Below are 54,983 nucleotides of genomic sequence, written 5' to 3'. Positions count from 1 at the left end.
GGGGCGAGTGTGCTGTGGCCCAGCGTTTCTCCGCGAGGTCGGTGAGATTCTCCTCCGTCACGAAGGCCATGGGAATCCTCCTTGATTCGGCCCCTACGCCGCTGTGCGGACACTCGTCCGCACAGCGGTCATCATGCAGCGGTCCGGGGCCCAGGGCAAGCTCTCCGCACCGATGACCCAGATGAGGACAGCGCGGGGCAGCCGGACCGATGTCCGTTCCGCTAGCCTGGCGTCATGCGTCGAGACGGAAATCCCGAGTTCATCGAGGCCCTGGCCCGAGGGCTGGACGTGCTGCGCTGCTTCCCGCCCGGCACCTCCTCGTTGACGCTCAGCGAGATCGCGGCCGTCACCGGCCTGGCCCGGCCCACCGCCCGGCGGATCCTCATCACGCTCACGGAGCTCGGCTATGTCCGCTCCGAGGAGCGCGGGTTCTCGCTCACGCCCCGGGTGCTGGATCTGGGGATGGCCTACATCGGTTCGACGAACCTGTGGGAGCTGGCCCGGCCGCACCTGCGGGAGCTGGTCGCGCAGACCGGCGAGTCCTGCTCGATCGCGCAGCTGGACGGCTCCGACATCGTCTACGTCGCCCGGGTCGCGGTGCCGAAGCTGGTGACGCTGGCCGTCACGATCGGCACCCGGTTCCCGGCGCTGCAGACCTCGCTCGGCAAGGTCCTGCTGGCCGCACTCTCCCCCGGCGAACTGGACCGGACGCTGGCGGAGCCGAGCCGTTCGGGCATCACCCCGCGCTGGACGCCGGGGCGGGACGAGATCGACGCCGCGTTGCGCGACGTACGGGCCAAGGGCTGGGCGGTCACCGACGAGGACCTGGCACTGGGCATCCGCTCGGTCGCCGCGCCCCTGCGGGACGGGGACGGGAAGGTGGTCGCCGCCGTCAACGTCAACGCCCACGCCGCCGAGACCTCCATGGACACCCTCGTCGGGCATCACCTGCCGCTGCTGCTGCGGGCCGCGAGCGCCATCAGCGCCGACCGGGCGGCCTGGCAGGACCGGCCGCTGGAGACCGTCGAGATCGCGCGCTGAGACCCGCGCGAACGGTCAGCCGCGCACCGCGTCCGGCCGGGGCAGCATCACCCAGCGGGAGACGACGAACGTCACCGGAATCGCCGTCGCCGACGCCAGCAGCGGGGCGAAGTGGCTGCCCACGTGCAGCACGTCGACGATCACGTACACACCCACCGTGGTGATCACGAAATTGGTGGCGTTGGTCAGCGGGAACAGCAGGAATTTCCGCCAGGTCGGACGCGTCCGGTAAGTGAACCGCGCATTGAGGAAGAACGAGCCGATCATGCTCAGGAGAAAAGCGAAAACATGCGCGGCCAGATACGGCAAATACCTCAGAAAAAGCAGGTAAAGGCCGTAGTACGTCGCCGTGTTGACGACGCCCACCAGTGCGAAGGTGATGATCTGCCCCGATATCGGACGGGTGGCGGGTTCAGTGGCGGTCGACAGGGCGTTCGGCATCAGGGAATGAGGTCCTTCGTCGTGCCGCGGGTGCGGCTGTCCGCTCGATCCACGTTCGTCGCCTTCACCAGGAAGTGCGGGCGCCCCTTGACCTCGTAGTAGATCCGGCCGGTGTACTCGCCGATGACCCCGAGCATGATCATCTGCACCCCGGCCAGGGCGGTGACGGCTGTAATGATGGTGACATAGCCGGGCGTCTGCACACCGTTGATCATCGCGGCGCCCACGATCCACGCCGTGTACACACCGGCCAGCGCCAGCAGGGTCATGCCGAGGTAGAGCGCGGCGCGCAGCGGGCGGTTGTTGAAGGAGAGCAGGCCGTCGAGGCCGTAGTTGAGCAGGCTGCGGAACGACCAGGAGCTGCTGCCGTGCTCGCGCACCGCGTTCTCGTACTCGAAGGTGGTGGAGGGGAAGCCGACCCAGGCGAACAGGCCCTTGGAGAACCGGTTGTACTCGGTGAGGTCCACGACCGCGTCCACCACCCGGCGCGACATCAGCCGGAAGTCGCCCACACCGTCGACGAGTTCGATGTCGACCATCCGGTTGATGAGCCGGTAGTAGAGGCGGGCGGTGAGAGTGCGGGTGAAGCGGTCGCCCTGCCGGGTGCGCCTGGCGATGACCTGGTCGTAGCCCTCGCCGCGCAGTTCGACCATGCGCTTGATGAGTTCCGGCGGATGCTGGAGGTCGGCGTCCATGACGACCACGGCGTCGCCGGTGGCATGCTTCAGCCCGGCCAGCAGGGCCGCCTCCTTGCCGAAGTTGCGGCTGAAGGAGACGTACCGGACGCGTGAGTCGCGGTCGGCGATCCTGCTGAGCAGGGTCAGCGTGCGGTCGCGGCTGCCGTCGTCGACGTACACGAACTCCATGTCGTGGCCGAGCGGGAGGAGTTCGTTGGCGATCTTCTGGACCTGCTCGTGGAAGCGCTCTATGACGTCTTCCTCGTTGTAACAGGGCGCGACGATCGATATCAGCATGGGTTCCTCCCCCTGGAGGCGGGTCAGTGAGCGGTGGTCGTGCGAGCGGTGGTCGTGCGCTCGCCGGGGCGGGTGGCGGATCTGCGGCGTACGGCCGGGACGGCGCCGATGAGGACCAGGGCCAGCAGCGAGGCCCCGCCGACCGCGGTGCCCAGACGCAGTCCGGGCGGGTGGAAGGTGCAGGTGAGGCTGGTGGCGGAGCCGTTCAGCGGGACGGCGATCAGGCCGTGGAACTCGCCCGCCGGGGCCTCGGCGCCGCCGGCGGAGCAGCGCCAGCCGGCGATCCGCGGCACGGCCACGACGGCGGTCCCCCTGCTGCCGGCGGGCAGCTGGGCGTGCACGGTGCCGTCGGAGACGGTCACCTTGGTCGCGCCGGTGGACTTCAGGTGCTGCACGGCGATGCGCAGTCGCGCGGTGTCGAGGCAGCCGACCGCGCCCCGCGCCGGGACGTGGCTGAGCCGGTCGGGTTCGAGACGGATCCGGACCTGCCCCGCGGCGCCCGCCCTGCCGAGCGGCTGCATCGCGGCGATCTTCGTGGTCTTGGCGTCGGACCGGAACAGCCTGCGCTCGCCGCCCGCGAGCTGGGCGGTACCGGAGAAGTGCGGCGCCCACAGGAAGACCGAACTCCCGGGCCGGCACCGGGCGGTGATCCGCATCGCTCCGTCGACCAGCAGGCCCCGGTCCGCGTTCCCTTTGCGCGCGCCGCTGAAGGTGGTGCGGGGCAGGGTGTAGACGCGGGCGCCGAGCAGGAGTTCCTGGTTGCGGTACGGCGAGGGGCCGAAGGAGGCGGGCGTGGAGTGCGCGGCGGTGGGCCGCACCGTCACCAGCGGTGGTACGTCCTCGCGGGTGACGGTGGACGGGCCGCCGCCCTGGGGCAGCCATTTCTGGTGCGGGTCCGGCGGGTTGTGCACCCGGGCGCCCACCGAGAAGACGGCGTCGGTGACCGGGTTGTCGAGGGACTGCAGGCTGCGGCCGCGCGAGGACCAGCCGTCACCGAGCGCGGTGAGGGTGCGGCTGAGGACGTCGGCGGTGAGGCTGCTGTAGTACTGGGAGCCCTGGCCGCCCACCAGCATGGGGTCGTTGGCGACGGTCTGGTCGCGGCCGGGTTCGGTGCGGTACGCGGGCCAGGCGTCGGCGCTCGCGACCGCGTCCGCCTCCTTCTGCTGACGCTCCCCCCAGGGCGCGTAGTCGTCCATCTGGCCGAGCCGCGTCCCGGTGGCCACGGCCGCGGTGGCCGCGGACTCGCCGAACTGCGCGCCGATCAGCAGTGCCACCGCCAGGCCTGCCAGCGCGGGCCTGGCGTTCCTGAGGCCGAGCAGGGCGAGTCCGCCGAGCGTGCCCGCGACCGCGAGCAGCACCACCGGCCAGGTGTGGTGGCTGTGGTGCCGGGTCAGTGGGCTGCGGCTCGCGACGGCGGCGATCAGGGCCAGCAGGACGGCGGCCGCGCCGAGTGCCCGCCGGTCCGGCAGCCCGTAGGCCAGGGCGTGCCACGCGGCGATGACCAGCAGGGCGCAGAGCACGAAGGCCTGCCGGTAGAAGCTGCCGTTCGGGACGGCGAAGGCGTGCCAGGCCAGGCTGGTGGGCGCCCACTGGAGCGACAGTGCCACCGCGAGCACCAATGCCGTCCAGCCGGCCCGCACCCGGACCGGGACCCGCCGGTGGAAGGGCAGGGCGAGGGCGAGCACCAGCGCGGTGATGCCGACGTAGACGGCCGGCGATCCGTAGCTGTAGGTCGTCGGCAGCAGCCGGGCCAGCAGGTCCCCGGTGCTCACCGGTGCGAAGTGGCCCTCGCGGCCCGGGTACGCGTGCTTGGTGCCGGAGTACACGACGATCACCAGCGGCGCGGCCAGCCCGATGCCGAGCGCGACGGTCACCGCGGCCCGGCCCGCCACCGCCAGGGCGCGCCGCCACGGCAGTTCGGCGAGCACCAGCCGGAGCAGCAGCACCAGGGCGGCGCCGAGGGTCGCCATGTAGGCGGTGTAGAAGTTGGCGATCCAGGCGAGCGCCACGACCAGGGCCCCGGGCACCGGGTGCCGGCCGGCCGTCGCCCACTCGCCGACCAGGCAGAGCAGCGGCAGTGCGATCAGGCCGTCGAGCCACATCGGGTTGAACGCGGCGAGTGCGAGGGTCCAGCCGCACAGGGCGTAGGAGGCGCCCAGCAGGCCGGCCGCCCACCAGCGGCCCCGGCGCAGGCTCATCAGCAGCCAGGCCATGGCGGCGCCGGCGACCGCCGTCTTCAGCACGGTGATCACGTACACCGCGAGGTCGATCTCGTCACGCGGGAAGACCGCGACCAGCAGCGCGAACGGGCTGCTGACGTAGGTGCCGAGGTCCGGCAGGAAACTGGAGCCGTAGCCGGACTGCCAGTTGACGAGGAGCCCGCCGTCGGCCCTGCCGTGCAGCAGGTCCCACAGGTGGGCGTGGAAGGGCACGTACTGGTTGCCGAGGTCGTTGACGCTGCGGGTGCGGGGCCCGAACGGGTAGCTGCGGGCGATCACGTCGGCGGCGCAGAACACCAGGGTGGCGAGAAGTGCCGCGAGCAGCGCGGCGGCCGCCCGCGGATCGGCGCTCCCCCATTTCGCCGGGACGGTTTCCCGTTCCTTCTCGCCCGCTGCCGGTCTCGCCTCCTGTTCGCGCCCGGCCGGCGTGGTGCGATTCATTCTGTTCGGCCCCCAGATAAAAACGGGGTCGTCACTCCCCGCAAGTCGGTGTTTCGCCGACTTAGACGGGAAGAGGTTCCTGATGGTTGTGCCACGCCCGTTAAGTAATCAATAGCATTCCGAATCCGCGCGCCGCTATGGGAAAGAATTCACTACATCAACGGAAACAAAAGATTTCCGGAAAATGATTTGCAGGTTAACGCACCCGTGAGACGCCCGTACCGGCACTCCGCGGGACGCCCTTGTCCGCCGCCACCGGCGCGAGCCGGCGATGGGCGCGTTCGACGGACTGGCCCCAGTACGTCCCCGTGACGACGAGTGCGGCCCCCAGGACGGAAAGAGCGGTGAGCCGCTCGCCGCCGAGGCCGGTGCCGACCAGCAGGGCCCACACCGGTTCGGTGCCCAGCAGCAGTCCGGCCCGGGTTGCGGAGGTGTGCTGGACCGCCCAGGTCTGGGCGAGGAAGGCGAACAGGCCGCAGAAGAGGGCCAGATAGAGGAGCTGGGCCCAGGTGGCGGCGCCGGTCCGGGCGAGGGCCGGCAGCCCGGGGGCCGCGGGCAGCAGGAAGAGGGCGGCGCCGACGGCGCACTGTACGGCGGTCAGCTGCAGCGGGCGCAGGGCCCGGCCGGCGGTCACCCGGCCGACCAGCACCACATGGCCGGCGCGGACCACGGCCGCCGCGAGCATCAGCAGATCACCGGTGCCGGGAGTGCGCAGCCCGTTGCCGGAGACGAGCAGTCCGACGCCCGCCATGCAGACCCCGGCGGCGAGGAAGAACCTGCCCGGCAGGGCGACCCGGTCCAGGACCGGGGTGAGGACCAGGGTGAGGCTGATGATCAGGCCCGCGTTCCCGGCGCTGGTGTGGGCGACACCGTACGTCTCCAGGACGAGGACGGCGGCCTGGGTGAGCCCGAGCAGACAGCCGTACGCCTTCTCGTCCCGGGTCAGGCCCCCGGTGGGACCAGCGGCCGGGCCACCGCGCCGGCGCGGTACGGCCGCGCAGGCGAGTGCGGCGACGGCGTAGCGAACGAAGAGGACGGTCGGGACGGGCAGGGCGTCCGTGGCGGTCTTCGCCGTCAGATAGCTGGAGCCCCAGACGACGGCGACGGCCAGGAGCACCACGTCGATGCGGCGGCTGGTCGGCATGCCGTTCACGATCCACGACCTGCCCGTTGAAGTAAACGACCACCTTCTCAAACGATCCTGTAGCAGAGCTACACTGACACCGTGGACGAACGGCAGCTGCGGGTCCTGCGGGAGCTGGGCGAACTGGGCAGTGTCACGGCGGTCGCCGAGGCGCTGCGGGTGACCCCCTCGGCGATCTCGCAGCAACTGCGCCTGCTCCAGCGCTCGATCCCGGTCCCGCTCACCGAGCGGGCCGGACGCCGGCTGGTCCTCACGCCGGCCGGACAGGCCCTGGCGGACGCGGCGATCGGCGTCGAGACGGCACTGGCCCGGGCCCGCCACAGCATCGACGCGTACGTCGACGAACCCGACGGCACGGTGTCGGTCGCGGCCTTCCACAGCGGGGCCGCCGCGTTCTACCCCTTGCTGCTGAGACGGCTGAGCGGGCCGGGATCCCCTCGGCTCGCCCTTCACGACGAGGACGTGGCCCAGGCCGGCTTCCCGCCCCTGACCCGCGCCTACGACCTGGTTCTGGCACACCGTCTGGACCACGCCCCGCCCTGGCCCCGGACCGCCACGGCCACCCCGCTGCTGCGCGAACCGCTCGACATCGCCCTGCCCGTCGGCCATCCGCTGGCCGCGCGGCCCGCCCTGACCGCGCACGACGTCGTCGAGCAGCCCTGGATCACCGTGCACGACGGCTTCCCCCTGCTGGCCACGGTCGAGGCCATCGCGGCGGCGGCCGGGCGCGGCGTCGACATCGTCCATCGCGTCAACGAGATCGCCGTGGTCGCCGAGGTGGTCGCCGCGGGCGGCGGAGTCGCTCTGATGCCCCGCTGGACGTCCCGCCCGCACCCGGGCGTCACCCTCAGACCGCTCGACGGCATCGAGGCGCACCGCCACATCGACGTGCTCCACCGCCCCGAGCGCACGGCCCGCCGGGCTGTGCGCACCGTCTTGGGCGCACTCCTCGAAGCCGCGGAGGTCGTCCGGAGCCGGGGCCACGGCTGACCCGGATCCCGTATCTTCACAAGCGCTCCCACGCACCGCAGCTCAACGCACCGCACCCCGCCGCGGACGCACCGCCCCGCCGGACGAGAGCGAGTCGCCGCATGCAGAGCCTGACCAAGCGCCGGTTGCCCGCATCCGTGGGTGGCGCATTGATCACTTGAGGGTGCCAAGTTTTTTTGACGCCCCGGCAGCAGGTGGCACATCATCGCCGGCAGGAGTCAGCGCTCCTCCGAGGCTGCTTGCTCGCCAGGAGGTCGAGGGGTGCTTCGAGGGCCTGGGCGCCCGGGGCCACGGTGGCGATCGCACTGGCCGGTCTCGTGCACATCGCCGTTCGCCGGTAGCTCTGCGCCGGTGACCTTGGCGAGGCCACGGACAAGCTCACCGGCTCATGCGTACTCCACGTGGAGTGGGTGTTACGAAACCAGCGATGGATGCCGCGTGACAGGCAGGGCCGACTGATCCTCGACGGTTCGCTCCGCCTGGCTGATCTCGGCCCAGACGGCGTCAAGAGACAGGCCGAGGGTGTCGGCGATCGCTGCAATGGTCGGGAAGGCGGGGGTAGCCACCCGGCCGGATTCGATCTTCCGCAGAGTTTCCGGCGAGATGTGCGAAGCGAGCGCCACGTCCAGCATCGAGCGGCAGCCCCGGGCTCGGCGGAGCAGGGCGCCAAGGCGCTGTCCGCGTTCTACCTCGGCGGGGGTGAGCGGCAACCTGACCATGACCCCCATTCTAATACCGGTACAGTTAGACCGGGATAGTTATTGGACGCACATGAGAGGTCCCCCCATGATCGAGATCCTGAACTCCGCGCGGCTTGAGCGGGCGAGAGACACCGGCGCCCTGGTCGGAAACATCCTGCACACGCTGAAGCAGCGCAGCACGGTCGGGACGAACCTGCTGGACATCGACCAGTGGGCCAAGGAGATGATCACCGAGGCGGGAGCACAGTCCTGCTACGTCGACTACGCGCCTTCCTTCGGGCGCGGCCCGTTCGGGCACTACATCTGCACGGCCGTCAACGACGGAGTGCTCCACGGGCGCCCGCACAACTACACGCTGGCAGACGGGGACCTGCTGACCCTCGACCTCGCCGTAGCCAGGGGCGGGGTGGCAGCGGACGCCGCGATCAGCTTTCTGGTGGGCAAGGCCAGGCCGGCGGAGAGCGTTGCGATGATCGAGACCACCGAACGTGCACTCGCCGCCGGCATCGCCGCCGCCAAGCCCGGGGCGCGCATCGGCGACCTCTCCCACGCCATCGGCACGGTCCTCAGCAAGGCGGGCTACCCGATCAACACCGAGTTCGGAGGCCACGGCATCGGCTCGACCATGCACCAGGACCCACACGTCGCGAACACCGGACGGCCCGGCCGCGGATACAAACTGCGCCCCGGACTGCTGCTCGCCCTGGAGCCCTGGGTCATGGCCGACACTGCCACACTCGTCACCGACGCCGACGGTTGGACGCTGCGCAGCGCGACAGGCTGCCGGACCGCGCACAGCGAGCACACCATCGCCATCACCGACAACGGAGCCGAAGTTCTCACCCTGCCCACGCAGGCACGACCATAAGAGGGCGCTGTAACGAGTGGCCCAGCCGGCCGGGTGCGCCGCCGTCAATCCTCGTCATCCTCGACAGCCTCCGGGTCCCGGAAAGGGACGCAGGCCGTGACCGGGTCCGCTGGCCTTGATGTTGAACAGATGGCGACCCAAGAGGTTCTTGTCTGGACACTCCCGGGTGGAGTTCAGCTTCTCGGCGTCGCGCTCCTCGTCGCCGCTCGTTGTTGGTGCTGTGGAGTGCGAACTTCGTGTGGTGAAGGACCGAGACGGCGGCATCGTCCGTCGCGTCCGGTTGATCGACGCATCCGGTTCCGAGATCGATCCAGTCTGCCGGTTTCTGGGGCATCTCAGTGATCGAGGGCTGTCGCCGAACACCTGGTGCGACTACGCCTGCGACTGAAGTACCTGTTCACGTTCCTGGCGCGGGAGAGCCTGGACTGGCGGGACTTCCGGGCACCGGACGCGTTGCGGCTGCCGGGCTTCCTGCGCCGTCAGCCAAGCCGCCAGCCAGCCCAACGTCTCGGGTTGACCGTCATGGTCGGCGGAGCGGACCTGCCTGGCAGTCTGCTGTCGCCGTCGACGGTGAACCGCACCCTGGCCGCGGTGTCGAGCTTCTACGACTGAGCCATGATCGCCGAGGATTACGACGGCGAGAACTCGCCGATGCCGATGCACCCTCCCCAGCCCTCGCGCGGGTGCCGGACCGGCATCAGCCGTTGCACCCGCAGGCGGCCGAGGCTCTGCGGAGCCCGATCGAGACAGCCAAGGCCGGCAACGCCGCGGCCCGCCACGGCCCATGGGCCCAGCGGCCGGTTCGCTATGTGTTCATGCGGCGGGGCAAGCCGATGGGCCGGCAGTTCCTGTTCTCCGACTCCCTGGAGATCGCCTGCCGCAAGGCCGGGCTGGTCGACGGAGACGGCAGCCCCGCTGTGACCGCCCACCGGTTCCGGCATACCGTCGGCACCCAATTGGCCGAGGGCGGCGCCCAGATCCAGACCATCATGGCGATCCTCGGGCACCACAACGCGCAGATGCCGGCCACCTACTCCCACATCAGCGACCCCGTCCTGAAGGATCAGTACGAGAAGGTCATCTCCGCCGGCGGCCGGATCGCGGGCCATGCCGCGGAGGAACTGCTCAGCAGCCGAATCAGCGAGGACACCCTGAACTGGCTCAAGACCAACTTCTTCAAGAGCGAACTCGAACTGGGACACTGCCTGCGGGCACCTGCCGAAGGACCCTGCGAGTGCGACCTCTACCTCCGCTGCTCGAAGTTCCTCACCACAAGCAAGTACGCACCACGCCTGCGAGCCCGGCTCTCCAGAGAGCAGCAACTCGCCCAGGACGCCGCCGAACGCGGCCGGCCCCGCGAGGTCGAACGGCACACCGCCATCGCCGACCGCATCCGGAGCCTCCTCGCGGACCTCGGCGAGAGTCCCGAACCCGCCCCTGGCGATCACTGCTGAACCGATCAGGGCCTTGGCCGATTGAAGAACGGGTGGACAGCCGGACGGCAACGGCTCAAGGTGGTCGGCATGCTGTCCCTTCGGAGCCTTCCCCGTGCGGATCACCGCCGGGCCCCGCTCACCAGGGCAGAGCGCGTCGGCGTGCTCGACGAGTTCAACGCCGCCGTGCGCCGCCCCGATGCGCACGGCGGGCTCGCGCGCTTGCCGCTCGTCCTCGATGCCCTCGCCCAGGACGACGACCGGCCCGACGGGGCGCGGTGGATCGTGGACGACAACGCACGGTTGGATATGGCGGCATTGCTGCGCTACCTCTTTCCCCAGCCGGAGATTCACGTGGTGGCCGCGGAATACGGCGCCGCAGCCCACAAGCGTGGTTGGCTCCGTCTCGATCGAGCCCTGCGGACGGACGAGTACATGAGCCTCGTCGAGACGGCCGAGGGTTGGACGGAGACCGACCGCACGCTCGACGATGTTCTGCACGAGTACGGTCGGCCCTCCGCGATCTTCGGTGACCAAGATCCGCGTTCGGCCAAGACCCTTGGCTACGCCTCCGGCGATCGGACCTCACCGCTCGCTGTGTTCCACTTCGGCGAGGCGGGAGACGCCCCATCGGCACGCCTGCTCGCCTTCCGGAGCGGTGACGGCATGTTCGGAGCGAACATGGGCTTCACTCCGTTTGGCGACGCCCTTGCTGACGAGCGCGAGCGGCGCCAACACTGACCTGGCCACTCTCACGCGCGCAAAATCGTCCAGATAAAAGTTGGTCTTGAGCCAGTCGATCGAGGTATCGGGCAGTGCTCCGTTGCGTAGTTCGTCGGCGGCGGGGCCGGCGATGGTGGCGCGAGCGCGGGATCGGCCCGGTGCGCAGCGCGGGCCACCGCCTCGTACAGACCCCGCTCAGCTGCCGTACGGGCCTCCGACATCTGCCGTGCCAGCACGCTCACCCCGGGCAGCACCCGGTTCTTGCGCAGCCACGTCACCGCGTGGTTGAACAACGCCACCGGCCCCTCGGCGTGCGTGCACGCCCGCCCGTACAGGAAGCCGCGGAACTCCCGCCCCCACTTCCGGTCGGTGAAGTCCCGGTGCTTGAACCGCTCCTGGAACTCTGCCATGTGCTCGTACGGTGTCCTGCGCCGCTCCGGCTACCGCTTCACGCACGAGGCGTCCGCGATGCCGAGTTGCCCGGCCAGGTACTCCACGGCCTCCACGGCACCGCGAGCGGATCCTCACCCAGAAACCGGCCGGCGTAGCGGACCGTGCAGATCTGCACCGCCATCCCCAGCCGGTGCGCGTCCGTACGACGGAGCGCGATCAGATCACGGTCGTCGTCATCGAGGAGGAAGAACACGCTCCAGCTCCGGGCGCGTGGGCACCTCTGCGAACGTCCCGTACGCCTCGGCCAGCTCATCAACTCCACCGGCACGATCCGGACCGTAGCCAGCACCGACAACCATCCGGTGATCTTTCCTAGTGGCTTGTCACGCAGCCTTGGCCGGGTATTCGGTCCACTGCCGGGTGGGTGACTCGGGTGCGAGCGGGTCGTCGGCTCGGCGCGGGCGTTGTGCCAGCGGACAGGGGAGGCGTTTGAGCTGCCCGTTGCTTGATCGGGGCTGCCGTTGGATGGCCGCCCTCTTAATCCGAGTTCAAAGACGTGTTGCAACGCGGATCAGGTCAGCAACTGTACGAAGGCGGCTGTGCGGCGGCCAGGCGATCGCCGTTGCCACGGGCGGAGCGTCCAGGACCGGTACGGCGGCGAGGTCCCGGCGCAGGTCGGCGCTGGCTGACTCGGGAATGACCACGGTGGTACGGCCGAGCGCGATCAGCTGGAAGAGCTGTGTCAGGTTCCGTACCTCTGCGCCCGGTCCCTCTGGGTAGCTGCCGCTGGGACCGGGCCAGCGCGCCATCGGGAGCTCTGGCAGCGTGGTGACGTCGGCCATCCGGATCTGAGAGCGGCTGGCGAGCGGGTGTGAGGCCGGCAGGATCGCGACCTGTCCCTCGGTGTACAGGGTTTCGGTGTCGAGCCCGGCTGCTGAGTCGAAGGGCAGGTGCAGCAGAGCTACGTCGGCCTGCCCGTCCTGCAGCAGCAGCTGGTGCTGGTGTGCCTCGCAGAGCAGCAGCTCGACGGTGGCTGCGCCGGGTTCCGCGGCGTAGGCGTCGAGCAGTTTCGTCAGCAGTTCGCCAGCGGTGCCGGACTTCACGGCGAGGACAAGGCTGGGGTGCGCTGTCGCGGCCCGACGGGTACGCCGCTCAGCTGCGGTCACTGCGCTGAGGATCGCGCGTCCTTCGGCCAGAAGCACGTCTCCGGCCGCGGTGAGCGTGACCTTGCGGCTGGTGCGTTCCAGCAGCGCGATTCCGAGCCGCCGTTCGAGCTGGGTGATCGCGCGGGACAGGGGCGGCTGGGCCATCCCGAGGCGTTGGGCAGCCTCGCCGAAGTGCAGCTCCTCGGCGACGGCGACGAAGTACCGCAGCTCGCGTATTTCCATGAGTCCAGGCTAATGACGGCAGACGGCAGATCGATACCGACCAGGTATCGCTGCACTACCGAGATGGTGTTGGTGCCCGGCCGCAGCACGAGCATGCTCGCTGTCATGAGCGAGAAGACGATCGCGCTGGTCACCGGCGCGAACAAGGGGATCGGGTATGAGATCGCGGCCGGGCTGGGTGCGCGGGGCTGGAGTGTCGGTGTCGGCGCCCGGGACGAGCAACGCCGGGAGGACGCCGTGGCGAAGTTGCGCGCGGCCGGCGCCGACGCGTTCGGCGTACCCCTGGACGTGACCGACGGCGGGAGTGTGACCGCCGCGGTCCAACTGATCGAGGAGCGGGCAGGACGGCTCGACGTACTGGTCAACAATGCCGGCGTTGCCGGCGGCCGGCCGGAGGAACCCACGACCATCGACCTCGAGACCGTGCGGCGACTGGTGGAGACCAACGTCATCGGCGTCATCAGGGTCACCAACGCAATGCTGCCGCTGCTTCGCCGCTCGGAGCACCCGCGGATCGTCAACCAGTCCAGCCACGTCGGCTCCCTGACACTGCAGACCACGCCCGGCGTCGACCTCGGGGGGATCAGCGGGGGCTACGCGCCGACGAAGACCTACCTCAACGCCGTCACCATCCAGTACGCCAAGGAGCTGAGCGGCACCAACATCCTGATCAACAACGCCTGCCCCGGTTACGTGGCCACCGACCTCAACGGATTCAGCGGGACCCAGACCCCCGAGCAGGGCGCGGCGGTCGCCATCAGGCTGGCGACCCTGCCGGACGACGGCCCTACCGGCCAACTGTTCGACGACAACGGGGTCGTGCCCTGGTGACCTGACCCTCGGATACGCCCTCGTCGATCAGGCCGCCGCCGGTCGGACCCACGTGCACCCTGCGAAGATCGCTGCCGCTGGGCTGGACGACATCCCATGGCTTTACGCAGCCTTGGCTGGGTATTCGGTCCAATCCCGGATGGGTGACTCGGGTGCGAAGCCCGTCTTCGGCTCGGCGCGGGCGTTGTGCCAGCGTATGTAGGCGGCGATGGCGGCGTTCTGCTCGTCGTGCGTGCGGTGGTCCGTGCCGTTGAGTGCGAAGTCAGGACCCGGTGCATCTTGGTGATGAAAGCCGGGTCGGTGGATGCCTTCCATGTGGTCGTCGTCTGCCAGGAGACCTTGCCCTCGCGCACGATCCGGCGCAAGGTCTCCCGGCTGAGGGCGGCGACGACCTTGTGCTTGACCAGGTGCTCGGCGAGCTTGGCCAGGCTCCAGGTGGAGAACGCTTTGATGCCCCAGTCACCGGGGGACGTTCGGGCGATCAGGCAGATGCGCTCGCGCACCTGGTCACCGATCGTCTTCGGCCGCCCCCCGCTCCATTTTGGGTCCAGCGCGTCGAAACCCCGCTCGTTGAAGGCGTGGATGACATCGCGCACGTAGTCCTCGCCGACCTGCAGCAACGAGGTGATGTCCCCTACCGGCTGCCCCTGCGCGGACATCAGCACCACCATCGCCCGCCGCAGCCTCACCGGGTCCTTCGACGTCCGGCTGATCCGCTGAAGCCGCCGGCCCTCCTCCATGCTCACCGACCGGACGAACACTCTTGGACGACGCCCCACAACCACCTCCAAGATCAAGTCCCGGAGACAGCCTGACGGACTACCAGCGGCTGATCAATTTCCCGGTCGACTAATCGAGCCGAGCCACTGGAACCCCGGCGGCACCTCGGGTAGATGTGCTGATCGACCATGATCAATCTCAGCGGCACTTTCTGTACCGCAACTACTCACACCCGTGGCTGGCCTCGCCGAGGGAGCGGTACCGGCCCCCGAACTGCTGTACCAGGGGGACGGCGATGCCGGCTTGACCTGGAGCGCGCTCCAGCTCCTAGCGTTCGTGTCCTGACCGGTTCCGAAGAGGCCGTTTCCGAAGAGACCGCTTCGGAACCGACCGCTTTTGAACCGACCGCTTTTGAACCGACCGTCCGCGAAGAGAACGGAAGAGCCGACATGAGCGAGAGCACCACCCGTGACGAGCGTTTCGCCCACGGCCTCGAGGTCATGAGCCAGGTGGACGGCGGCACCGGCCCGCAGGTCCTCGACGCCCTGGCCGACATCAGCCCCGAGCTGGGCCACCAGGTGGTCGCCTGGGGCTTCGGCGAGATCTACTCCCGACCCCAACTACAGCCCCGCGACCGGCAGCTGGTGACGCTGGGCATGCTCACCGCACTGGGCGGCTGCGAGCCCCAGCTGGAGGTGCACGTCAACTTCTCCCTCAACGCGGGGCTCACGCCCGAGGAGATCGTCGAGGCGCTGCTGCACTCCGCCGGGTACTGCGGTTTCCCCAAGGCGCTCAACGCCACCCTGGTCGCCAGGAAGGTCTTCGCCGAGCGCGGGCTGCTGCCGGTCGGACAGCAGCCCGCGCCGGACACTACTTCTGCCTGATCCGCAGGAAGGTGATCGAGTTCGCCGGGAAGGTGTACGTGAACCTGTCGGAGACCCCGGTGAAGGTGGACGTGACCGGGGCGACCACGGTGGACGTCTCGGTGTTCACCGCGCCGGGCGCCGCCGCCAACGTGGTCACCCTGGCCTTCCCGGCGACCTTCGCGCCACCGAGGTCGAGGGTGGTACGGGCCGCCGCGGACTGGGCGTTGACGACCTTGACGATCAGGTCGCCGGTCTTCTTGTCCTCGGTGACGACCTGCCGGAACGGCTCGGCCGGCTTGTCGTCGGTGAAGCTGCCCCACTCCTGCCCGTCGAGGTACAGGGTCACCTGCCGGCCCCGCACCTTGATGCCGATGTCGTAGACACGGCCGGTCTCGACCGACCCCGGCTTGGCGATCAGTGTCGACTTGCCGCCGTCGACGGCCTGTTCGACCGCGGTCTGGGTGTTGTTCCAGCCGCCGATGTTCCACCAGTAGTAGGTGCCGGTGTCCTTGACGCCGAAGGCGACGAGGAAGCCCTCCTTGCCGGACTTCTTGACGGCCTTCACGTGCAGGTCGTAGTCGTGACAGCCGGTGTCGCCGACCTGGACCATGGTGTTCTCGGCGGTGTCGGAGGTCTCGACGTACTGCCCGTCCTGGACCGCCCAGCTGCCGCCGCCGGAGTGCGTCCACTGCGCCGCGTCACCGGAGAAGTCGTCGGTGAGCAGCGTGTTCCCGTCGGCGTCGGTCACCTTGACGTCGTCGTAAGCGGCGCTGGTGTTCCAGGTGGACAGGCCGACGGCGCCGGTGATGGGGCCGCTGACGTTCGGCGTGGTGGTGGCCGTGCTCGGGACCACCTGGTCACCGACGTTGTTCATGAACAGCTTCTGGACCTCGTAGTTCGCCGATCCCCAGGAGGCGTGGTTGTTGAACCACACCATGTCCGGACTCCACTGGACGTAGTCCTCGTTGGCGAACAGCGGGGCGTAGGAGGCGATTCAAGAACGGGCTCGCTGAGGCCGCCTACCTGACCGGCTCCGGGTGCAGGGCGGCGATCTTCTCCGCGAGGTCCTTGCGCAGGCCGTTGGGCTCGTGCTTGTAGGTGTCGCGCGGGAAGAGGGAGACCATGTCGAGCGCGGCGGCGTCCGCCGTGGCGACGGTGAGGCGGCCGGTGGAACTGGTCCGGGTGGCGGTGAAGGTCGCCCTGTACTGCGCCCAGCCGGAGTTGGTGACGGATGAACCGGCGGCCAGGGACAGGTAGTCGCGGTTGCGGGCGTTCAGCCGGCCGTCGTCGTCCACGACCTGGGCGGTGCCGGAGACGGTCCAGGCGGTGAGCGGGGTGTACGACTTGTTGTCGTCGGTCGTGTACTCGAAGGACCAGCTCCGCGTACAGACCGCCGTCGGCGGCGCGGTTGATGTCCTCGAAGAAGACGCCGTACATCGTCTTGCCGATCTTGGCGCCCTGGGTCGTCGGGTCGACGGTGACCGAGTAGTCGGTCACGTCCTCGGCGTGGGCGGGCGTATGGTCGGGGACATGCGGACACTGTTGCCCTGCCTGATCGTGTTCGGTGGACTCGCCGTGGCCCTGGCGGCCTTCGCCCGGCCGGCACCCCACGTCCGGCGCCCGGGCGCGGCGGGCGGGGGCCCGGCCGGCGCGCCGACCGGCTCTCCGTGGCCGGAGAAGCGGTGATCGTGGGCGACTTCCGGCCGGTACCCGATGTGCTGGCCTATCTCGGCGGACGGTGGAGAGTGGACCGGACCGTGCGGGATGTGGCGAGCCGGGCCGAGGGCCGCTTCGAGGGTGCCACCGTGTTCCGGCCGCTGGACGGCGGCGGCCCGCTGCACGAGGAATCGGGGACCTTCACCTGGCAGGGCGCGGCCCGGCCCGCCGAGCGGACCCTGCGCTTCCTGCCCGGCGCGCGGCCCGGAACGGCGGACGTCCGGTTCGCCGACGGCCGCCCCTTCCACGACCTGGACCTCACGTCGGGGCGGTACGTCGCCGACCATCCCTGCGCGGCCGACCTCTACCGCGGCGAGTTCACCGTCCGGGACGCCGACCACTGGCGCACGGTCTGGCGGGTGGGCGGCCCGGCGAAGGACCTGGTGCTGACGACCGAGTACGTACGCGAACGCTGAGCGACCCGCAGGGCGAGGCTGTGCGGCCGCCGCCGCGTGGGCACAACCAGCCACGACGCCGCAGCGCACGGCCGACAGCCCAGCACCGCACTATCCGCGAACCACGCAGGCACACCAGCGCCCCCGAAGAGGCACGAGGCCGTATCCGACCCGCCGTCACCGCCGCAGGGGCACAACCAGCCACGACGCCGCACCGGACAGCCGACAGCCCCACACCGCACTATCCGCGAACCACGCAGGCACACCAGCGCCCCCGAAGAGGCACGAGGCCGTATCCGACCCGCCGTCACCGCCGCAGGGGCACAACCAGCCACGACGCCGCACCGGACAGCCGACCCGCCGTCACCGCCGCAGGGGCACAACCAGCCACGACGGCGCCGCGGCCGACGGCACAGCGGCCCTCCGAGCGGAGCGCTACGTGCGCGAGGTCTGGGCCGAAGCCGGATCGAAGCGCAGGTTCCAGCGGCCGCCCCGCCCCGTCACCGTGGTCGTCGACAGCGGGCGTACGTCGATGTTCCAGTAGGTCGAGGGGGGCGCCTTGAGGGCGTAGACGAGGGCGGCCCGGATCACCGAGGGCTCGGCGACGGCGACGATCCGGTCGCCGTCGCCCACGGGGCGGGTGTCGAGCCAGCCGCCGACCCGGGAGATGAACGCGAGCAGCGACTCACCGCCGTGCGGGGTGGCGCGCGGGTCGGCGAGCCAGGCGTCCACCTGGTCCGGCTCCCTGGCCATCGCCTCGCCCAGCGTCAGCCCGCGCCAGCGGCCCATGTCGCAGTCCCGCAGCGCGAGCTGGACCAGCGGGGCATAGCCCAGGGCGTCGCCGGTCGCGCGGCTGCGCGGGGTCGGCGAGCAGTAGCGCAGCTCGGCCGCCGCGAGGGGCACCAGTTCATGGGCGACATGCTGCACCTCGTCCCAGCCCGCCGTGTCCAGCGGGCGATCGTCCTCGAAGCGCTCCGCGAGCAGCGGCGAGCTGCGCGCGGCCGCGACGAACGTGACCCGAAGCGCCATGCGGCGATGGTGTGACGCGCATGTGCGCAGGTCAAGGGCGATCGGGCGGCGAGTTGCCGGACGTGGAGGAAATGTTACTCAAAGGTCAGGAGGTGTCCGACAAGTCGGCCGGAATCTCACTCGGGCGACGACGTGTAGTAGAGCGCCATCCACTGGTCCGGGTGTTCGAGCGGGGCGAATCCGAGCTTCGCGTAGACCCCGTGGGCGTCGTGGGTGGCCAGCAGCACGCGCCGCACGCCGTAGGGCCGCAGGTGTTCGCGGACCGCGGCGACCATGGCCGTGCCGACGCCCTTGCCGCGCACCGCCGGGTCGACGTAGACGTCGCAGAGCCAGGCGAACAGCGCCTGGTCGGTCACCACGCGCGCGTACGCCACCTGCTCGCCGGTGCCGGTCTCGTAGACCCCGAAGTTGAGCGAGCCCGCCATCGCGCGCCGGTGCTGGTCCAGCGGGCGGCCGGTCGCCCAGTAGGCGTCGGTCGCCAGCCAGCGGTGGACGCGCTCGACGTCCACGCGGTCGGTGTCGGCGGAGAACTCGTAGCCCTCGGGGAGGCCGGGTGCGTCGCTCATGCCGGGATCCTCGCCGGTCGGGCGGGGCGACGTCGATCGGATTTCAGGGTCTGGGACGCAGCACCTCGTGGCAGGCGGCCCGCAGGCGTCGTACCCCTTCCAGGAGTTCGCCGGTGCTCGCGACCGCGGCGAAGCTCAGGCGGACGTGGGCGGCCGGGGCCTCGGCGCTGAAGTACGGGCGGCCGGGGGTGATGGCGACCCCGGCCCGGAGGGCGGCGGCGGTCAGGGTGGTGTCGTCGGTGCCGTCGGGCAGCCGCGGCCAGAGGTGGTAGCCGCCGGAGGGGATGTGCGGGAGTACGAGTTCGGGGATGTGGTGGGCGAGGGCACCGGTGAGGGTGTCGCGGCGGGTCTTCAGCTCGGCCGCAAGGTTGCGCAGGTGGCGGGACCAGGCCGGGGAGCCGACGAGTTCGAGGGCGGCCTCCTGGAGGGGGCGCGGGACGAAGAAGGTGTCGACGATCTGGATGGCCCGCAGGCGTTCCAGCACCGGGCCGCGGGCGGCCAGGGCGGCCACCCGGAAGCTCGGGGAGGTGGCCTTGGTGAGCGAGCCGACGTGCACGACGACTCCCTCGGGGTCGTCGGCGGCGAGCGGGCGTGGCAGCGGACCCGCGTCCGCGTGCACCAGCCGTCGCACGTAGTCGTCCTCGATCACGAACGCGCCGGCCTCGCGGGCGATGCGCAGCACCTCGGCGCGGCGGTCCGGGGCGAGGACGGCGCCGGTCGGGTTCTGGAAGAGGGGCTGGCAGACGAACACCCGGGCTCCGGTGGCCCTGAAGGCGTCGGCGAGCAGAGCGGGGCGCACCCCGTCGGGATCGACCGGGACCGGGACCGGGCGCAGGCCTGCGGCGCGGGCGATGGCGAGCATGCCGGGGTAGGTGGGCGACTCGACCAGGACCGGGGCGCCTGGTGGGGCGAGCGCGCGCAGGGCGGTGGCCAGGGCGGACTGGCCGCCGGAGGCGATGAGCACCTCGGCGGCGGTGACGGTGCCGCCGATGTCGCGGGCGAACCACTCGCGCAGCTCCGGCAGTCCGTCGAGCGGCGGCCGGCCCCAGGCCCCGGGGCGGCGGCCGGCCCGCGCCAGTGCCGCCGCCATCGCGCGCTCGGGCTGCACGGAGGCGTGCAGGTAACCGCCGCTGAGTTCCAGCACGCCGGGCGGCGGGGCGGCCAGGCACACCGTGACCCCGGAGGCGTCGACGGTGCGTGGGACGACGTCCAGGGCGCCGTCGGCGCTGAGTGACACCTCCTGCCAGGAGGTGTCCCCGGCCGGCTCGGCCGCGGTGCGTGGCGCGGCCTTGAAGGCGCCGGCGCCGGGCCGGGTGACCACCAGGCCCTCCGCGACCAGCTGGGCCAGCGCCCGGGAGACGGTCACCGGGCTCACCCGGAACCGCTCGACCAGGGCCCGGCTCGACGGGAGCTTTCCACCTGGCGAGTAGCGGTCGAGGTCCTGCCGCAGCCGTTCCGCCAGTTCCATGACGCTGTTACGCTCTTGCATGAGAGCAGAGAGTAGCGCTACCAGCCCCACTTCGATAGCGGTCAGCACTCCCCCGGCCGTCGCCCCGGCCCCGCCCGCGGCCGCCCGCTCCTCCCAACGGCTCGGCACCCTGCAGGCCGCGCTCGGTGTCGTCGCCTTCTCCCTCACCTTCCCGGCCACGGCCTGGGGGCTGGAGGGCTTCGGGCCGTGGGTCCTGGTGGCGGTGCGGAGCGTGCTGGCGGCGGCCATGGCGGGCGGCTGCCTGCTGGTCCTGCGGGTACGGCTGCCCGAGCGCCGGCACTGGGCGGGGCTGGCCGTCGTCGCGGCCGGGGTCGTGCTCGGTTTCCCGATGCTGACCACGCTCGCCCTGGAGACCTCCACCACCTCGCACGCGGCCGTCGTGGTGGGCCTGCTCCCGCTGACCACCGCCGTCTTCTCGGCCCTGCGCACGGGCGTCCGCCCGTCCCGCACCTTCTGGGCGGCGGCCCTGGCGGGCGCGGCGGCCGTGCTGGCCTTCACGATCGCGCAGAGCGGCGGGACGCTCACGACGGCTGACACCTACCTGTTCGCGGCCCTCGTGGTGTGCGCGGCCGGTTACACCGAGGGCGGCCGGCTGGCCCGGATCATGCCGGGCTGGCAGGTCATCGGCTGGGCGCTGGTGTGCTGCCTGCCGCTGACCGTGCCGGCCGCGGTGGTCGCGTTGTCGTACGAGCCGGTCGTCTGGAACGCGCACGGGGTGGCCGGTGTGCTGTGGGTGGCGGCGGGCTCGCAGTTCCTCGGTCTGGTGGTCTGGTACCGGGGCATGGCGGCCGTGGGCATTCCGAAGGCCAGCCAGTTGCAGTTGGCCCAGCCCCTGCTCACACTGGTGTGGTCGGTGCTGCTGGTGGGCGAGCACCTCACCGCGGCCGCTCCACTCACGGCCGCCGCCGTGCTCGTGTGCATCGCCGTCACCCAACGATCGCGATCGTGAGGAGGCCCCGCAGATGCGTGCATCCGAGGGCGACCAGCTTGTCCAGCACGGCAGGGTGGTCGGACAGCACGACCAGGTCTCGACCGTCGTCAAGGTACTGGGCCCCGAGGGCACCCCGCCCTACCGGGTCCGCTTCGAGGACGGCCGCGAGGCCATCATGTCCCCCGGTCCCGACTGCCAGGTCAAGCACCGGGAGATCCACGAACAGCGCTAGTGCCGCAACAGGCAACGTCCGCCCCGTCGCGACGCCCGGCACGCTCCCCCGAAGGGGGCGCCCGCACCCGCCGCACCGGGCGAAAGCCCAAGTAGTCCAGTACGGGGGTTTCCGGCGGGCCCGCCGACAGCACGCACCGGACGCCGCTCCTTGACGGGCAGACGTCGCCTGCGGCGGCACTGGGCAAGGGCGAACGCCCGCGAGTCAGCTCGGCGGGGTCGCCGGCAACCGGTAGTGGTCGGCGACCACCCGGGACAGCGCCCCGACCGGATCGGTGGCCACGTCCTTGGCCGCGAAGTACACATGCCCGCCGACCTGCGGATACCGGTCGGCCAGGGTGAGATGCCGGGACAGCTCGGCCGGATCCTGCCAGGCCGCGGGGGCGCCCGCGGCGCCCGCCTGGTAGAGCGCCTCGCCGATGTACAGCCGGGTTCGGGACCCCTTGGCCACGCCCGCCCACCAGTCGACGACCTTGGCGTAGTCGGCGGCGGCGTTGCCGATCTGCCAGTACACCTGCGGCACGATGTAGTCGATCCAGTTCTCCCGCACCCATTTCCGGGTGTCCGCGTAGAGATCGTCGTACGTCTCGACGCCCGCCCTGGTGTCCGAACCCCGGGAGTCGGTGGCGGCGTTGCGCCACACCGCGAACGGGCTGATCCCGAACTGGGTGCCGGGCCGCAGCTTCTTCACCCCGTCGGCGATCCCGGTCACCAGTCTGTCGATGTTGTCCCGCCGCCAGGCGGCCCGCGACGAGAAGTCGCCGCCGTGGGCGTCGTACGCGTCGTCGTCGTCGAAGGTCTGGCCGGCCACCGGGTACGGGTAGAAGTAGTCGTCGAAGTGGACCGCGTCCACGGCGTACCTGGCGACCGCGTCGAGGACCGCCTGCTCCACGAAGGTGCGGACGGCCGGGATGCCCGGGTTGTAGTAGAGCTTGCCGCCGTAGGGCACCGCCCAGTCCGGGTGTCTGCGGGCCGGGTGCGAGGCGACCAGCCTGCCCGGGTCGGTGTGGTTGGCGATGCGGTAGGGGTTGAACCAGGCGTGCAGGCGCAGGCCCCGGGCGTGCGCCTCCGCGACGGCGGTGCCCAGCGGATCCCAGCCCGGGTCCTTGCCCTGGGTGCCCGTGAGGTACTGCGACCACGGCTCGTACCGCGAGGGCCAGAACGCGTCGGCGGTGGGCCGCACCTGGAACATCACGGTGTTCAGCCGGTGCTCGACCGCCGTGTCGAGGAACGCGGTCAGCTCCTTTCGCTGCTCGGAGGCCGGCAGTCCGGCGCGGGAGGGCCAGTCACGGTTGGCGACGGTCGCCAGCCACATGCCGCGCATCTCGGTGACCGCCACGCGGGACTGTCGCGACGGCGCGGCCGTGCCCGGTGCCGCCGACGTCAGCAGGGACAGTGCCGCCAACGCGAACGCCCTGCGAGACACTCGTGCCATCGTCAGACCCCTTCACTGTGCGGATCCGCGCGGTCACGGATCGCCTCCGCGGCACAGGATGCCCGCACCCGGACGATCGATCATCGATACTTACGGGTAACGTGCTCGAACGGAGCAGGCGCCGGATCCGGAGGTCTGCCGGCCGCTCGTAGATCAGCGAAGGGGACGATGTGACCGACATCGAGAAGGTCGGAGTCGTGGGCTGCGGCCAGATGGGAGCGGGTATCGCCGAGGTCGCCGCCCGCGCCGGTCTGGACGTGCGGGTCGCCGAGACCACCGGCGAGGCCCTGGAGATCGGCCGCACCCGGCTGTACGGCTCCCTGGCCAAGGCCGCCGAGCGCGGCAAGATCTCCGAGGAGGAACGGGACGCCACCCTGGCCCGGCTGAGCTTCACCACGGACCTCGGCGAGTTCGCCGACCGTGACCTGGTGATCGAGGCCGTCGTCGAGAACGAGCAGGTGAAGACGGAGATCTTCCAGGTGCTCGACCAGGTGGTGACCCGCCCGGACGCGATCCTGGCCTCCAACACCTCCTCGATCCCGCTGGTGAAGCTGGCGGTCGCCACCTCCCGTCCCGACCACGTCATCGGCATCCACTTCTTCAACCCGGCCCCGGTGCAGAAGCTGGTCGAGCTGATCCCGGCGCTCACCACCTCCGAGGGCACCCTCGGCCGCGCCCAGACGTTCGCCGAGAAGGTACTCGGCAAACACGCGATCCGCGCCCAGGACCGCTCCGGCTTCGTGGTCAACGCGCTGCTGGTGCCGTACCTGCTCTCGTCCATCCGGATGTTCGAGTCGGGCATCGCGAGCCGCGAGGACATCGACAACGGCATGGAGATGGGCTGCGCCCACCCGATGGGCCCGCTGAGGCTGTCCGACCTGATCGGCCTGGACACCGTCGTCTCCATCGCCAACAGCATGTACGCCGAGTACAAGGAGCCGCTGTACGCCGCTCCCCCGCTGCTGCAGCGCATGGTCGAGGCGGGGCGGCTGGGGCGGAAGACCGGGTCGGGGTTCTACACGTACTAGCGAGTGCGGCGACGCCGCCAAGTGGCGCTGTTCATGGGCGAATTCACCCGGAACAGCGCCCACTGCGGCGCTGCCGTGGAGTGACTCTCGCGGCGCCCGCCAGCTCCTCATCCACCCCTCCTCGCCCAGCCCACGCGGACTGCACGGGGACACGGCCTGATGAGCGGCATCGACCGACAACAAACCAACCCTGACCTGGGGGCTTGTGCCTTCCAAAGCTGTCAGGGCCTTTCCCGCTTACTCAGCGGAAAATCCCTGGAAAGTCCCTGGGGCAGCGCTGAAAGTCCCTGAAAAGTCCCTGGTTCGGAGCGTTCCGACCAGCGCTTGCGAGCCCCATACCCGACTGGTCAGCCTGATCAATCACGACCAAGTCACTGAGGGCCTGGGCATAGCTCATCTGTGCGTCTTCGCCGCCCTGCTCGGCGACGGCGTTTTTTCAGCGACGTCAACGGCCTGTGCCGCTGCGCGGATCGCCGGCCGAGCGGTAGCGAGCAGAAGATCTCGGACAGTCCTGCCGCCTTCCGAGGCCACGACGAACTGCGGCATCACTGCGCGGCTTCCACTGACCGTCACGGTCCCGCCATGCGGTCTGGCCTGACCCGAGAGCAGCTTCAATAACGTGGTCTTCCCGGCCCCGCTCGGCCCCACCAAGGCGACCACGGTACCCTCGCCGACCTTGAACGATACGTCGTTCAACAACAGCCGACGTCTGTAAGGAAGTAGTCGATGTGCGAGGCCTCGATATGTCCCATGCTTCGGCAGCGTGCCTTCTCAGCGCGGCGCTTCAACGACCGCACTCATCAACTCGCCTGTAGTATACAGTAGTCTATGTTTCAAGTGGCCGAGAGGTCATTATCCTGGCGCACGGTGTCTTGCTCGTGCGACTGTGCTGCGCCTAGCCTCTAGATCAACGGCTCCTCCCGGGCACTTCTGCCTGGTTTTCTCGCAAAGCGGCGGCTCATCGGTAGCAACGGGGAATATCCGGTTTGGGAATCAACGGCGTAACCGAGAACGGTTGGGAAAAATCTGACGTCAATTTACGTGGACTGATCGGCACGTCACCAATCCGTGAACTCTTCATCGGGTCGGCAGTCGGTCGATCCGCCTTGGCGATGATTTCGGTCGGGATAGTGCTGCTCGTTCAGGACGTCACTGGCTCCTTCACGCTGGCGGGCAGCGCCACGGGTACATTCGCCATTTTTTCAGTCGCCGCTGGCCCTGTCCGAAGTTGGTTCACGGTCCGCTGGGGGCACCGTCTCACGCTGCTCATTCTGTCGTTGGTCGAAGCTCTGAGTCTGGTCGCGCTGACCGTCGCCGTTACCCGGGAATGGCCTTCCTGGCAGATTCTCGCCTTCACCGCGGTGATCGGCGCGGCTAGCCCCCCGTTCGGCGCGCTCATGCGTGTCGGCTGGTCTCACGCTCTGCCCGAGTCCGCTCGTCCGAAGGCTTTCGGTGTTGACTCCGTCTGCGAGGAAATGACGCTGATGGTGGGCCCACTGCTGGTGGGCGCAACCGTGGCCGTGGCGGGAACACAGGTGTCGCTGCTGATCAGCAGCGGGCTGTGCGTGGTGGGCGCGGTGACCATGGCGGTCGGTGCTCCGTCCGCACGAGTCTCAAATGACACGTCCAAAGAACATGCGTCCATGCGGTCCGTGGTGCGCAGCACCGCGTCGGTGTTTTTGGCACTGGTGGCCGTCGGGTTGACCGTGGGGATGATCGAGGTCGGGGTTCCGGCCCTGTCCGAGGAGTTCGACCGGGTGGCTCTGGCGGGTCCGTTGCTGGCGGTGCTCTCCGCCGCAAGCGCCTGTGGGGCCTTCGTCTACAGCAGGATCGCGGGTCGCGCGCCGCTGCACCGGTGGATGATGTGGCTCTCGGCGTCCGCCGCGCTGGGTACGGCTTTGTTGGCGGCCGCGGTCGACCTGCTTACCGTGTTTCCCCTTCTCGTCATCGCCGGCCTCGCGGTCGGGCCCGCCGTGATGACCGGATTCCTGATGGCGGACCATGCGGCCGAAGGACACACGGGCAAGACCCACGCGGCCATCCTGGCCGGCGTCGCTTGCAACGGAGGCACGGCCATGGGTGCCGCCCTGAGCGGGGTACTGATCGGCTCGACCGGGCCACATGTGGCCTTCCTGATCATCGGTGGGGTCGCCGCACTCGGGGTCGCCGCGAGCAGGCTGGTGCCGCTTTCGAAGCCGTCCCTCGGTGAGAGAACCAAGCCCACTGAATAGTTAGAGGGCCTGCACGTCACTCTGATTCTCCCAGGAAAGGTAAGAAGCAATGCGTCATGCACTCCAGCAGGATGACCCGGACATCTTCTTCACCAATACGGCCATGGGTCAGCGCACGCTCTACATCGACGGGGCGCAGGCCATGCAGGAATGGGAAAAGCCGCTCATGATCCGGAGTGGCGAACTCGTCGTCAGGCAAGGTGGTGAATTTCTGGAGTGCGGTCTAGGCCTGGGCCTGTCAGCACTCGCCATCGCGGGCGCACAGAACACGACGCGGCATACCGTGGTGGAGCGTTACCAGCCGGTTATCGATGAGTTCCGGAAAATGCATCCCTCACCGCCGGCCGCCCTCGACATCGTGCAGGATGATTTCTTCGACTATATTGAGCAGTTGCCCGACGAGTCAGTCGACGGAATTATGTTCGACCCTTGGCTTCCCAAAGAAATTCGAGACGATGAACCTTGGTGGTCGAATGTCATCGGGCAGATGATCCGTATTATGCGACCGGGCGCCGCATTCGTTCCATTCTTCTCCACGACCAACGAACTGTGGCCACGATTCGCCCCTCGCTTCCGCACCATCCTCGTCGAACCACATCCCTTCACGGCGTACCAGACGACGAGTTACACAGAGGGAACCTCTGGTACCGCGTACATCCAGTGCTTCATTAAGTGAGGACCGGATCATGCCCTTTCACTTCGCGACCGTCAACCGGAAACTGGCGGTATCCATGGGCGGTCGGACTGATTATGCGGTCCTGGCCATGGCCTGGAACGACGAAACCAACGAGATGCGGTATCTGATAGCTGCAAAGGAGCGGCCAATCTGGGTCAATGACCAGGAACTCGTCCGAGTGTCCACGGGCGACGAATGAGAGAGGCGGTGCATTATGGCGTCTCCCTTACTCCAGTCTTTTTCCGTACAGGTTTCGGCTCGACCGAACGCGATCGCCGTCCATTATCCTGAATCCACCGAAACGGAGATGGACTACCAGACCCTCGACGCAAGCTCGGACCGGCTGGCCTCCCTTCTCGCCACTGCCGGGACCCACGCGGGGGACACCGTCGGGATCTTCTTCGCTCCCGAGCCGGCGCTGATCGTTTCGGTATTGGCGGTCCACAAGCTGGGCGCCCGCTATCTCATGCTCGACGCTGATCTGCCCGCTCTGCGGCTGGACGCGATGATCGCCGACTGCCCGCCGGCTGCAACGATCGGTCGCCCGCCTCCTGGCGTCACCTTCGGCCCGGACGTCACGCAGATCGGTTTCGAGACTGTCCGCAGTCTCTCCGTCGGCGAAGGTGACGAACGGTATCCCGCGCCCGAGCGAGGAAAGGCCGACGAACTGTATGTGTGCTACACCTCCGGCAGTTCGGGTGCCCCCAAGGGAACTATCGCCAAGGTGTCCTCCGTGTTCAATCTGGCGACCGCCGACCCCCGGCTGCGCGTTGTCCCGGACGACCGGATGGGGCAGCTGTCCAATCCCGCTTTCGACGCGTTCACCTGGGAAGTATGGGGTTGTCTGCTCAACGGCGGCTGTCTGGTGGGGGCCGGCCGTCGGCTGGCGGCCGACACCGCACGGCTCGGCGCCTTCATCGACGACCACCATGTCACCGTCGCCTTCCTGACCACGGCAGTGCTCAATCTGCACGCGGTGACATCACCGGCGGTCCTCTCCCCGCTGCGCCTGCTCGTGTTCGGCGGGGAGAAGGCCAACCTGGACGCCGTACGCAAGGTGCGGTCAGTGACCCGAGGTCGGCTGGTCCATGCATACGGACCGACGGAGACGACCACGTTCGCCACCTGTCACGTGGTGGACGAGGTCTCCGTGGGGCAGACGTCGCTGCCCATCGGTTCTCCCCTCGCCGGCTACGAGGCGACTGTGTGGCATGCCGACGGGCGGAGGGCCGCACCCGGAGAGGCCGGCGAACTCTACATCGGTGGAGCGGGTGTCGCCGTCGGATACCTCAATCGGCCGGAGCTGACGTCCGAGAAGTTCGGTCCCTCACCTGCCGATCCCACGGGGCCCGTCACCTACCGGACCGGCGACCTGGTGGTGACAGACGAGGACGGGCTCATTCACTTTCTGGGGCGCCGGGACCACCAGGTGAAGGTGCGGGGCCAGCGGGTGGAGCTTGAGGACGTGGAGACTCATCTGCGCGGGCTGGCCCCCGTGCACGAAGCGGTTGTCTGCCCGGTCCAGGACCGCGATTCGGTGAGCCTGGTCGCCGTGGTCGAACCGGCCAAGGGACTGGATGCCGTCGCGACGTGGAACGAACTGTACGATGGGCTGTACCACGGCATCGATCTGCGCCGCGAGGACCATCGCTTCCGTGGGTGGAACACCTCCGCGACGCACCAGCCGATCCCCGCCGACGAGATGCGGCTCTGGCTCGATTCCACGGTTGCGAGGATACGCCGACTACAGCCCCGGCGGGTCCTGGAAATCGGAGTCGGCTCGGGGCTCCTCCTCGAGGAGTTGGCGCCGTTCGCCGACGAATACTGGGGAACTGACTTCTCCCAGGCAGTCCTGGACAAGTTATCCGAGCACTGCGCAGCGCGTCCGGAGCTGAGCCGGGTCCAACTGTGCCACCGTGAGGCCGTCGATCTGTCGGGGCTGCCGGAGCGGACGTTCGACACCATCGTCCTCAACTCGGTGATCCAGTACTTCCCTTCGGTCGACTACCTCTCCCAAGTGCTGAAGGGCCTCCTCGGCCTGCTGGCTCCGGGCGGGCGGATCTTCGTCGGTGATGTGCGCGACCGGCGGCTGGCCGCGTCGTTCTACGCCGAGCTGGCCGAGCAAAACGGGTCCGAGACCGTGGCCCGGCTCGCGGCACAGGAGACGGAACTCCTACTCGACCCAGATTACTTCGCCCTCCTGCCTCAGGTCTTCGACCGGATCGACGCGGTCGACGTCCTCGTCAAACGAGGCCGCCACCACAATGAACTCACCCGCTATCGCTACGACGTTCTGATCGGCACCGGGGAAAGCGGCAAGACAAACCGCCTCGGCCTTGGCACGGCCCTTGAGTGGCCGTGGGAGCTTGTGAGCGCGGAGGGAAGAGGTCTTGCGGACCTGCTCGCCGACGTGGCCGACCGGACCTGCGTCATCATGGGCATACCGAGTGCCCGGCACCGTCAGTCCGGCTCCTGCGAGGTGGAGCCGGAGGATCTGTACGACATCGGTGCGGCAGCCGGTCGGTCAACGCTGGTGACCTGGGGTAGCGCTCCGCATACGCTCGACGCCTGGTTCCTGCCGGTGGGCGCCGACGTCATGGTCCCTGGTGTCGCCCGGCCGCGCGACGGCCTGCCCAGGGACTGGCCCACCACCTACGCAAACACACCGACGGTGCGGCGTACGCCACGTTCCCTTGCCGAAGACGTCCTCCGGCGGCTGAGCGCGGAACTGCCCGCGTACATGGTCCCCAGCCATGTCGTCGTCGAGGAGCGGCTGCCGCGCAACGCCAACGGCAAACTCGACCGCCATGCAGCTGCGGACCTGGCCGAGCGGCAGATGAGCGCACGGCGGCCGGCCGCGCCCGCTACGACCTTTCACGAAACCGTGGTGCGGTCCGCGGTGGCCGCCACGCTCGGTGTCGACAAGGACACGGTCGGGCCTGACGACGACTTCTTCGACCTCGGCGGCCATTCGCTCGCCGCAGTCCGGCTGGCCCACTGGCTCAGTGGACGGTTCAGCGCGGACATCTCGACCGGCGACATCTACGCCACCCGGACTCTGTGCGCGATCACCGACCGGCTCTTCCCGAACCGCTCACAGAAACGGAAACGGCTACACGAACCCCAGTCCGAAACCCCGCCGGTACGCCGGGCGACGGCGCCGACGGGGCCCGGTGCCGTATCCGCCGCCATCGTGGAAGTCGTCGTGAACGATGCGGAGGACATCGCCCTCTCCCGGTTCACCTCGTCTGCGGGAGTCACACGCCACGACCTCACCAGAGCCGCGCTGGTCGCCTCCCTGTCCCGGTTGTCCGGTGTGGAGGCGGTCGTCATGGTGCGACCCAACCGAGAGGTGAGCCCGCGTGACCTCCTGTTCTGGAGGACCAGTCCCGACATGGCGGCCTGGGTCGTGACTCCCGACGCGGGCCATGGACTGCGCCGCCTGACCCTCACCCTTGTCCAGGCCGAGTCCAGGAGTCTCGCCGAAGAGGCATCGTTCAGCGATCCGGAACACAAGCGGCAAATCCCGTCGGACCTTCCGGTCGTCTTCTACGGCCCCGGCTTCCTGTTGCCCGGCATCGACGAGGAACTCACGGCCGGGAGCGGTGTGCTGGTGGTGGACCGTGAAGCCGGACACGGCATCTCGGCGCGTCTGTGGCACGACGGCCGCTCCGAGTACGCCGCCCTGACGGGCGAACGTCTCGCGGCGGACTGGGCAGCGCGGCTTCGGACAGGGCTGAACGATCCGGAGCAGCCCGTGGTCCATAGCGAGTCGTCTCCCCCGGGTACCCGGGAGCTGATGGCGGAACACCGTCTCGTGATGCGGGCCGAACTCCTCGTACCCCTGCTCCCTGAGGGAATACGCCTGATCACGAGCGGCGCCGTCCCCGTCTACGTTCTGGACCAGGGCAACTCACCAGTTGCCGAAGGCCAGAACGGGCGACTGAACGTTCCTGCTGCCTGCCTCGCCTGGAGGAGCGGCGATGTGGTGGCGGACTGTCTGATCGCCGATCCGCTCGGCACGGGAGTCGTCATGGCACGCACCGCCTGGGCCGCACGCTGGCATCGGCGCACCGGCGAGCATCTCCCGCAGTCCGGAGCGGTGGCCGAGGCCGAGCAGGCCGAGTGGTCGGACTCTCCGGCCTCTTCGGCCGGGCCGGAGGTGTTCGACGACGAGTTGGAGATGTTCACCGTGCTCGTGAACGAGGTCGGCGCGAGGTCACTGTGGCCCGTGAGCATCACCGAGCCGGCCGGATGGGAACGCGAGATCGCCCCGACGTCCAGGGCCTCCGCGCTGCAATGGCTGGCCCTCCCCGACGGTGATCCCGACCAACGCATGGAGGTCACAGATGGCTGAAACAGCACCTTTGGGTTCTTCCCCGGACGCACCCTCACTGTCTCGACACGTTCTCGCGCCGGACGATGCCCAGAAGGTACAGCGGCTCTCCCAGCGCGCCTGCCGGGAACTGGGGGACCCACACGCCGACGACACCCTCGATGCGCTGGCGGCACTGGCCGGTGAACTCCCCTTGAATTTACGTGACTTCCTGCATCGCGAAAGGCTCGCGGAGTCACCACGCGGCATCACCGTGCTGAGCAACCTCACCGTGGCCGAAGACGTTGGACCCACGCCGGAGAGCTGGCGCAGCGCCGACACCCCGAAGAGCCGCCCGGACGCGTTCACCGCCCTGTTGCTCGGGTCGGTCCTCGGCGACCCTATCGCCTGGTCCGCCCAGCAGAGTGGCCGCGTCGTCACCGATGTTCTGCCCTCGCCCGGCATGGAGCGGAGCGACGTCAGTGCTTCGAGCGCGAAAGAGCTGAGCTGGCACACCGAAGACGCCTTCTCTCCCTACCGGGCCGACTGGGTGGGCTTGCTGTGCCTGCGCAACCCACACGGTGTGGCGACCACGGTGTCCCAGTTGGCAGCAGGCGAGCTGCCCGAAGCGGTCGAGCGCGTGCTGCGCGAGGACCGTTTCATCCTGGCCCCCGACCCCGCTCACGAGCTGGACGGCAGAACCGAACCGGACGTACCACCCATCGCACTGCTCACAGGTCCGCCGGACGCGCCGACCCTGCGCGCCGACCGGGACTTCATGCGGGCCGTCCCCGGCGACGACGAGGCGGAAGCGGCACTCAAGCACCTGATCGGCCACCTCGACGGGCGACTGACGGATGTCGTACTACGGCCTGGCGATATGGCATTCATCGACAACACCACCTTCGTGCACGGCAGGCGCTCCTTCCAAGCGACCTACTCGCCCACCGAGCGGTGGCTCAAGCGCGTCAACGTGGTCCGGGACATCCGCAGGACACGCCCCGGCCGAGCCGGTGGAAGCCGACGCGTTCTGCACAGCCGGTGAGTCCCCGTCCTCGTCTTGCCCGCAATCCCCCAAGGAAAGGACACCTGCCATGACCGGTACGAAGGAATCTGGGCAGCGCAAGCTTCTGCTGGTGGAGAGCCGCCGTGCGACCTTCAACGAGAGCTTGTTGGCCCGGCCTGACGTGACCACGGTGCTGCTCCGGCTGGGCGACAGCTCGACACGCTCGCACGGCTCCGGCCCGGCCGGCGAGGACGCGGAGGGCGCCCGGCCCGTGTTCACCCTCGACTCCTCACGGTCTCTCGACGAGGAGGCGGCCCGCTACCGGGAGTGGACCAGGAGCATCGGCGTGATCCCCGAGTACTTCTGCAACCCCAACGAGGCCGTCCAGCCGCAGGCCCAGGCCTTCGCCGCCACCGTCGGACTGCCGCACCTAACTCAGGAACAGGTGTTGTTGGTCCACGAGAAGCCCGCGATGAAGAAGCTGTACAGCCGGATGGGGCTGCGGTCGGCGGCCCATGAACTCGTGGACACGGTCGGGGCAATCGAGCGTTTTGCGGTCACGCATGGCTGGCCCCTGATCCTGAAACCGGTGGACTCCGACTCCTGCATCGGCACATGGAAGCTCCACGAGGCGGATCTTCCGCACGCCGGACGACTCCTTCGAGACGGACACCGCTGGATGGTGGAGGAGTACATCACCGGCCACGAGTACCAGTTGTGCGCGCTCGTCTCGGAGGGCCGCGTGCTCGACGCCTATGTCTCCAGCAATCCCGCGCCGATCCTCGATGTCTTGGAAGGAGCGATCAACGCCAACATCACGCTTGCGCCCTCCGAGCCCAAGCCGGTCGACGCGGTCGGGCTGTCGCAGCAGTTGGTGGACGGCGTGGAGTACCGCAACGGCTACCTGCACGCCGAGTTCTGGATGACGGATTCCGGTGAGTTCGTCATGGGAGAGCTTGCCGCCCGGCTCAGCGGATGCGAGGTACCGCTCAACCACGGTCTGTCCTACGGCTTCGATATCATGTCGGCCATCACTGATCTCTACGTCGGCAAAAAGCCGACGCTTCGGTACACGCTCGACCGGTCCGTCGGTGACCTGCTCCTGCCCACTGCTCCGGGACGCGTCACCGACATCACACCCCGAGAGGAACTCCTCGCGCAGGAAGGAGTGATCTCCTGCCTGATGCGAGCGGCAGTCGGCGATGTCGTGGACCCGCCGCGCGCCTCATTCGCCTGCAGCGGCGTTGTCCAGGTGGCCGGGCAGAACTCCGCCGAAGTGACGGACCGGATGCGGAAGATTCTCAGTATCTACCGGTATGTGACCGACAGGAGTGACGTTTCGGATTCCGCCCAGGGCGCTCGATGACGAGGGTGAGTCTGCCCGACCCGTCCGCTGCGCCGCAGGCTACCTTCGCGGGGCACCAGCACGCATCCGACTACGCCGCTGCGGTCGCGCGGTTTCTGGCGGGCGACCGGCAGACACCCATTCCCGTCTGGGTGGGCAACCGCTCCGATCTGACGGCCTCGATCACGGCGGCCAACAAGCTGTATCGGATCTCCGGGCGCCGCTCCGCGTTCGATGTACGCATCGTACGGCCGCAACGGCTCCCAGAAGCACTGCGAGACATGCTCCGCGCACTGTCAGCGGGCTCCGGGGATCGACCTGTCCTGACCGTGGGGCTCTACCAGGATCTCCGCTTCGGTGATCGCACCGCAGGTGGACGTGACCAGGCACAGGCGTCTGGTGCGGAGCCCTCGGTGTTCCTCACCGGCCGGGACGTGCATTCGCTCACCTGGATGGTGGCCAAACAGTGGGCGGGCACGGGTGACCTGCCGGACGATCTGGTGGTGACCGCTCTCGACCACCAACCGGCGCTCGACGGCGTCGAGTGGGTCGGCCCCGACGACATCACCCGCGGCGACCGGATGAGCATCCTGCGCAACCGTCCCTGGCGCCGGGTCCTGCTGCACGGCAACGGCCAGGACGACAGCCTCAACCTGGGCCAGAACACAGTCTGCGGCAGACGGCAGGGAGCGTACGAACCGACGGGGTATGGGCCGTCCTGTCACTTCGGCCAAGGCTGCTACAAACCCGAGTGGGGGCTGATTCCGGTCGGCGACATCTCCACTGGTTCCCTGACACTGCTCAACTGCTTCAGCGGACCGAGCGCGCGTCTCTCCACGTATCACGAGGACTACCAGTTGCTCTTGGCGGCCGTCGACGGCCCTGCCCGCTCAATCGTCGTCACCTCGACCGCGTGTGACGCCGGACGTCCGGAGATCCGTGCCTGGCTCGGTCATCCCGACGGTTCTCGCGCGGCCATGAACCGAAGTGTGGCGGACACCAATCCGTACCCTGTGTTCTTCCAGTGCGGCACCGAGGAAGCGGCGCCGTCGGCGACGGCGGAGATCCGCGAAGTCCTTCCGCCGGAGGACAGCGAGCGGCCCGCCGCCTCGCTCGCCGATCGAATCCGCGTGCTGTCAACCCGGTCCATGGCGATCGGCAAGTCGGGGTTGCTGCCCGAGAACCACCCCATCGCCCTCGAACTAGGGGATCTCGACCGCTTCTTGTCAGCCATCTCGGCGCGGGACGCCCTGCGAGACCCCGATCTGGCACGGACACACCGCGCCCAATGCGAAACCAAGGTGGCCGCCATCGACGCGCGGATCGCACGCAGCCTCTCCACCGAGAGCGCGGTCTCCCGATTCCCGGCCTTCTTCGGTGATCACAGTACGGTGCGGCCCGGCCCGATGAAGCAAGTGCCGCCGTGCTCCTGCGGTGAACCCGCCTCGGTCTTCGTGAAGGTCCCGGTATTGGCCGCGGTGGCGGCCGTCTCGCAGACCGTGTGCGATCGGTGCGGCGATATCGAGAACGCCATGGTGGGAGCCCCTGAGCTGCGCATGGCGGGCACGAGAGAGATACGCCGAGGCGAGACGGCGCGCATGACCGTACGACTGGCCGGAACGCCCGGGACGGTCCCCATCGTGGGACTGGGGATGAGGGCGTCGCTGCGCGCGGAGGTCCAGCCGGCCGCCTGCCGTGTGGCCATGGACCGGCGGGGTCAGGGCAGTGCGGACTTCGAGCTCGCGGTCTCGCCTGATACACGGGCCCAAGCAGAGTATCTGCTTCCGTTCGCCGTGCACGACCTGGCCCTCAACCTCGGCCGATTCCACTTACTGGTACGACCCGACACGAAGTGAGGTGGCGCACGTGCTGAAGACGTCGACCAACGGTTTCGCGTCCGACGTGATCGACGGCGAGCGATTACTCCACCGGCTGCGGGAGTTGGCGCACATCGGAGCGACCGGTGATGGCGGAGTCACCCGGCTTGCCTACTCGGACGACGACATCCGAGCACGTTCCCTGGTCGCGGAGTGGCTCGCGGAGGCCGGCGTCAAGTCACGAGTTGACCCGGCGGGCAACCTAATCGCGCACGTGGTCGGCCGGGGTGACTCTCGGGGTGCTCTGGCGACCGGTAGCCATCTCGACACGGTGGTGCGGGGCGGCAGATTCGACGGTGCGTATGGTGTCGTGGCTTCACTCGAAGCCATGGTCCACATTGTTGAGTCCAAGACCCCTCTGTGGCACGACTTGGTCCTGGTCGTCTTCTCGAACGAAGAGGGGGCAAACGGCACTCCGGGGATGGTCGGTTCACAGGTCTTGTGCGGCTTTCCCGTCGATGTCGACCAGGTCGACCGCGCAGGTGTTCCGCTGTGGAAACGGATCGAGGACGTAGGCGGTGACGCCACCGCGCTCAGCGAGGCCGTCTGGGCGGAGGACAGCATCGCCGCGTTCGTCGAGGCGCACATCGAGCAGGGCCCCGTGCTGGAGACCGAACGGGCCGATATCGGTGTCGTCACATCCATCACAGGCCGGTCCAACCTCGACATAAGGATCACGGGGGAGCAACAGCACGCTGGTACGACCCCGATGACGGACCGCTGCGATGCGCTCGTCATCGCGGCGCGAGTCATCGGCGAGGTGTCCACGCTCGCAAGAGAGGGTGTCGTACGAGTGGCCACGACCGGCCACATCACGTGCTCACCTAACGTATGGAACGTCATCCCCGGGCTGGTGAACCTCACTGTGGATCTCAGGGACGAGGACGACAACCGCATCGCCGAGGCGACATCACGCATCCACTGCCTGGCGAACGAACTGAGTACGACGACGGGTGCCAGCATCGACGTACGACAAGGCCCCCAGGTGCCAGCCGTGCCCATGGACCACCAGTTAGCCGACTGCGTCAGCATCGCCGCCGACCAACTGGCCTTGCCGTCACTGCACATGCCCAGCGGAGCGGGACACGACGCTCAACTGATCGCCCGCATAGCCCCCACCACGATGATCTTCGTTCCCAGTATCGGAGGGGTAAGCCATACTCCCCAGGAAGACTCCCACGACCACCATCTGGTGGCTGGGGCGAACGTGCTCTTGAGGTCTCTCCGGTTGATGGATCAGCGAGTCGGGGGCGGTGATTCATGAACACTGGGATATTCGGCGTTGGTCCCGTATCGCTTCAGTTTCAATCGGACCACGCCTCGATGAACACCTTTCATCCCGCGGCCTGCATGTGACGGGCGCATGGTCGGGCCTCTGACGCGGTGAGCTCCGTCGTTGCGCCAGCGCGAGTGACGGTCTACGCCCTCGGCCCTCAGTTCGCGCAGCCCGACCTGATGCCCCTCGACCATGAAGTGATCCTGACCGCGGCGCTTCTCGCCTTCGGCACGGATGACGACGCGCTCGTGTTCGGCACTGCCATGGGAGGCGTTGGGACACGCGACCGCACCCAATCAAGCAATAGCACCACACCTGTTGCAATGGGTATCCTCAGGTACACCAGCGTTGAGCTGCATCAACGCGAGCACTCCACTGCCGCAACAGTTCCGATACCCAGAGAACGGGCGTTGACCAGCTGGTGGGTCACCAGGACCGCGATGCAGTCGCTGGTGCGGGCCTTGATCTGCTGGAGGATGGTGTACGCGCCGCGAGCGTCCATCTCCGACGTTGGCGTAGTGGGTCTCGTAGGTGACCCGGGCCTGCAGGACCGCGCCGACACCGGCGGGGACGACCGCGAGCAGCAGCAGGGGCAGCAGCAGTGGGTGCAGTACGGTCAGCACCCCGCTCGCGGTGACCAGGCGGATGGCGGCGGCGGTGAGCCGGGGGGCGTCCTGGATCATGACGTGGCTGCGGACCACCCCCATCTCCGCGGCTTCCTGCCGGTCGGCGCAGCCGTCCTCGGCACGGGCGGCGGCCTCGATCCCGCACACCGCCGCCACCAGGGCGCTGTCCGCCTCCGTCGTCAGCCGAGGCGTGATCCGTCCGTCCGCGTACGAGGACAGCGCACTCGCCGTCCGCCCGGTCACCGCGGCCAGCGCGATCACCACCAGGGCAGGCAGCGCGTCGTGGAGCCGGCCTGCGACCGCCCCGGCGCCGAAGCCGGCACGCACCGCGTGCGCGGTCGCCGTCAGCTGGAACAGACCGAGCTGGCGGCCCGCACTCGCGACGGCCGGTGCCCTGAAGAAGGTCGGCGAGAAAGTCAGGACCTACGGAGACAAAGAGCACCATCCACCGCTGGTGGCGATCCAAGCCCGAGCTGGTGATGGAGGCCTACACCGCCCTCGTCGCCCGCATCGTGCCCGAACCGGATGCCGGCTCCCCGGCCGCCGATCTGACCGAACTCGCACGGCACTTGTACGTGGAAATCCGTCAACTTCCGCGTGAGCGCGCCCTGCGGGGGCTGATGGCAGAGGCGTAGTTGGACGCAGCGTTCGAGAGCCCCTTCCGGGCGTGGGTGGAGTCGCGAAGGGGAGTGGTCCTGCGCATCCTGCTGCGTGCCCGGGAACGAGGCGAGATTCGGCCCGGCGTAGACTTGGATCTTGCCGTGGACCAGATTTTCGGCGTGTTCTGGTACCGGCTGCTGGTCGGCCGTCTCCCCCTGGATCCCGAGACTGCCGCGGGTCACATGGACCAACTCCTGTGCGGCCTCACCACCTGATGGCCTGACGCCCTACGGCTGAGCCGCCGTCGACCTCCCGCTACAACAGATCCAGCCCTGCTGACGGAAGCGGCCGCACATCTGGGTTGTCCGCGCCGTATGCAGACCGGCGGGTCAGCGCCGCGCAGGCACCTACGACGTACTGGGTGCCCAGACGCCTCAGCGGGTCCACCCCTGTCCAGATCGACAGCAACCAATGCCGCTCCTTGACGGGCAAGCCTCGTCTGCCGCGGCGCTGGTCAGCGCACCGCGTCGGACAGGCGCACGAAGGTGTGACCTCTCGCCAGCAACTTCGGTACGGCGGCGGCGATGCCCCGGGCGGTGCCGCCCTCGGGATGGTTCATGTGGCAGATGACGATGGAGCCGCCGGAGGCGGACGCCACGGTGGTGCGGACCTGCTCGGGGGTGAAGGTGGCGCCGCCGTCGCCGTTGACCGAGAAGCTTGCGAAGCGTTCTCCAAGGTCGGTGACGATCCGTGCCGCGACGTCATCGCAGTACGCCGTGCCGGACCGGAAGAAGCGCGGCGGGGCGCCCAGCAGTTGGGTGAGCTCGGCGCGGTTGCCGGCGATCTCGTCGTACACCTCCCCGGCGTCACGGGTGCCGGGGATGCCGTAGGCGGAGCGCCCGGTGACCGACAGCGGACGGTGCCGGGTGCCGTGGTTGGCGATCTCGAACAGCGGCTCGGCGGCCAGTCGGCGGAAGAGGGACGGGTTGGCCTCGATCCAGCGGGAGTTGATGAAGAGGGTCGCCGGTACCTCGCGCTTGCGCAGGAAGTCGATCAGGGCCTGGTCGTAACCGCTGCCGCCCGGGCCGCCGCAGGCGTCGAAGGTCAGCGCGATCTCACGCTTCCCCTTCGGCAGCGCGTGCACCACGCCGGGGCCATCGAAGCCCCAGGAGCGCGGCACGGCATGCCCGTAACGGGCCACGATCTCGGCACGGGTGACCGCCGTCGCCGTCGCGGTCGCCGTCGCCGTCGCCGAGGGGGCTGATGCCGGAGCGTCCGCGGTGGCGTTCGGCGCGGGCGTCGCGTTCGATGCGGGCACCGTGGGTGGCCCGGACGTGGCGCCGCTCGTCGCGCTCCTCGGGCCCGCGCATCCGGCGAGCACGCCACCCGCCAAGGAGGCCAGCACGGCCCGGCGACCCGTCGTCATCCACACTCCCACTTGGTCGAAAGGTCTGCGGCGGACGGCCGCCGTGACACCGCAACGGTACGGGCCGAAGATTCCCGACCGGGAAGGCACGGGTAAGGGTTCCCCAACAATCCGGTCATGCCACCCGGAGGCAGGAGGGCGGCGGATGGACGAGGGTGCGCCACAGGCAGCTCAGCGCCTCAGTCGCTGATCACGTGGGCTGCCGTCACTCTGATGACCAGGCGCATCACCCGCCGGACCATCCGCTGCACCGGCCAGCAGACCTCCCGCGAGCACGAACGGGACTCTTCATCATGACCCTGCCGACGGGCATGGCCGCCTCTCTCCGGCTGCGATGCTGATGCAGTGAGCCTCCGCCAACTTGAAGCCGCAGTTCAGAGGGCTGGTGTGACCGGTACTCGGGGTGCTCGCGCGGGTCGTGCGCGGCAGTCTGCGGAGTAGATCGTCTGTCAGCCGAATACTCACTCGCCTGGATCATGCACGCCAGCGGATACCCGCGCGGCTTCGAACGGCAGCACTCTGAATCGCTGGTCACATGGCCGGCCATCGCCCTGCGGAAGATGGCCGACCAGATCAGCGCCTCCGGCTTCGTGACGGTCCCCCACCTCAACCCGTGTTGGCCCTCGTCCTCCAGCTAATGCCGTGGCGGGACACACACATGCCGGCGGGTGCCGATACGCCACGGCGTTCTCGTTCTTCGTCACGAAGCCACTCACCAGCGCCGAAGCCGGCCTGCTGGTCTGCCGTCGCGCGGACCTGGCGGCAAGGACCCGGACGCCGAGCGTCCACGGCATCGACCGCGACGCGTTCGCGCGGCACCGTTCGGGACGGTCGCCGCACTACGACGTCGTCGCGGCCGGCATGAAATACAACATGCCGGACGTGGCCGCGGCGCTGCTGCGCTGCCAGTCGGATCGCTGCGACACGCTGCACGAACGCCGCCGTGCGATCGCGGAGCGCCACACGAAGGGTCTCGCGTCCCTGACCGGCCTGCTGCTGCGTCCAGTGCCTTCACGCGGAGCGGAGTCTCGGGGGTGTAGAGAACCGCCCGGCTGCACCGGCCGGTCGTACTCGCAGCCCGCGGTCCACCGCTCGGGCATCTCGTCGTACGACCGGACGTGCTGGGTCCAGCAGCCGGAGGGGACCTCCGCGAAGTCGAGGCCCCGGGTGACGGCCTAGGTGACCCACACCTTCGCGGCGGTGGCGGTGCCCTTGTTCGCCACGGTGACCGGCACGTCGAAGGTGCTCCCCGGCCTCAGCCTGTCGACCGGCTCGATGCCTCCGACGACCAGCTCGGGCTCGGCGTCGTCGGCGAACGCGGCGGGGGCCGCGGCCAGCGCGATCAGTCCCGCGGCACCGAGGGCCGCGGCGGCCGCACGGGAAGCGCGCGAGGCACGGGAGGCGCGACGGTCGGGTCGGGGCATCGGCATCGGGAACCTCTATGGGAGTGCGGGCGAACGAACGGTGTCCTGCTGGGAACATCGCTGCGCTCAATCGACTCCCGTCGACCCCGAACAACTGCACGCCCGCCGTCGGTGCGTGAAGAGAGTCGCGAGACACGGGTGCTGCCCGGCGTCGAGGCGCGAAGAGAGCCGTGGAGCACGCCAGTTGTCCCCCGTGGGAGCTACGTGCAGGTGTCCACCGTGAGGTGACGATTCCCGGGGCGCGGATCCATAACGTTCGGAGCAGCCGCGGCGCTCCGGTCGCGGGTCCGGAAGAGGAGTCGTCATGAAACTGGTGTGGCAGATACTGGCTGTGGTGGCGGTCGCCGCGGTCGGTGGTCAGAGCGTCAGCGCGGTGCAGGACAACCCGTGGCTCTCGCTCCTGCTGGGCGGGCTGACCGCCGTTGCGTCGGTGTTCGTCTACCGGTGGGTCGTGGGACGCACCGAGGGCCGCCCGGTCACGGAGCTGGCCCGGGAGGGCGCCCGGGGGTCGCTGTACCGGGGCACGGCCATCGGCGTCGCGCTGTTCGGGTGCGTCATCGCGAACATCGCCCTCCTCGGGGACTACGACGTCCACGGCTTCGGCTCGCTGACGGGCCCGATCGGACTGGTCGGCTTCATGGCCGCCGCCGCCGTGACGGAGGAGCTGATGTTCCGCGGCCTGCTGTTCCGGCTGGTGGAGCGGCGCCTGGGCACGTACGCGGCGCTGGCCCTGTCCAGCGTGCTCTTCGGCGCGATGCACCTGCTCAACAAGCACGCCACCCTGCTGGGCGCCGTCGCCATCGCGATCGAGGCCGGCGGCATGCTCGCCGCCGCGTACGCCGCCGGCCGCAGCCTGTGGCTGCCGATCGGCCTGCACTTCGGCTGGAACTTCGCGGAGTCCGGCATCTTCGGCACCGAGGTCTCCGGCAACGGCGCCACACACGGGCTGCTGGACGCCTCGACGTCGGGCGCGACCCTGATCACGGGCGGCGAGTTCGGCCCGGAGGCCAGTCTGTACTCGATGCTGTTCGGCGTGCTGGCGACGATCGTCTTCCTGCGGCTGGCCCGCCGGCGCGGCAACCTGGTGCCCCGGCGGCGCGCCGAGCGCGTCGACGCCCTGGCTACAATCGGTCAGTGATGACCCCTGAGCAGGCCGGCCAGGTGTGGCGCCGGCTGGACGTCACGGTACGGGACCTCCCACTCGGGCTGCTGTTCCTCATCGGCTCGATCGTCCCGGCGCTGCACGCCAACGGCACCGTGATCGGTGGCGTGCCGACCCGGCCCACCGACCTACTGGCCGTCGTGGCGATCCTCCTGGAATGCCTCCCGCTCGTCGTCCGCCGCCGTTGGCCGGCCGTCACCCTCGCCCTGGTGACGTTCGGCTTCGCCGTCGACGAGCTGCGCGGCTACCACACGTTCGCCACGACCGCGCTGCCCATCGCACTGCTTTCCGCCGGGTCCCACCTGGAACGGCACCGCCGGACCTGCATGGTCGTCCTGTCCGTGGCGTACGTGCCGCTGGCGGTGGCGCTCTCCCGGCTCGGCACGGGCGAGTCGCCGGAGGAGTTCGTGACCTTCTATCTGGCGCTGGTCCTGGCTTGGGGCGCCGGGGCGTGGCTGCGCTCCACCCGGGCCGCCGAGGCGGACCGCAGGCGCCGCGTCGCGGAGGACACCCGTACCGCCGAACGCACCCGGATCGCCCGCGAGCTGCACGACGTCGTCACCCACCACGTGACGGCGATGGTCGTACAGACGGAGGCGGCACGCTATCTGACCGCCGCGCCCGACCGGCTCGACCAGGCGCTGACCGCCGTCACGGACACCGGGCGGCGGGCCATCACCGACCTGCGGCACCTGCTCGACCTGCTCAACCCCGACCACGGCACCGGCACGGCGGCGGACACGGCCGAGCCCAGGACGGCAGCGGAGGCGGGCGCGGCAAGGGAGGCGGCCGAGCCCAGGACGCCGCCGGTCGGCCGTCTGCTGACCCTCGTGGAGCAGACGCGCCGGGCCGGCCAGCCGGTGGAGTTCACCGAGGAGGGCACGCCGGCCGAGTCGACCGGCAGCGCCGACCTGGTGGCCTACCGGGTGGTGCAGGAGTCCCTGACGAACGCCCTCAAGTACGCCCACGGCAGCCGGACCTCGGTCCAGGTGTGCCACGGGGAACGGGAGATCACCGTGGAGGTCAGCACGGACGGCTCCGGCTCGGGAACCGCCTCCCCGGGCGGCAGCGGGCGGGGCCTGGCGGGCCTGCGCGAGAGGGTCGGCATCCTGGGCGGCGACTTCAGCGCGGACCGGAGTTCGGGCGGCGGCTTCGTCGTACGGGCGCGGATACCGGCAAGGAGCACGACGTGACCGTACCGATCCGGGTGCTGGTCTGCGACGACCAGATACTGATCCGCACCGGGCTGGTGACGATCATCGACGCCCAGCCCGACCTGGAGGTCGCGGGCGAGTGCGGGGACGGGCGCGCCGCGGTCGAGCTCGCCGGCCGGCTGCGCCCGGACGTCGTGGTGATGGACATCCGCATGCCGGTGCTCGACGGCCTGGAGGCCACCCGTCTGCTGGCCGGCGCCGGGGTGACACATCCCGTGAAGGTGCTCGTGGTGACCACGTTCAACCTGGACGAGTACGTCTACGAAGCGCTGCGCGCGGGCGCCAGCGGGTTCCTGCTCAAGGACGCGCCGCCGGACCGGCTGCTGCACGGCATCCGCACCGTCGCCACGGGCGCGGCACTGCTGGATCCCGAGGTGACGCGCCAGCTCGTGGGCAGGTACGCGGCCCGGATCCGGCCGGCCGCGGGCGGCGCGCCGGGGGACATCCCGCTGACCCCCCGCGAGCTGGAGGTCCTGCGTCTGATCGCGGCCGGTCTGTCCAACGGCGAGATCGCCGCGGCCCTCGTGATCAGCCAGGAGACCGTCAAGACGTTCGTGTCACGTATCCTCAGCAAACTCAGCCTCCGCGACCGCGTCCAGGCCGTCGTCTACGCCTACCGCCACGGCCTGGTCACCTGAGGCAGGGACGGACAGACCGTCCGGTAAGGCGACCCGCGCGCCCCCTGCTACCAGGCGACTTGCCCGCTGACAGGCTTTTCAGACGCCCTCTAGTCGGCTAGGCGGCTAGAGATCTTTAAAGGTGTGGGTCACGTCGGAACGCCAACGCGGTCCGCGCCAGATCGCGTAGCCAGACGTGTGCGGGGTCGGTGTCATAGCGCTGATGCCATGACAGGTACACCGCGGCCGGCGGCAGTTCGAACGGCAGTGGGAGCAGGGTCAGACCGAGAACCGTGGCCGTTGAACGCGTCGTCGATTCGGGGGCGGTGACGAGGAGGTCGGAGCCGCGCACGAACTCGAACGCGGCACCTTCGGTGGGCACGGTCGCCACTACCCGTCGGGTGAGGCCGAGCAGCGCCAGGGCGTCGTCGAGGGCGTTGCCGAGCCTTCCGCGCCGCGAGACGGTGATGTGCTCGGCCGCGGCGTACCGCGCGGCGGTGACAGCCTTGACCCGGGTGAGCGGGTGCCCTCGCCGCACGACGATGACGTGCTGGGTCTCAGTCACCCGATCGGCGCGAATGTCGGGTGCGGTCGGGCGGTTCGCGTTCGCCTCCAGGTCGACCTCGCCGCGACGCAGCTCGGGGGTGCCGGTGCTCGATTCCCCGATGAAGCGCAAACGCACGCCCGGCGCCTGCTTGCCTACGGCCGCGAGAAGCGCGGGGCCACTGAGGGCGACGAGTGAATCGTGCCAGCGGAGTGTGAAGGTGCGCTCGAGCGTCGTGAGGTCGAGTTCGCGGCTCGGTGCCAGCACGCCCTGGACCTGCTGCAGCAGCTCGTGCACCTGTTCCCGGACGGCGATCGCGTACGGCGTCGGGGTCATCGTGCGCCCGGTACGCACCAGGATCTGATCCCCCGTCGTGCGCCGGATCCGGCCGAGGCTTCGACTCATCGCGGGGGCGGTGACGTGCAGGCGCTCAGCAGCTCCGGCCACGCTGCCTTCCTCCAGGAGCGCATCGAGCGCGGCGAGCAGGTTCAAATCCAATTGCATGAGACTCACCCTAGCCATGCTTTACATGCACTTGCAGTCAATGATCGGCTCTCCTACCTTCGAGATGCGGGCGCGAAAGAAGCACGGTTTTCGCCTGGTCCGCCTCATCAACCCCCCTACTCAGACAGGAGCACCGCCATGCCCGAGTCGATTCAAACCACCGGAATTGCTGCCACCGCCGGCTCCGCGTCCGACGCCGACCTGCTCGCGCAGACCGCGAGCGCCGTGCGCGCGGCGGCTCCGGCGCTGCGGGAGCGGTTCGGCGACGTGGTCCGCTACCAGACCCGCGAAGAGCTGATGCGCGCGCTCGCCGCCAACGACGACGCGGTCCTCGACGTCCTGCGCCCCCGCCTCACCCTCCTGCGCCCGGACGCCCGCTTGGTGGAGGACGAACTCGCGGGCGGGGCCCTGCCCCCCGGCGAATGGTGGGTCCTGGATCCGGCCGAAGGCAACGTCAACCACCTGCACGCCCTGCCGGAGTGGGCGGTGACCGCCACTCTCGTGCGCGACAACCAGCCGGTGCTCACCGCGGTTCACCTGCCGTTGACCGGTGAGACCTACACCGCACTCGCCGGCGCCGGCGCCCACCTCGACGGCCGCCCGCTGCGCGTGTCCCGGACCACGGACCTCGGCCTGAGCCTCGTGGCCACGAGCCAGGCCAGGCCGGACGAGGACGAGAAGGTCGTGCGGCGCATCGGCTCCTCGATCACCGCGATGCTCTTCGATGCGCTCGTGATACGGACATCCGTGCCCGCCACCCTGCACCTACTGAACGTGGCCGCCGGCCGCATCGACGCCTTCTGGCAGTTCGCCGGGGCCCGCGCGGACCTGCTTCCCGGGGCGCTGCTCGTCGCCGAGGCCGGCGGGCAGATATCCGACGCCGAGGGCCGCCCCTGGACCCCGGAGAGCGAGAGCTTCCTGGCCGCCGCGCCCGGCGTGCACGCCGAAGCCGTCACCACACTCTCCCGCTGACTCCCACGAGAACCACAAGCACCGGAAGGACCACATCAGCATGACCATGATCGCCGTTCTCGGAAACGGCCGCGTCGGCGGCAGCCTCGCCCTTGCCCTCACCCGGGCCGGGCACGAGGTGACCGTGGCGGACCGCTCACCAGGCTCTGCCGCCGACGCCGCCCGGACAGCGCAGATCGTCATCAACGCCACCCCGGGCGCCGGCTCGCTGGAGCGGCTCATCGCGTTGCGCGAGGAACTGCAGGGCAAGATTCTCGTAGACGTCTCCAACGCCACCGTCGACGGACCAGACGGACTACCGGCCGAGCTGCTCTACCCCGGCTCAAGCCTCGCGGAGCGACTTCAGGAAGGTCTCCCCGACACGCACGTCGTCAAGACGCTCAACACGATGCTCTACACGGTGATGACCGCGCCCGCCGCGCTCGCCCAGACACCGACCGCCTTCCTCTCCGGCAACGACCCGGAGGCCAAGCAGGTCGTACGCGGGCTTCTCGCCGACCTCGGCTGGCATCAGGAGTGGATCACGGACCTGGGCGGGATCGAGACCGCGCGGGCCGCCGAGGCCGCGATCCTGTTCGTACCGCACGTGATCCGATCCAGCGGATTCGCGCCCTTCGCGATCTCGGTCACCCGCTGAAAGCCCGACGCAACTCGTCCTGAGGATGAGGTAAGACGTGGCGAGCCGGAGCGCCCGAACGGCTGCCAGGGCGGTAGGTGTGTCAATTCAACGGCCCTGTCTTCCGTTTCAGCCGCGTCTTCACCAACCCGGTGAGCTGGTCGAGACTGTGTTTGGTGAGGTCGGCCAGCGACCGCTTCAGGTACGACCCCACGCCCTCGACGGGGTTGAGCTCGGGGGCGTACAGCGGCAGTTGGTGGACGGTCAGCCATAACCGGGCGGCGATCAGATCATGCATGGTGCGGCTGACGTGTGTGTTCAAGTTGTCCCGGACCAGAACGACGGGGCCGCCGAACTGTTGGTGCGCGGCATCCAGCAGGCGGGCGTAGTCGGTCTCGGTGAAGCCCTTGCGACGGCCCTTGGCGGGACCACGGTCGAACTCTCCAGGGCGGACACGTTCCACGTCCTCCGGCACACGTACGCGAGCACCCAGCTTGAGGCAGGCGAGTCGATCGTGAGTGTGTCGCAGTGGCTCGGGCACGCTTCGCCGCAGACCACACTGACGCACTACGCTCACTTCATGCCCGGAGCGGGCAGGCGGGGCCTCGCCGCCATGGACGAGTGGTTCGTTCAAGATCCACAACCGAATGTCCCTGAGAAGTCCCTGAACTCCCCGCACGTCCACGGCAGGCCATAAAGCCGCAGGTGAGAGCGGCAATCGCACATACCGACAACGTGTACTCCGAGTACAAGGGGCCGCTGTACGCCGCTCCCCCGCTGCTGCAGCGCATGGTCGAGGCGGGGCGGCTGGGGCGGAAGACCGGCTCCGGCTTCTACACATACGGCTGAGCACTCCCCGGTCACAGGGAGCGATGCGGCACGGGCCCGGCACCTGCTTCGGTGCCGGGCCCGCGTGTTTCACACACCGTGTGCACCACGGGCACGCATATGCCTCTCGCACACTCTCCCCACGCGCTCACCAGGCGAGTTCACTCTTCATGCGCATGCAAAGGGATGCGGAACGACACCCTCGATCACGCAAAGGAGCGGACCCGTGACCACCGAACCCGAGCATCCCGTGGTCCAAGGAGAACTCGCAGAGTTACGTCGTCGCCTCGATGTGGCCTACGCCCAGGTCGAGGGAGGGCTGAACCTGCTGAGCCATCGCACCAAGGAGACCGCCAAGGAACTGGACGAGCTCAACACCCGCCTGGTCTCGCTGGAACACGCCCGCTGGCCGCTGCCCTCCCTCGCCGCGCTCACCGCACTGGGCGCCCTCGTCGTCACGGTCTGGCAGGCACTGGCCCACTAGTCGTCGGTGAGCCTCATGTGATGCAACAGGAGTAACGCGGCCGCCATGTTGGCGGCCGGGACCTCCCCACGGGCGATCATGTCCGGGACGAGCTTGAGCGGGACCCACTCCCGGCGGTCCGATTCGAAGTCGTCCACGGGGTGTCCGACGTACTCGCCCTCGTCGGCCCAGTAGATGTGGTGCCGGGCGTCGGTGAGGCCGTTGGACGGCTCCACGGTCATGAGATGGCGCAGGGGCCCCGGCCGCCAGCCGGTCTCCTCCTCCAGTTCCCTGGCGGCCGCGACGGCGATGTCCTCGCCGTCCTCGACGACTCCCGCCGCGAGTTCCCAGCCCCAGCTGTCGGTGATGAAACGGTGGCGCCACAGGAGGAGGACCTCGCCCGCCTCGTTGACCACCGTCGCCACGGCCACCGGCCGCAGCCGTATCAGGAAGTGGTCGAGGTGCCGGCCGTCCGGCAGCTCGACATCTGCGAGGTTGACGCTGAACCAGCGGTTTTCATAGACAGTTTGTTCGTTCTGTTTCGTCCACTGCACGGTTCTGCCACCTTCCGCCGAGTAAGTGGCAATATCGCAGCAGCGGCTCCGAAGGCCTACCGCGCCTGGAGCGGCACGCGCAGCGCGCCGTCGATCAACTCGGCGGCCTCGGCGGTTCCGGCACCGCCGCTGCGCACCAGATGCTCGCGTACCACGCGGAGTCTGTCGCGCAGGCGCTGGGACTCCATTCCGCGGACCTGCTCGGCCATCTGCACCGCCGTGGCCACCGCGTTCTCGGCGTTCCCCTGGCGCAGTTCGATGGTGCTGAGCATGGCGAGCCGGTGCACCCGCCCCCGGTCGTGGGCGGGGTTGTCGACGGCGGCCGCGGCATGCTCCCGGGCGGCGGCGAGTTCGCCCAGGCTGAGCAGCGCCTCGGCCACCTGCACATTGACCAGGCCGGGCTGGACATACCCCGTCTCGTCGGGTTCGTGGCCCCGCCGGATGCGTTCGGCGGCCGTCTCGGCCCGCCGGATGCAGGACAGCGCGCTCGTGCCGTCACCGAGGTGGGCGTACGCCTTGGCCTGCATCGCGTAGAGGTCGGAGGCGAGGGCGGGGGTGATGTGCTTGCCAGCGGTGCGCAGCGCGGCCTCGGCGAAGGCGACGGCCTGCCGGAACTCCCGCATGAACAGCGCCTGGTTGACAAGGAGCGCGATGACGTAGGCGCCGAGTCCGCGGTCCCCGCTCGCCTTCGCCAGGCGCAGCGCCTGGTGGAAGTAGCGCTGGGCGAGGCCGTGGGCGTCGGAGTCGTAGGCGCAGATGCCGGCGATCGCCACCAACCCGCCGGTCGCACGGTGCAGTTGACGGCCCGTGGCATCCGTGTAGCTGCCGCGCAGCAGCGGCGCCGCCTCGGCGTTGAGGAAACCGACGATCCGGGTGCGGGTGACCATGCCGCCGGCCTTGCGGTACATCTGCTCGTAGTGCGCCCGGGCCGCGCGCAGCATCTCCAGGTCGGCCAGTGTGACCCGGTGGCGCCCGCCGCGCGAGACGTCGACGTCCTCCGGAGGGTTCTCCCACTCCCACACCGGCATCACGGCGGGTGTGCCGGTGACCGCGGGGGCGCCGAGTACGTGCGGGCGCTGCTGTTCGTCGGAGCGCCACAGGGCGGTGGCCCGTTCGACGAAGCCGGAGAGCGAGGCGGCGTGCGGGACGCTGGGCTCGCCGGGTACGCCGAGGCCGATGTCGTCGAGGGTGACCTGGCGGTGCAGCCGGGCGGCGAGCACCTCGCAGATCAGGTCCGGCACCTGGCCGCGCGGCCGCTGGCCCTTCAACCACCGGGCGACGGCGGTGTGTTCGTAGCGTAGCGAGAGTCCACGCGCCCGGCCCGCCTGGTTGACGTGGGCGGCGAGACCGGCGTGCGAGATCCCCGCCTCGTCCAGGATCGCGTCGAGCAGAGAGTTGGGCTGCATGAATGCCCCCCGGGTGGCCTTGTGCCGCCAGCGTAGTGCGATCGCGTTCACACGGGGTGTGAACGGAGTACGCGCATCCGCAGCGTGCGCGCACTGTTGCGGAGAGTGGTGGCCCGGTTGACTGAACTGCCTCCCCAGAGGCCGGCCGGGCCGCCGGCTCCCCCCTCGTACAGTGCGGCGGCCTGGCCGCCGTTCGGGAGCCGGCGATGCATTGTCGGCCGCGGGTGGGTGGGGGCCGGCCGCCCCCGCGCGGCGGAGCCGCTGATGTCATCGCCCCGCACCCCCGAACTGGTGTGCCGGGGCGTGCGTTCGTTGCTCAGCACCAGGAGGGCGATGTCGTCGGTGGGACGGCCCGCCGTGTGGCGGAGCAGGGCTGTGAAGACCGTACGGAGGATGGTCTGAGGGGAGACCGGGCGGCTTCGCATCATGCCGATGGCCCCCATGCAGGCCCTGACAGAACAGACGGACCGGCCCCGAAAGGCCGGTCCGATTCTGTCGACGGCATGCCCTGAAAGGGCCGGATCCGGGAGGGATCTCAGCCGGATGAGTGATCCATCCCAGATGCGCGCGTACACGCGCCCTGTGGGGGCGCTGGGGGAGGAACTGCGCGACCAGCCGCACACAACCCGCAGCCGACCGCGGACAGTTCCCCCTGCGGCGCTCTGCCGCCGGCGCCTAGCCCCGCAGCACCGCTCCCGTACGCTCCCCGGCGAGGGCGACAGCCGCGTCGCGGGCAGCCGACGCCTCTTCGACGGTCAGCGTCCGGTCTCCCGCCCGGAACCGCAACGCGTACGCCAGCGACTTCTTCTCCTCGCCGAGCTGAGCGGCGTTCTCGTACACGTCGAACAGCCGGATCGACTCCAGGAGTTCACCCGCGCCCGCGCGCAGCGCCGCCTCGACCTCCGCCGCCGGCACCGGCTTGTCCACCACGAGGGCGACATCCTGCGTGGCCACCGGGAAGGTGGAGATGCTCGGTGCCTGCGGGGTGCCGTCGCCGACCTGCTCCACCGCGTCCAGGTTCAGCTCCATCGCGCAGGTGCGCGCCGGCAGCCCCAGCGCCTTGACCACCCGCGGGTGCAGCTCACCGGCGTGGCCCACGACCCGCTCGGCGCCGTCGGCGAGGACGGCCAGCTCGGCGCACCGGCCGGGGTGCCACGGCCCGTACTGGCCGGACCGCACGATGAGCTCGGCGCCCGCCTCGGCGGCGACGGTCCGCGCGGCCTGGACCGCGTCGGCCCAGTCGGCCGGACGGCCCTTGCCCCACCAGCCGACCTGCTCGCGGGCGCCCGCGAGGACGACGGCGACATGGCGCGGCTGCTCGGGCAGCACGGCGTTCAGCGCGGCGAGTTCCTCGTCGGTCGGGCGGCGGTCGACCGGCAGGTGCCCGGCGCTGCGCTGCTCCTCGCGCGGGAGGAAGACCAGGCCGGTCTCGAACAGCGCCAGGTCGTGCGCACCGCGGCCGTCGTTGCGTCGCAGCGCACCGAGCAGGCCGGGCAGCAGCGAGGTGCGGAGCGCGGGCTCCTCGTCGTTGAGCGGGTTGGTGAGCTTGACGACGCGGCGGGCCGGGTCGTCGGCGGCCAGGCCGAGCTGGTCGAAGACCTGCTCACCGACGAACGGGTAGTTCGGCGCCTCGACATAGCCGGCCCCGGCCAGCGCGCGGCCGACCCGGCGGTGCAGGCGCTGGCGGTGGGTCAGGCCACGGCCGGACGGCGGCTTGGGCAGTGTGGAGGGCAGGTTCTCGTAGCCCTCCAGGCGGATGACCTCTTCGGCCAGGTCGTTCTGCTCGAGCAGGTCGGGCCGCCAGGACGGGACGGTGACGAGCAGTTCGTCCTGCCCGTAGACGTCGCAGCCGACCTCCTGGAGGCGGCGGACGACGGTCTCCCGGCCGTACTCGACACCCGCGACCTTGTCGGGGTGGTCCGCGGCGACCGTGATGGTGTGCGGCGCGGACGGCGCGCTGACCTCGGTGACACCGGCCTCGGCGGTGCCGCCCGCGAGCAGCACCAGCAGGTCGACCGTGCGCTGCGCGGCGGCGGCCGCGGCCTGCGGGTCGACGCCGCGCTCGAAGCGGCGGGAGGCCTCGGAGGACAGCTTGTGGCGACGGGCGGTGCGCGCGATGGCGACGGCGTCGAAGTGGGCCGCCTCGATCACCACGTCGGTCGTGGCGTTCTCCAGGTCCATGGGGGTCCCCCCGGTCGAGCCCGTTCGAGACTGGGGGAGGTCGGCGATCTCGGTGTTGGCGCCGCCCATGACGCCCGCGAGGCCGATCGGGCCGCGGTCGTCGGTGATGACCAGGTCTTCCGCGTGCAGCTTCCGCTCGGTGCCGTCGAGGGTGACGATCTTCTCGCCCTCGGCCGCGCGGCGGACGCCGATGGTGCCCTGGACGAGCGCCCGGTCGTAGGCGTGCAGCGGCTGGCCGAGCTCCATCATCACGTAGTTGGTGACGTCGACCGCAAGGGAGATCGGGCGCATGCCGACCTTCTGCAGGCGGCGCTGGATCCAGATCGGGGAGCGGGCCTCCGGGCTCAGACCGGTGACGGTGCGCGCGGTGAAGCGGTCGCAGCCGAGCGGGTCCAGGACCTGGACCGGGTAGCCGAAGGCGTTCGGTCCCGGCACGTCGAGGAGGGCCGGGTCGCGCAGCGGCAGGCCGTAGGCGATGGCGGTCTCGCGGGCCACGCCACGGATGGACAGGCAGTCGCCGCGGTTGGCGGTGACGGCGATGTCCAGGACCTCGTCGACCAGCTCCAGGAGTTCGATGGCGTCCTTGCCGACCTCGGTCTCCGGCGGCAGCACGATGATGCCGTGGCTGCCGTCGTCGCCCATGCCCAGCTCGTCGCTGGAGCAGATCATGCCGTGGGAGGTCTTGCCGTACGTCTTGCGCGCGGCGATGGCGAACCCGCCGGGCAGCACCGCGCCCGGGAGCACGACCACGACCTTGTCGCCGACGGCGAAGTTGCGGGCGCCGCAGACGATCTCCTGGGGCTCGCCGGTGCCTCCCCCAGGGCCGAAAGCCTGGGAGGTGCCCCCAGCCCGGCCGACGTCCACCGTGCAGAAGCGGATCGGCTTCTTGAAGCCCTCCAGCTCCTCGATGGTCAGCACCTGGCCGACGACCAGGGGGCCCTTGAGGCCGTCGCCGAGCTGCTCGACGGTCTCGACCTCGAGACCGGCCGAAATGAGCTTGGCCTGCACGTCACGGCCGGTCTCGGTGGCCGGCAGGTCGACGTACTCCCGCAGCCAGGAAAGCGGGACCCGCATCAGATCTCCATCCCGAACGGCCGGGTGAACCGGACGTCACCCTCGACCATGTCTCGCATGTCCTCGACGTTGTGGCGGAACATCAGCATCCGCTCGATGCCGAACCCGAAGGCGAAGCCGCTGTACTTCTCCGGGTCGACGCCGCAGGCGGTGAGCACCCGCGGGTTGACCATGCCGCAGCCGCCCAGCTCGATCCAGCCCTCGGAGGAGCAGGTACGGCAGGGGCGGTCGGGGTTGCCGACGGACTCGCCCTTGCAGACGTAGCACAGCATGTCCATCTCGGCGCTGGGCTCGGTGAAGGGGAAGAAGTTCGGCCGCAGCCGGGTCTTCATTCCCTCACCGAACAGCGACTGGACCATGTGGTCCAGGGTGCCCTTGAGGTCGGACATGGTCAGGCCCTCGTCGACGGCGAGCAGCTCGACCTGGTGGAAGACCGGTGTGTGTGTGGCGTCCAGCTCGTCGGTGCGGTACACGCGGCCGGGGCAGATCACGTAGACGGGCAGCTCACGGTCGAGCAGCGAGCGGATCTGGACCGGCGAGGTGTGGGTGCGCAGCACGACACCGGACTCGGTGCCGCCCTCGGGACCCTGCACGAAGAAGGTGTCCGCCTCGCCGCGCGCCGGGTGGTCCGGGCCGATGTTGAGGGCGTCGAAGTTGAACCACTCGGCCTCGACCTGCGGGCCCTCGGCGACCTCGTAGCCCATGGCCACGAAGATGTCCTCGATGCGGTCGGACAGGGTGGTCAGCGGGTGGCGGGCACCGGCCGGGACCCGCTCGTAGGGCAGTGTGACGTCCACCGCCTCCTCGACCAGCACCCTGGCGTCACGCTCGGCCTCCAGCTCTTCCTGGCGGCCGGCGAGCGCCTTGTTCACGGCGCCGCGGGCCTGGCCGACCAGCTTGCCGGCGGCGGCCTTGGCGTGCGGGGGCAGGGCGCCGATCTCGCGGTTGGCGAGGGCCAGCGGGGAGGCGCCGCCGGTGTGGGCGACCTTGGCCTCCTGGAGCGCGTCGAGGGAGCCCGCGGCGGCGAAGGCGGCGAGCGCCTCGTCCCGCATGCGCTCGATCTCTTCCGGTTTCAACGCCTCTACCTCGACAGGGTCGTACGACTTATTGGGTGCCGACATCTCTTCCCGTGCTTCCGTTTGTCCCCCAGCTGAAGCTGGGAGGTGCCCCCAGGCGGTTGGTCCCCAAGACCGTTGGCCGGCCGTGTGAAGGACACAAAGGTGCCAAAGGCCGAGTCTAACGGGGTGGAGGTGGACGAAGAGCCCGTGGGCCGTCAGGCGAGATACGCCGGCGCGGCCACGGGCAACGTAAATCGGAACTCGGCGCCGCCCCCGGGGGCGCGTCCGACGGTGATGGTGCCGCCGTGGGCCTCGACGATGCCCTTGACGATGTACAGCCCGAGGCCGGTGCCGCCGCGCTTGCTGCCCCGCCAGAAGCGGGTGAAGACGCGGTTCATGGACTCCTCCGGGATGCCGGGCCCTTCGTCGCTCACCGTGACCGACGTGGCTGCGTGCTCCTGGCCCTCCCCTTCGCGCGGGGAGGCCGTGGCCGTGATGTCAATGGTGACGGTTCCCTCGCCGTGCCGCACGGCATTTTCGAGGAGGTTGCTGAGGACCTGGTCGACCTTGTCGGGGTCGGCCCACAGCGCGGGCAGCGGCTGCTCGACGCGGAGCAGGAAGCGGTCGGCGGGCTGACCGGCGGCGACGTACGCCTGGATGTGGCGTCCGACGGCCGCGCCTATGTCGACGGGCTGCCGGCGCACCTCCAGGCGTCCGCTGTCGATCCTCGAGATGTCGAGCAGCTCGGCGATGAGCCGGGTGACCCGGTCGGCGTCGGCGTCGACCGTCTCCAGCATCAGCCGCTTCTGGTCGTCGGTGAACCGTTCCCATTTGGCGAGCAGGGTGGCCGTGAACCCCTTGACGGAGGTCAGCGGCGAGCGCAGCTCGTGCGCGACGGTGGCGATCAGTTCGGCGTGGCTGCGTTCGGTACGCCGCCGGGCCTCGGTGTCCCGCAGCGATACGACGACCCGGCGCACGGGCCCGGTCGGCTCGGC

Annotated in this window: 52 protein-coding genes and 8 pseudogenes (2 of these 60 running past the window's edge); 34 read left to right on the top strand and 26 right to left on the bottom strand. The window is 69.6% G+C overall.

What is annotated here, in order from left to right; genetic code table 11:
* Nucleotides 1-70, bottom strand: partial view of a dioxygenase family protein gene (locus LQ326_RS01330; protein ID WP_234531558.1) — the start only. Its footprint begins 809 nt before the window's first position; the window shows 70 of its 879 coding nt (coding positions 1-70); its start codon is at nucleotides 68-70; its stop codon lies beyond the left edge, outside the window.
* A gap of 164 nt (nucleotides 71-234) precedes the next feature.
* Here LQ326_RS01330 and LQ326_RS01325 point away from each other — a divergent pair, with 164 nt between their 5' ends.
* On the top strand, nucleotides 235-1,041 hold the full coding sequence (locus LQ326_RS01325) for an IclR family transcriptional regulator domain-containing protein (RefSeq protein WP_234531557.1): 807 nt from the start codon (nucleotides 235-237) through the stop codon (nucleotides 1,039-1,041).
* A gap of 15 nt (nucleotides 1,042-1,056) precedes the next feature.
* Here LQ326_RS01325 and LQ326_RS01320 read toward each other — a convergent pair whose 3' ends face one another.
* The 4 genes from LQ326_RS01320 to LQ326_RS01305 all read right to left on the bottom strand — a co-directional run bounded on the left by LQ326_RS01320 (nucleotide 1,057) and on the right by LQ326_RS01305 (nucleotide 6,260).
* The gene (locus tag LQ326_RS01320; protein ID WP_234531553.1) at nucleotides 1,057-1,482 is read right to left on the bottom strand and encodes a GtrA family protein; all 426 of its coding nucleotides are present in this window, start codon (nucleotides 1,480-1,482) and stop codon (nucleotides 1,057-1,059) included.
* Nucleotides 1,482-2,456: a glycosyltransferase family 2 protein gene (locus LQ326_RS01315; protein WP_234531552.1), complete on the bottom strand. Its 975-nt coding sequence runs from the start codon at nucleotides 2,454-2,456 to the stop codon at nucleotides 1,482-1,484. The genes LQ326_RS01320 and LQ326_RS01315 overlap by 1 nt, the downstream gene beginning before the upstream one ends.
* Nucleotides 2,457-2,479: 23 nt before the next feature.
* Nucleotides 2,480-5,116 (bottom strand): YfhO family protein, encoded by a 2,637-nt coding sequence (locus LQ326_RS01310; protein ID WP_234531551.1) that lies wholly within the window; start codon nucleotides 5,114-5,116, stop codon nucleotides 2,480-2,482.
* Between the two features lie 196 nt (nucleotides 5,117-5,312).
* Nucleotides 5,313-6,260 carry a DMT family transporter gene (locus LQ326_RS01305; RefSeq protein ID WP_234531550.1) on the bottom strand — a complete coding sequence of 316 codons (948 nt, stop codon included), beginning with the start codon at nucleotides 6,258-6,260 and terminating at the stop codon, nucleotides 5,313-5,315.
* Between the two features lie 81 nt (nucleotides 6,261-6,341).
* Between LQ326_RS01305 and LQ326_RS01300 the strand changes: the two genes are divergently transcribed.
* On the top strand, nucleotides 6,342-7,250 hold the full coding sequence (locus LQ326_RS01300) for a LysR family transcriptional regulator (RefSeq protein WP_234531549.1): 909 nt from the start codon (nucleotides 6,342-6,344) through the stop codon (nucleotides 7,248-7,250).
* Nucleotides 7,251-7,663: 413 nt separating this feature from the next.
* Here the strand turns inward: LQ326_RS01300 and LQ326_RS01295 are convergent, their stop codons facing one another.
* Nucleotides 7,664-7,969: a helix-turn-helix domain-containing protein gene (locus tag LQ326_RS01295; RefSeq protein WP_234531548.1), complete on the bottom strand. Its 306-nt coding sequence runs from the start codon at nucleotides 7,967-7,969 to the stop codon at nucleotides 7,664-7,666.
* A 67-nt stretch (nucleotides 7,970-8,036) separates the two neighbouring features.
* On the opposite strand from LQ326_RS01295, the gene map reads away from it, so the two are divergent.
* The 5 genes from map to LQ326_RS01270 all read left to right on the top strand — a co-directional run bounded on the left by map (nucleotide 8,037) and on the right by LQ326_RS01270 (nucleotide 10,993).
* Nucleotides 8,037-8,819: a type I methionyl aminopeptidase gene (gene map, locus LQ326_RS01290; RefSeq protein ID WP_234531547.1), complete on the top strand. Its 783-nt coding sequence runs from the start codon at nucleotides 8,037-8,039 to the stop codon at nucleotides 8,817-8,819.
* Nucleotides 8,820-8,985: 166 nt separating this feature from the next.
* Nucleotides 8,986-9,207, top strand: coding sequence for a hypothetical protein (locus LQ326_RS01285; protein ID WP_234531546.1), 222 nt, complete (start codon nucleotides 8,986-8,988; stop codon nucleotides 9,205-9,207).
* Complete coding sequence (locus LQ326_RS01280) at nucleotides 9,186-9,431, top strand: hypothetical protein (RefSeq protein WP_234531544.1); 246 nt, start codon at nucleotides 9,186-9,188, stop codon at nucleotides 9,429-9,431. Before LQ326_RS01285 ends, LQ326_RS01280 begins: the two co-directional genes overlap by 22 nt.
* A 71-nt stretch (nucleotides 9,432-9,502) precedes the next feature.
* Complete coding sequence (locus tag LQ326_RS01275) at nucleotides 9,503-10,273, top strand: site-specific integrase (RefSeq protein WP_234531542.1); 771 nt, start codon at nucleotides 9,503-9,505, stop codon at nucleotides 10,271-10,273.
* 69 nt (nucleotides 10,274-10,342) lie between these two features.
* Nucleotides 10,343-10,993 (top strand): hypothetical protein, encoded by a 651-nt coding sequence (locus tag LQ326_RS01270; protein WP_234531540.1) that lies wholly within the window; start codon nucleotides 10,343-10,345, stop codon nucleotides 10,991-10,993.
* Between the two features lie 122 nt (nucleotides 10,994-11,115).
* On the opposite strand, the pseudogene LQ326_RS48545 reads toward LQ326_RS01270, so the two are convergent.
* Together LQ326_RS48545 and LQ326_RS01260 are read right to left on the bottom strand one after the other, a co-directional pair.
* Nucleotides 11,116-11,727 (bottom strand): annotated as a pseudogene (locus LQ326_RS48545) (DUF4158 domain-containing protein); the annotation flags it as partial.
* 189 nt (nucleotides 11,728-11,916) lie between these two features.
* On the bottom strand, nucleotides 11,917-12,756 hold the full coding sequence (locus LQ326_RS01260; RefSeq protein ID WP_234531539.1) for a LysR family transcriptional regulator: 840 nt from the start codon (nucleotides 12,754-12,756) through the stop codon (nucleotides 11,917-11,919).
* Nucleotides 12,757-12,849: 93 nt separating this feature from the next.
* Here LQ326_RS01260 and LQ326_RS01255 point away from each other — a divergent pair, with 93 nt between their 5' ends.
* The gene (locus LQ326_RS01255; protein ID WP_234531903.1) at nucleotides 12,850-13,587 is read left to right on the top strand and encodes an SDR family oxidoreductase; all 738 of its coding nucleotides are present in this window, start codon (nucleotides 12,850-12,852) and stop codon (nucleotides 13,585-13,587) included.
* A 102-nt stretch (nucleotides 13,588-13,689) separates the two neighbouring features.
* Here LQ326_RS01255 and LQ326_RS01250 read toward each other — a convergent pair whose 3' ends face one another.
* A complete protein-coding gene (locus LQ326_RS01250; protein ID WP_234531538.1) occupies nucleotides 13,690-13,902 on the bottom strand; it encodes a hypothetical protein in 213 nt (70 codons plus the stop codon).
* A gap of 50 nt (nucleotides 13,903-13,952) precedes the next feature.
* A pseudogene (locus LQ326_RS48540) lies at nucleotides 13,953-14,246 on the bottom strand (helix-turn-helix domain-containing protein); the annotation flags it as partial.
* Nucleotides 14,247-14,756: 510 nt separating this feature from the next.
* Here LQ326_RS48540 and LQ326_RS01245 point away from each other — a divergent pair.
* Nucleotides 14,757-15,191: a carboxymuconolactone decarboxylase family protein gene (locus LQ326_RS01245; protein ID WP_234531536.1), complete on the top strand. Its 435-nt coding sequence runs from the start codon at nucleotides 14,757-14,759 to the stop codon at nucleotides 15,189-15,191.
* Here LQ326_RS01245 and LQ326_RS01240 read toward each other — a convergent pair.
* A pseudogene (locus tag LQ326_RS01240) lies at nucleotides 15,178-16,664 on the bottom strand (alpha-L-arabinofuranosidase C-terminal domain-containing protein); the annotation flags it as partial. The gene LQ326_RS01245 and the pseudogene LQ326_RS01240 overlap by 14 nt on opposite strands.
* A 39-nt stretch (nucleotides 16,665-16,703) precedes the next feature.
* On the opposite strand from LQ326_RS01240, the gene LQ326_RS01235 reads away from it, so the two are divergent.
* Both LQ326_RS01235 and LQ326_RS01230 read left to right on the top strand, forming a co-directional pair.
* Nucleotides 16,704-16,859 carry a hypothetical protein gene (locus tag LQ326_RS01235; RefSeq protein WP_234531932.1) on the top strand — a complete coding sequence of 52 codons (156 nt, stop codon included), beginning with the start codon at nucleotides 16,704-16,706 and terminating at the stop codon, nucleotides 16,857-16,859.
* Between the two features lie 2 nt (nucleotides 16,860-16,861).
* Nucleotides 16,862-17,305: a DUF6314 family protein gene (locus LQ326_RS01230; protein WP_234531901.1), complete on the top strand. Its 444-nt coding sequence runs from the start codon at nucleotides 16,862-16,864 to the stop codon at nucleotides 17,303-17,305.
* Nucleotides 17,306-17,719: 414 nt separating this feature from the next.
* Here the strand turns inward: LQ326_RS01230 and LQ326_RS01225 are convergent, their stop codons facing one another.
* The 3 genes from LQ326_RS01225 to LQ326_RS01215 all read right to left on the bottom strand — a co-directional run bounded on the left by LQ326_RS01225 (nucleotide 17,720) and on the right by LQ326_RS01215 (nucleotide 20,368).
* Nucleotides 17,720-18,313 (bottom strand): histidine phosphatase family protein, encoded by a 594-nt coding sequence (locus tag LQ326_RS01225; RefSeq protein ID WP_234531534.1) that lies wholly within the window; start codon nucleotides 18,311-18,313, stop codon nucleotides 17,720-17,722.
* A 116-nt stretch (nucleotides 18,314-18,429) separates the two neighbouring features.
* On the bottom strand, nucleotides 18,430-18,879 hold the full coding sequence (locus LQ326_RS01220) for a GNAT family N-acetyltransferase (RefSeq protein WP_234531533.1): 450 nt from the start codon (nucleotides 18,877-18,879) through the stop codon (nucleotides 18,430-18,432).
* A gap of 43 nt (nucleotides 18,880-18,922) precedes the next feature.
* Nucleotides 18,923-20,368 carry an aminotransferase-like domain-containing protein gene (locus tag LQ326_RS01215; RefSeq protein WP_234531532.1) on the bottom strand — a complete coding sequence of 482 codons (1,446 nt, stop codon included), beginning with the start codon at nucleotides 20,366-20,368 and terminating at the stop codon, nucleotides 18,923-18,925.
* Between LQ326_RS01215 and LQ326_RS01210 the strand changes: the two genes are divergently transcribed.
* Nucleotides 20,367-21,317: a DMT family transporter gene (locus tag LQ326_RS01210; RefSeq protein ID WP_234531531.1), complete on the top strand. Its 951-nt coding sequence runs from the start codon at nucleotides 20,367-20,369 to the stop codon at nucleotides 21,315-21,317. The genes LQ326_RS01215 and LQ326_RS01210 overlap by 2 nt on opposite strands.
* Nucleotides 21,318-21,330: 13 nt before the next feature.
* A complete protein-coding gene (locus LQ326_RS01205; protein WP_181807398.1) occupies nucleotides 21,331-21,531 on the top strand; it encodes a DUF1918 domain-containing protein in 201 nt (66 codons plus the stop codon).
* Between the two features lie 204 nt (nucleotides 21,532-21,735).
* Here LQ326_RS01205 and LQ326_RS01200 read toward each other — a convergent pair whose 3' ends face one another.
* Nucleotides 21,736-22,965: a glycoside hydrolase family 10-like protein gene (locus tag LQ326_RS01200; protein ID WP_234531530.1), complete on the bottom strand. Its 1,230-nt coding sequence runs from the start codon at nucleotides 22,963-22,965 to the stop codon at nucleotides 21,736-21,738.
* A gap of 170 nt (nucleotides 22,966-23,135) precedes the next feature.
* Between LQ326_RS01200 and LQ326_RS01195 the strand changes: the two genes are divergently transcribed.
* On the top strand, nucleotides 23,136-23,993 hold the full coding sequence (locus LQ326_RS01195; protein ID WP_181807399.1) for a 3-hydroxybutyryl-CoA dehydrogenase: 858 nt from the start codon (nucleotides 23,136-23,138) through the stop codon (nucleotides 23,991-23,993).
* 370 nt (nucleotides 23,994-24,363) lie between these two features.
* Here the strand turns inward: LQ326_RS01195 and LQ326_RS01190 are convergent.
* Nucleotides 24,364-24,745: pseudogene (locus LQ326_RS01190) on the bottom strand (ATP-binding cassette domain-containing protein); the annotation flags it as partial.
* Between the two features lie 234 nt (nucleotides 24,746-24,979).
* Here LQ326_RS01190 and LQ326_RS01185 point away from each other — a divergent pair.
* The 8 genes from LQ326_RS01185 to LQ326_RS01150 are packed head-to-tail and all read left to right on the top strand — an operon-like array spanning nucleotide 24,980 to nucleotide 36,707.
* Nucleotides 24,980-26,224, top strand: a complete 1,245-nt coding sequence (locus LQ326_RS01185; RefSeq protein WP_234531528.1) for an MFS transporter — start codon at nucleotides 24,980-24,982, stop codon at nucleotides 26,222-26,224.
* Nucleotides 26,225-26,273: 49 nt separating this feature from the next.
* Nucleotides 26,274-26,900, top strand: a complete 627-nt coding sequence (locus LQ326_RS01180) for a class I SAM-dependent methyltransferase (RefSeq protein ID WP_234531527.1) — start codon at nucleotides 26,274-26,276, stop codon at nucleotides 26,898-26,900.
* Between the two features lie 10 nt (nucleotides 26,901-26,910).
* On the top strand, nucleotides 26,911-27,099 hold the full coding sequence (locus LQ326_RS01175; RefSeq protein ID WP_234531525.1) for a hypothetical protein: 189 nt from the start codon (nucleotides 26,911-26,913) through the stop codon (nucleotides 27,097-27,099).
* Between the two features lie 15 nt (nucleotides 27,100-27,114).
* Complete coding sequence (locus tag LQ326_RS01170; protein WP_234531523.1) at nucleotides 27,115-31,257, top strand: amino acid adenylation domain-containing protein; 4,143 nt, start codon at nucleotides 27,115-27,117, stop codon at nucleotides 31,255-31,257.
* Nucleotides 31,220-32,260, top strand: a complete 1,041-nt coding sequence (locus LQ326_RS48205) for a TauD/TfdA family dioxygenase (protein ID WP_234531521.1) — start codon at nucleotides 31,220-31,222, stop codon at nucleotides 32,258-32,260. Before LQ326_RS01170 ends, LQ326_RS48205 begins: the two co-directional genes overlap by 38 nt.
* Nucleotides 32,229-33,587, top strand: a complete 1,359-nt coding sequence (locus LQ326_RS48200) for an ATP-grasp domain-containing protein (protein WP_234531519.1) — start codon at nucleotides 32,229-32,231, stop codon at nucleotides 33,585-33,587. Before LQ326_RS48205 ends, LQ326_RS48200 begins: the two co-directional genes overlap by 32 nt.
* 5 nt (nucleotides 33,588-33,592) lie before the next feature.
* On the top strand, nucleotides 33,593-35,422 hold the full coding sequence (locus LQ326_RS01155; RefSeq protein WP_234531517.1) for a hypothetical protein: 1,830 nt from the start codon (nucleotides 33,593-33,595) through the stop codon (nucleotides 35,420-35,422).
* A 10-nt stretch (nucleotides 35,423-35,432) separates the two neighbouring features.
* A complete protein-coding gene (locus tag LQ326_RS01150) occupies nucleotides 35,433-36,707 on the top strand; it encodes a Zn-dependent hydrolase (protein WP_234531515.1) in 1,275 nt (424 codons plus the stop codon).
* Between the two features lie 500 nt (nucleotides 36,708-37,207).
* Here the strand turns inward: LQ326_RS01150 and LQ326_RS01145 are convergent.
* Nucleotides 37,208-37,693: pseudogene (locus tag LQ326_RS01145) on the bottom strand (ABC transporter ATP-binding protein); the annotation flags it as partial.
* A gap of 128 nt (nucleotides 37,694-37,821) precedes the next feature.
* Between LQ326_RS01145 and LQ326_RS01140 the strand changes: the two are divergent.
* Both LQ326_RS01140 and LQ326_RS01135 read left to right on the top strand, forming a co-directional pair.
* The gene (locus tag LQ326_RS01140) at nucleotides 37,822-37,980 is read left to right on the top strand and encodes a hypothetical protein (RefSeq protein ID WP_234531513.1); all 159 of its coding nucleotides are present in this window, start codon (nucleotides 37,822-37,824) and stop codon (nucleotides 37,978-37,980) included.
* On the top strand, nucleotides 37,981-38,220 hold the full coding sequence (locus LQ326_RS01135; protein WP_268206498.1) for a TetR-like C-terminal domain-containing protein: 240 nt from the start codon (nucleotides 37,981-37,983) through the stop codon (nucleotides 38,218-38,220).
* Between the two features lie 239 nt (nucleotides 38,221-38,459).
* Here LQ326_RS01135 and LQ326_RS01130 read toward each other — a convergent pair whose 3' ends face one another.
* Nucleotides 38,460-39,371, bottom strand: a complete 912-nt coding sequence (locus LQ326_RS01130) for a polysaccharide deacetylase family protein (RefSeq protein ID WP_234531511.1) — start codon at nucleotides 39,369-39,371, stop codon at nucleotides 38,460-38,462.
* Nucleotides 39,372-39,847: 476 nt separating this feature from the next.
* Here LQ326_RS01130 and LQ326_RS01125 point away from each other — a divergent pair, with 476 nt between their 5' ends.
* Nucleotides 39,848-40,009, top strand: a complete 162-nt coding sequence (locus tag LQ326_RS01125; RefSeq protein ID WP_234531508.1) for a hypothetical protein — start codon at nucleotides 39,848-39,850, stop codon at nucleotides 40,007-40,009.
* 4 nt (nucleotides 40,010-40,013) lie between these two features.
* Nucleotides 40,014-40,550: a DegT/DnrJ/EryC1/StrS family aminotransferase gene (locus tag LQ326_RS01120; protein ID WP_234531506.1), complete on the top strand. Its 537-nt coding sequence runs from the start codon at nucleotides 40,014-40,016 to the stop codon at nucleotides 40,548-40,550.
* On the opposite strand, the gene LQ326_RS01115 is transcribed toward LQ326_RS01120, so the two are convergent.
* Entirely contained in the window at nucleotides 40,547-40,795 is a 249-nt protein-coding gene (locus tag LQ326_RS01115) for a hypothetical protein (RefSeq protein ID WP_234531505.1), read from the bottom strand. The genes LQ326_RS01120 and LQ326_RS01115 overlap by 4 nt on opposite strands.
* A gap of 304 nt (nucleotides 40,796-41,099) precedes the next feature.
* On the opposite strand from LQ326_RS01115, the gene LQ326_RS01110 reads away from it, so the two are divergent.
* Genes LQ326_RS01110 through LQ326_RS01100 form a run of 3 tightly spaced genes read left to right on the top strand, consistent with a single transcriptional unit; the run spans nucleotide 41,100 to nucleotide 43,809 of the window.
* Nucleotides 41,100-41,933, top strand: a complete 834-nt coding sequence (locus LQ326_RS01110; RefSeq protein WP_234531503.1) for a CPBP family intramembrane glutamic endopeptidase — start codon at nucleotides 41,100-41,102, stop codon at nucleotides 41,931-41,933.
* Entirely contained in the window at nucleotides 41,933-43,150 is a 1,218-nt protein-coding gene (locus LQ326_RS01105) for a sensor histidine kinase (protein ID WP_234531897.1), read from the top strand. The genes LQ326_RS01110 and LQ326_RS01105 overlap by 1 nt, the downstream gene beginning before the upstream one ends.
* Nucleotides 43,147-43,809, top strand: a complete 663-nt coding sequence (locus tag LQ326_RS01100) for a response regulator (RefSeq protein ID WP_234531501.1) — start codon at nucleotides 43,147-43,149, stop codon at nucleotides 43,807-43,809. The genes LQ326_RS01105 and LQ326_RS01100 overlap by 4 nt, the downstream gene beginning before the upstream one ends.
* Nucleotides 43,810-43,924: 115 nt before the next feature.
* On the opposite strand, the gene LQ326_RS01095 is transcribed toward LQ326_RS01100, so the two are convergent.
* A complete protein-coding gene (locus tag LQ326_RS01095) occupies nucleotides 43,925-44,836 on the bottom strand; it encodes a LysR family transcriptional regulator (RefSeq protein ID WP_234531499.1) in 912 nt (303 codons plus the stop codon).
* Nucleotides 44,837-44,974: 138 nt separating this feature from the next.
* On the opposite strand from LQ326_RS01095, the gene LQ326_RS01090 reads away from it, so the two are divergent.
* Both LQ326_RS01090 and LQ326_RS01085 read left to right on the top strand, forming a co-directional pair.
* Entirely contained in the window at nucleotides 44,975-45,808 is an 834-nt protein-coding gene (locus tag LQ326_RS01090) for an inositol monophosphatase family protein (protein ID WP_234531498.1), read from the top strand.
* A 40-nt stretch (nucleotides 45,809-45,848) separates the two neighbouring features.
* Nucleotides 45,849-46,445 (top strand): NADPH-dependent F420 reductase, encoded by a 597-nt coding sequence (locus LQ326_RS01085; RefSeq protein WP_234531496.1) that lies wholly within the window; start codon nucleotides 45,849-45,851, stop codon nucleotides 46,443-46,445.
* Between the two features lie 103 nt (nucleotides 46,446-46,548).
* Here LQ326_RS01085 and LQ326_RS01080 read toward each other — a convergent pair.
* Nucleotides 46,549-46,932, bottom strand: a pseudogene (locus LQ326_RS01080) (transposase); the annotation flags it as partial.
* Here LQ326_RS01080 and LQ326_RS49070 point away from each other — a divergent pair.
* The 3 genes and pseudogenes from LQ326_RS49070 to LQ326_RS01065 form a co-directional block, all read left to right on the top strand.
* Nucleotides 46,930-47,121, top strand: a pseudogene (locus LQ326_RS49070) (tyrosine-type recombinase/integrase); the annotation flags it as partial. The pseudogenes LQ326_RS01080 and LQ326_RS49070 sit on opposite strands and share 3 nt — an antisense overlap.
* Before the next feature lie 41 nt (nucleotides 47,122-47,162).
* Nucleotides 47,163-47,273 (top strand): annotated as a pseudogene (locus tag LQ326_RS01070) (3-hydroxyacyl-CoA dehydrogenase family protein); the annotation flags it as partial.
* Between the two features lie 205 nt (nucleotides 47,274-47,478).
* A complete protein-coding gene (locus tag LQ326_RS01065; protein ID WP_181805394.1) occupies nucleotides 47,479-47,736 on the top strand; it encodes a hypothetical protein in 258 nt (85 codons plus the stop codon).
* On the opposite strand, the gene LQ326_RS01060 is transcribed toward LQ326_RS01065, so the two are convergent.
* The 5 genes from LQ326_RS01060 to LQ326_RS01035 all read right to left on the bottom strand — a co-directional run.
* Nucleotides 47,733-48,269 (bottom strand): NUDIX hydrolase, encoded by a 537-nt coding sequence (locus LQ326_RS01060; RefSeq protein ID WP_234531492.1) that lies wholly within the window; start codon nucleotides 48,267-48,269, stop codon nucleotides 47,733-47,735. The genes LQ326_RS01065 and LQ326_RS01060 overlap by 4 nt on opposite strands.
* 56 nt (nucleotides 48,270-48,325) lie before the next feature.
* Nucleotides 48,326-49,675, bottom strand: coding sequence for an NsdA family TPR-like regulatory protein (locus LQ326_RS01055; RefSeq protein WP_234531491.1), 1,350 nt, complete (start codon nucleotides 49,673-49,675; stop codon nucleotides 48,326-48,328).
* A 675-nt stretch (nucleotides 49,676-50,350) separates the two neighbouring features.
* Nucleotides 50,351-52,930, bottom strand: coding sequence for a phenylalanine--tRNA ligase subunit beta (gene pheT, locus LQ326_RS01045; protein ID WP_234531489.1), 2,580 nt, complete (start codon nucleotides 52,928-52,930; stop codon nucleotides 50,351-50,353).
* On the bottom strand, nucleotides 52,930-54,051 hold the full coding sequence (gene pheS, locus LQ326_RS01040; RefSeq protein ID WP_181807777.1) for a phenylalanine--tRNA ligase subunit alpha: 1,122 nt from the start codon (nucleotides 54,049-54,051) through the stop codon (nucleotides 52,930-52,932). Before pheS ends, pheT begins: the two co-directional genes overlap by 1 nt.
* A 152-nt stretch (nucleotides 54,052-54,203) precedes the next feature.
* A protein-coding gene (locus LQ326_RS01035; protein WP_234531487.1) for a sensor histidine kinase crosses the window boundary here: on the bottom strand, nucleotides 54,204-54,983 show its 3' portion. It continues 369 nt past the right edge of the window; the window shows 780 of its 1,149 coding nt (coding positions 370-1,149); the start codon falls outside the window, past its right edge; its stop codon occupies nucleotides 54,204-54,206.

The sequence above is a fragment of the Streptomyces shenzhenensis genome, from assembly GCF_021462265.1.
GTDB classification, from domain to species: domain Bacteria; phylum Actinomycetota; class Actinomycetes; order Streptomycetales; family Streptomycetaceae; genus Streptomyces; species Streptomyces shenzhenensis.
The sequence above is the reverse complement of the archived record's forward strand: the minus strand, read 5'-3'. Positions and strand labels throughout refer to the sequence as shown.

What these genes read in the sequence shown, in the direction of transcription:
- LQ326_RS01325 (WP_234531557.1), top strand. Translation starts at nt 235, where the DNA reads ATGCGTCGAGACGGAAATCCCGAGTTCATCGAGGCCCTGGCCCGAGGG.
- LQ326_RS01320 (WP_234531553.1), bottom strand. Translation starts at nt 1,482, where the DNA reads ATGCCGAACGCCCTGTCGACCGCCACTGAACCCGCCACCCGTCCGATA.
- LQ326_RS01315 (WP_234531552.1), bottom strand. Translation starts at nt 2,456, where the DNA reads ATGCTGATATCGATCGTCGCGCCCTGTTACAACGAGGAAGACGTCATA.
- LQ326_RS01310 (WP_234531551.1), bottom strand. Translation starts at nt 5,116, where the DNA reads ATGAATCGCACCACGCCGGCCGGGCGCGAACAGGAGGCGAGACCGGCA.
- LQ326_RS01305 (WP_234531550.1), bottom strand. Translation starts at nt 6,260, where the DNA reads ATGCCGACCAGCCGCCGCATCGACGTGGTGCTCCTGGCCGTCGCCGTC.
- LQ326_RS01295 (WP_234531548.1), bottom strand. Translation starts at nt 7,969, where the DNA reads ATGGTCAGGTTGCCGCTCACCCCCGCCGAGGTAGAACGCGGACAGCGC.
- map (WP_234531547.1), top strand. Translation starts at nt 8,037, where the DNA reads ATGATCGAGATCCTGAACTCCGCGCGGCTTGAGCGGGCGAGAGACACC.
- LQ326_RS01270 (WP_234531540.1), top strand. Translation starts at nt 10,343, where the DNA reads ATGCTGTCCCTTCGGAGCCTTCCCCGTGCGGATCACCGCCGGGCCCCG.
- LQ326_RS01260 (WP_234531539.1), bottom strand. Translation starts at nt 12,756, where the DNA reads ATGGAAATACGCGAGCTGCGGTACTTCGTCGCCGTCGCCGAGGAGCTG.
- LQ326_RS01255 (WP_234531903.1), top strand. Translation starts at nt 12,850, where the DNA reads ATGCTCGCTGTCATGAGCGAGAAGACGATCGCGCTGGTCACCGGCGCG.
- LQ326_RS01250 (WP_234531538.1), bottom strand. Translation starts at nt 13,902, where the DNA reads ATGGAAGGCATCCACCGACCCGGCTTTCATCACCAAGATGCACCGGGT.
- LQ326_RS01245 (WP_234531536.1), top strand. Translation starts at nt 14,757, where the DNA reads ATGAGCGAGAGCACCACCCGTGACGAGCGTTTCGCCCACGGCCTCGAG.
- LQ326_RS01235 (WP_234531932.1), top strand. Translation starts at nt 16,704, where the DNA reads ATGCGGACACTGTTGCCCTGCCTGATCGTGTTCGGTGGACTCGCCGTG.
- LQ326_RS01225 (WP_234531534.1), bottom strand. Translation starts at nt 18,313, where the DNA reads ATGGCGCTTCGGGTCACGTTCGTCGCGGCCGCGCGCAGCTCGCCGCTG.
- LQ326_RS01220 (WP_234531533.1), bottom strand. Translation starts at nt 18,879, where the DNA reads ATGAGCGACGCACCCGGCCTCCCCGAGGGCTACGAGTTCTCCGCCGAC.
- LQ326_RS01210 (WP_234531531.1), top strand. Translation starts at nt 20,367, where the DNA reads ATGAGAGCAGAGAGTAGCGCTACCAGCCCCACTTCGATAGCGGTCAGC.
- LQ326_RS01215 (WP_234531532.1), bottom strand. Translation starts at nt 20,368, where the DNA reads ATGCAAGAGCGTAACAGCGTCATGGAACTGGCGGAACGGCTGCGGCAG.
- LQ326_RS01205 (WP_181807398.1), top strand. Translation starts at nt 21,331, where the DNA reads ATGCGTGCATCCGAGGGCGACCAGCTTGTCCAGCACGGCAGGGTGGTC.
- LQ326_RS01200 (WP_234531530.1), bottom strand. Translation starts at nt 22,965, where the DNA reads ATGGCACGAGTGTCTCGCAGGGCGTTCGCGTTGGCGGCACTGTCCCTG.
- LQ326_RS01180 (WP_234531527.1), top strand. Translation starts at nt 26,274, where the DNA reads ATGCGTCATGCACTCCAGCAGGATGACCCGGACATCTTCTTCACCAAT.
- LQ326_RS01175 (WP_234531525.1), top strand. Translation starts at nt 26,911, where the DNA reads ATGCCCTTTCACTTCGCGACCGTCAACCGGAAACTGGCGGTATCCATG.
- LQ326_RS01170 (WP_234531523.1), top strand. Translation starts at nt 27,115, where the DNA reads ATGGCGTCTCCCTTACTCCAGTCTTTTTCCGTACAGGTTTCGGCTCGA.
- LQ326_RS01130 (WP_234531511.1), bottom strand. Translation starts at nt 39,371, where the DNA reads ATGACGACGGGTCGCCGGGCCGTGCTGGCCTCCTTGGCGGGTGGCGTG.
- LQ326_RS01125 (WP_234531508.1), top strand. Translation starts at nt 39,848, where the DNA reads ATGCACGCCAGCGGATACCCGCGCGGCTTCGAACGGCAGCACTCTGAA.
- LQ326_RS01115 (WP_234531505.1), bottom strand. Translation starts at nt 40,795, where the DNA reads ATGCCCCGACCCGACCGTCGCGCCTCCCGTGCCTCGCGCGCTTCCCGT.
- LQ326_RS01110 (WP_234531503.1), top strand. Translation starts at nt 41,100, where the DNA reads ATGAAACTGGTGTGGCAGATACTGGCTGTGGTGGCGGTCGCCGCGGTC.
- LQ326_RS01105 (WP_234531897.1), top strand. Translation starts at nt 41,933, where the DNA reads ATGACCCCTGAGCAGGCCGGCCAGGTGTGGCGCCGGCTGGACGTCACG.
- LQ326_RS01095 (WP_234531499.1), bottom strand. Translation starts at nt 44,836, where the DNA reads ATGCAATTGGATTTGAACCTGCTCGCCGCGCTCGATGCGCTCCTGGAG.
- LQ326_RS01090 (WP_234531498.1), top strand. Translation starts at nt 44,975, where the DNA reads ATGCCCGAGTCGATTCAAACCACCGGAATTGCTGCCACCGCCGGCTCC.
- LQ326_RS01085 (WP_234531496.1), top strand. Translation starts at nt 45,849, where the DNA reads ATGACCATGATCGCCGTTCTCGGAAACGGCCGCGTCGGCGGCAGCCTC.
- LQ326_RS01055 (WP_234531491.1), bottom strand. Translation starts at nt 49,675, where the DNA reads ATGCAGCCCAACTCTCTGCTCGACGCGATCCTGGACGAGGCGGGGATC.
- pheT (WP_234531489.1), bottom strand. Translation starts at nt 52,930, where the DNA reads ATGCGGGTCCCGCTTTCCTGGCTGCGGGAGTACGTCGACCTGCCGGCC.
- pheS (WP_181807777.1), bottom strand. Translation starts at nt 54,051, where the DNA reads ATGTCGGCACCCAATAAGTCGTACGACCCTGTCGAGGTAGAGGCGTTG.